Annotated in this window: 46 protein-coding genes, 1 tRNA gene and 2 pseudogenes; 24 read left to right on the forward strand and 25 right to left on the reverse strand. The window is 66.2% G+C overall.

Annotated features, from left to right (window positions below):
• On the forward strand, positions 1–177 hold a 177-nt coding region (locus AC5Y39_RS20530; RefSeq protein WP_500020997.1), incomplete at its 5' end, for a Txe/YoeB family addiction module toxin.
• Positions 178–276: 99 nt separating this feature from the next.
• Positions 277–3,633: a DEAD/DEAH box helicase family protein gene (locus AC5Y39_RS20535; protein WP_500020990.1), complete on the forward strand. Its 3,357-nt coding sequence runs from the start codon at positions 277–279 to the stop codon at positions 3,631–3,633.
• Positions 3,634–3,798: 165 nt separating this feature from the next.
• Here AC5Y39_RS20535 and AC5Y39_RS20540 read toward each other — a convergent pair whose 3' ends face one another.
• On the reverse strand, positions 3,799–4,401 hold the full coding sequence (locus AC5Y39_RS20540; RefSeq protein ID WP_500020988.1) for an endonuclease/exonuclease/phosphatase family protein: 603 nt from the start codon (positions 4,399–4,401) through the stop codon (positions 3,799–3,801).
• A gap of 115 nt (positions 4,402–4,516) precedes the next feature.
• Between AC5Y39_RS20540 and AC5Y39_RS20545 the strand changes: the two genes are divergently transcribed.
• Positions 4,517–6,190, forward strand: coding sequence for an alpha/beta hydrolase (locus AC5Y39_RS20545; protein ID WP_500020986.1), 1,674 nt, complete (start codon positions 4,517–4,519; stop codon positions 6,188–6,190).
• A 10-nt stretch (positions 6,191–6,200) separates the two neighbouring features.
• Here the strand turns inward: AC5Y39_RS20545 and prcA are convergent, their stop codons facing one another.
• From prcA to arc, 6 genes are all read right to left on the reverse strand, one after another.
• Entirely contained in the window at positions 6,201–6,920 is a 720-nt protein-coding gene (gene prcA / locus AC5Y39_RS20550) for a proteasome subunit alpha (protein ID WP_499908119.1), read from the reverse strand.
• A complete protein-coding gene (prcB, locus tag AC5Y39_RS20555; protein WP_500020984.1) occupies positions 6,917–7,816 on the reverse strand; it encodes a proteasome subunit beta in 900 nt (299 codons plus the stop codon). The genes prcA and prcB overlap by 4 nt, the downstream gene beginning before the upstream one ends.
• Positions 7,813–8,007: a ubiquitin-like protein Pup gene (locus AC5Y39_RS20560; protein ID WP_499908117.1), complete on the reverse strand. Its 195-nt coding sequence runs from the start codon at positions 8,005–8,007 to the stop codon at positions 7,813–7,815. The genes prcB and AC5Y39_RS20560 overlap by 4 nt, the downstream gene beginning before the upstream one ends.
• 86 nt (positions 8,008–8,093) lie before the next feature.
• Positions 8,094–9,605: a pup deamidase/depupylase gene (gene dop, locus AC5Y39_RS20565; protein ID WP_500020982.1), complete on the reverse strand. Its 1,512-nt coding sequence runs from the start codon at positions 9,603–9,605 to the stop codon at positions 8,094–8,096.
• Positions 9,606–9,614: 9 nt separating this feature from the next.
• Positions 9,615–10,859: an amidohydrolase gene (locus AC5Y39_RS20570; protein WP_500020980.1), complete on the reverse strand. Its 1,245-nt coding sequence runs from the start codon at positions 10,857–10,859 to the stop codon at positions 9,615–9,617.
• 82 nt (positions 10,860–10,941) lie between these two features.
• The gene (arc, locus tag AC5Y39_RS20575; protein WP_500020978.1) at positions 10,942–12,762 is read right to left on the reverse strand and encodes a proteasome ATPase; all 1,821 of its coding nucleotides are present in this window, start codon (positions 12,760–12,762) and stop codon (positions 10,942–10,944) included.
• A gap of 146 nt (positions 12,763–12,908) precedes the next feature.
• On the opposite strand from arc, the gene AC5Y39_RS20580 reads away from it, so the two are divergent.
• The 3 genes from AC5Y39_RS20580 to AC5Y39_RS20590 are packed head-to-tail and all read left to right on the forward strand — an operon-like array spanning position 12,909 to position 14,261.
• Complete coding sequence (locus AC5Y39_RS20580; RefSeq protein ID WP_500020976.1) at positions 12,909–13,412, forward strand: MTB12 family secreted protein; 504 nt, start codon at positions 12,909–12,911, stop codon at positions 13,410–13,412.
• Entirely contained in the window at positions 13,409–13,957 is a 549-nt protein-coding gene (lppK, locus tag AC5Y39_RS20585; RefSeq protein WP_500020974.1) for a lipoprotein LppK, read from the forward strand. The genes AC5Y39_RS20580 and lppK overlap by 4 nt, the downstream gene beginning before the upstream one ends.
• A 7-nt stretch (positions 13,958–13,964) precedes the next feature.
• Positions 13,965–14,261, forward strand: a complete 297-nt coding sequence (locus AC5Y39_RS20590) for a DUF503 domain-containing protein (protein ID WP_499964508.1) — start codon at positions 13,965–13,967, stop codon at positions 14,259–14,261.
• Positions 14,262–14,290: 29 nt separating this feature from the next.
• Here the strand turns inward: AC5Y39_RS20590 and AC5Y39_RS20595 are convergent, their stop codons facing one another.
• A complete protein-coding gene (locus tag AC5Y39_RS20595) occupies positions 14,291–15,115 on the reverse strand; it encodes a tRNA (adenine-N1)-methyltransferase (protein ID WP_500020972.1) in 825 nt (274 codons plus the stop codon).
• A 74-nt stretch (positions 15,116–15,189) separates the two neighbouring features.
• Here AC5Y39_RS20595 and AC5Y39_RS20600 point away from each other — a divergent pair.
• From AC5Y39_RS20600 to AC5Y39_RS20625, 6 genes and pseudogenes are all read left to right on the forward strand, one after another.
• Positions 15,190–16,019 (forward strand): annotated as a pseudogene (locus AC5Y39_RS20600) (RecB family exonuclease).
• Positions 16,016–16,798, forward strand: a complete 783-nt coding sequence (locus AC5Y39_RS20605; RefSeq protein ID WP_500048281.1) for a thioesterase family protein — start codon at positions 16,016–16,018, stop codon at positions 16,796–16,798. The pseudogene AC5Y39_RS20600 and the gene AC5Y39_RS20605 overlap by 4 nt, the downstream one beginning before the upstream one ends.
• Positions 16,799–16,850: 52 nt before the next feature.
• Positions 16,851–17,162, forward strand: coding sequence for an ArsR/SmtB family transcription factor (locus tag AC5Y39_RS20610; protein WP_500020967.1), 312 nt, complete (start codon positions 16,851–16,853; stop codon positions 17,160–17,162).
• Positions 17,159–17,665 carry an SRPBCC family protein gene (locus AC5Y39_RS20615; protein WP_500020965.1) on the forward strand — a complete coding sequence of 169 codons (507 nt, stop codon included), beginning with the start codon at positions 17,159–17,161 and terminating at the stop codon, positions 17,663–17,665. The genes AC5Y39_RS20610 and AC5Y39_RS20615 overlap by 4 nt, the downstream gene beginning before the upstream one ends.
• Positions 17,665–18,309 (forward strand): flavodoxin family protein, encoded by a 645-nt coding sequence (locus tag AC5Y39_RS20620; RefSeq protein WP_500020963.1) that lies wholly within the window; start codon positions 17,665–17,667, stop codon positions 18,307–18,309. Before AC5Y39_RS20615 ends, AC5Y39_RS20620 begins: the two co-directional genes overlap by 1 nt.
• 41 nt (positions 18,310–18,350) lie before the next feature.
• Positions 18,351–18,860, forward strand: coding sequence for a universal stress protein (locus AC5Y39_RS20625; protein ID WP_500020961.1), 510 nt, complete (start codon positions 18,351–18,353; stop codon positions 18,858–18,860).
• Positions 18,861–18,869: 9 nt separating this feature from the next.
• Here AC5Y39_RS20625 and AC5Y39_RS20630 read toward each other — a convergent pair whose 3' ends face one another.
• The 4 genes from AC5Y39_RS20630 to AC5Y39_RS20645 are packed head-to-tail and all read right to left on the reverse strand — an operon-like array spanning position 18,870 to position 21,876.
• Positions 18,870–20,237 carry an FAD-containing oxidoreductase gene (locus tag AC5Y39_RS20630; protein ID WP_500020960.1) on the reverse strand — a complete coding sequence of 456 codons (1,368 nt, stop codon included), beginning with the start codon at positions 20,235–20,237 and terminating at the stop codon, positions 18,870–18,872.
• Positions 20,234–20,716 carry a DUF4126 family protein gene (locus tag AC5Y39_RS20635; RefSeq protein WP_499949320.1) on the reverse strand — a complete coding sequence of 161 codons (483 nt, stop codon included), beginning with the start codon at positions 20,714–20,716 and terminating at the stop codon, positions 20,234–20,236. Before AC5Y39_RS20635 ends, AC5Y39_RS20630 begins: the two co-directional genes overlap by 4 nt.
• Before the next feature lie 26 nt (positions 20,717–20,742).
• Positions 20,743–21,594, reverse strand: coding sequence for an ATP phosphoribosyltransferase (gene hisG / locus AC5Y39_RS20640; protein WP_500020958.1), 852 nt, complete (start codon positions 21,592–21,594; stop codon positions 20,743–20,745).
• Entirely contained in the window at positions 21,595–21,876 is a 282-nt protein-coding gene (locus tag AC5Y39_RS20645; RefSeq protein ID WP_499908100.1) for a phosphoribosyl-ATP diphosphatase, read from the reverse strand.
• Positions 21,877–21,964: 88 nt separating this feature from the next.
• Between AC5Y39_RS20645 and AC5Y39_RS20650 the strand changes: the two genes are divergently transcribed.
• The 3 genes from AC5Y39_RS20650 to AC5Y39_RS20660 are packed head-to-tail and all read left to right on the forward strand — an operon-like array spanning position 21,965 to position 23,797.
• Positions 21,965–22,249 carry a hypothetical protein gene (locus AC5Y39_RS20650; RefSeq protein WP_499908099.1) on the forward strand — a complete coding sequence of 95 codons (285 nt, stop codon included), beginning with the start codon at positions 21,965–21,967 and terminating at the stop codon, positions 22,247–22,249.
• Complete coding sequence (locus tag AC5Y39_RS20655) at positions 22,234–23,235, forward strand: DUF4226 domain-containing protein (protein WP_500048282.1); 1,002 nt, start codon at positions 22,234–22,236, stop codon at positions 23,233–23,235. Before AC5Y39_RS20650 ends, AC5Y39_RS20655 begins: the two co-directional genes overlap by 16 nt.
• A gap of 10 nt (positions 23,236–23,245) precedes the next feature.
• Entirely contained in the window at positions 23,246–23,797 is a 552-nt protein-coding gene (locus tag AC5Y39_RS20660) for a DUF7956 family protein (RefSeq protein WP_500020954.1), read from the forward strand.
• 74 nt (positions 23,798–23,871) lie between these two features.
• Here the strand turns inward: AC5Y39_RS20660 and AC5Y39_RS20665 are convergent, their stop codons facing one another.
• A complete protein-coding gene (locus AC5Y39_RS20665; protein ID WP_500020953.1) occupies positions 23,872–25,335 on the reverse strand; it encodes a sugar porter family MFS transporter in 1,464 nt (487 codons plus the stop codon).
• Positions 25,336–25,450: 115 nt separating this feature from the next.
• Between AC5Y39_RS20665 and AC5Y39_RS20670 the strand changes: the two genes are divergently transcribed.
• Positions 25,451–25,861 (forward strand): hypothetical protein, encoded by a 411-nt coding sequence (locus AC5Y39_RS20670; RefSeq protein WP_500020951.1) that lies wholly within the window; start codon positions 25,451–25,453, stop codon positions 25,859–25,861.
• 2 nt (positions 25,862–25,863) lie between these two features.
• Here the strand turns inward: AC5Y39_RS20670 and AC5Y39_RS20675 are convergent, their stop codons facing one another.
• Complete coding sequence (locus AC5Y39_RS20675) at positions 25,864–26,547, reverse strand: HAD family hydrolase (RefSeq protein WP_500020949.1); 684 nt, start codon at positions 26,545–26,547, stop codon at positions 25,864–25,866.
• A gap of 7 nt (positions 26,548–26,554) precedes the next feature.
• A complete protein-coding gene (metH, locus tag AC5Y39_RS20680; RefSeq protein ID WP_500020947.1) occupies positions 26,555–30,115 on the reverse strand; it encodes a methionine synthase in 3,561 nt (1,186 codons plus the stop codon).
• An 80-nt stretch (positions 30,116–30,195) separates the two neighbouring features.
• Between metH and AC5Y39_RS20685 the strand changes: the two genes are divergently transcribed.
• Positions 30,196–31,068, forward strand: a complete 873-nt coding sequence (locus AC5Y39_RS20685) for a PAC2 family protein (protein ID WP_500020945.1) — start codon at positions 30,196–30,198, stop codon at positions 31,066–31,068.
• Positions 31,069–31,071: 3 nt separating this feature from the next.
• Here the strand turns inward: AC5Y39_RS20685 and AC5Y39_RS20690 are convergent, their stop codons facing one another.
• Genes AC5Y39_RS20690 through AC5Y39_RS20700 form a run of 3 tightly spaced genes read right to left on the reverse strand, consistent with a single transcriptional unit; the run spans position 31,072 to position 33,982 of the window.
• A complete protein-coding gene (locus tag AC5Y39_RS20690; protein ID WP_500020943.1) occupies positions 31,072–31,950 on the reverse strand; it encodes an SDR family oxidoreductase in 879 nt (292 codons plus the stop codon).
• A 10-nt stretch (positions 31,951–31,960) separates the two neighbouring features.
• The gene (mshC, locus tag AC5Y39_RS20695; RefSeq protein ID WP_500020941.1) at positions 31,961–33,199 is read right to left on the reverse strand and encodes a cysteine--1-D-myo-inosityl 2-amino-2-deoxy-alpha-D-glucopyranoside ligase; all 1,239 of its coding nucleotides are present in this window, start codon (positions 33,197–33,199) and stop codon (positions 31,961–31,963) included.
• 24 nt (positions 33,200–33,223) lie between these two features.
• Positions 33,224–33,982 carry a 3'(2'),5'-bisphosphate nucleotidase CysQ gene (locus tag AC5Y39_RS20700; RefSeq protein WP_500020939.1) on the reverse strand — a complete coding sequence of 253 codons (759 nt, stop codon included), beginning with the start codon at positions 33,980–33,982 and terminating at the stop codon, positions 33,224–33,226.
• A 154-nt stretch (positions 33,983–34,136) separates the two neighbouring features.
• Here AC5Y39_RS20700 and AC5Y39_RS20705 point away from each other — a divergent pair, with 154 nt between their 5' ends.
• Positions 34,137–34,535, forward strand: a complete 399-nt coding sequence (locus AC5Y39_RS20705) for a hypothetical protein (protein WP_500020937.1) — start codon at positions 34,137–34,139, stop codon at positions 34,533–34,535.
• Between the two features lie 21 nt (positions 34,536–34,556).
• On the opposite strand, the gene AC5Y39_RS20710 is transcribed toward AC5Y39_RS20705, so the two are convergent.
• Genes AC5Y39_RS20710 through AC5Y39_RS20730 form a run of 5 tightly spaced genes read right to left on the reverse strand, consistent with a single transcriptional unit; the run spans position 34,557 to position 37,852 of the window.
• Positions 34,557–35,372, reverse strand: coding sequence for an SCO1664 family protein (locus tag AC5Y39_RS20710; RefSeq protein ID WP_500020935.1), 816 nt, complete (start codon positions 35,370–35,372; stop codon positions 34,557–34,559).
• Positions 35,356–35,934 (reverse strand): DUF3090 domain-containing protein, encoded by a 579-nt coding sequence (locus AC5Y39_RS20715; protein WP_500020933.1) that lies wholly within the window; start codon positions 35,932–35,934, stop codon positions 35,356–35,358. The genes AC5Y39_RS20710 and AC5Y39_RS20715 overlap by 17 nt, the downstream gene beginning before the upstream one ends.
• Before the next feature lie 60 nt (positions 35,935–35,994).
• A complete protein-coding gene (locus tag AC5Y39_RS20720; protein WP_500020931.1) occupies positions 35,995–36,684 on the reverse strand; it encodes a histidine phosphatase family protein in 690 nt (229 codons plus the stop codon).
• Positions 36,681–37,514: an undecaprenyl-diphosphate phosphatase gene (locus tag AC5Y39_RS20725; protein WP_500020995.1), complete on the reverse strand. Its 834-nt coding sequence runs from the start codon at positions 37,512–37,514 to the stop codon at positions 36,681–36,683. Before AC5Y39_RS20725 ends, AC5Y39_RS20720 begins: the two co-directional genes overlap by 4 nt.
• Before the next feature lie 38 nt (positions 37,515–37,552).
• Positions 37,553–37,852, reverse strand: a complete 300-nt coding sequence (locus tag AC5Y39_RS20730; RefSeq protein WP_500020929.1) for a hypothetical protein — start codon at positions 37,850–37,852, stop codon at positions 37,553–37,555.
• Between the two features lie 75 nt (positions 37,853–37,927).
• On the opposite strand from AC5Y39_RS20730, the gene AC5Y39_RS20735 reads away from it, so the two are divergent.
• The 3 genes from AC5Y39_RS20735 to AC5Y39_RS20745 are packed head-to-tail and all read left to right on the forward strand — an operon-like array spanning position 37,928 to position 40,190.
• Positions 37,928–38,935 carry a hypothetical protein gene (locus AC5Y39_RS20735; RefSeq protein WP_500020927.1) on the forward strand — a complete coding sequence of 336 codons (1,008 nt, stop codon included), beginning with the start codon at positions 37,928–37,930 and terminating at the stop codon, positions 38,933–38,935.
• Positions 38,932–39,156 (forward strand): DUF5703 family protein, encoded by a 225-nt coding sequence (locus tag AC5Y39_RS20740; RefSeq protein WP_499911705.1) that lies wholly within the window; start codon positions 38,932–38,934, stop codon positions 39,154–39,156. The genes AC5Y39_RS20735 and AC5Y39_RS20740 overlap by 4 nt, the downstream gene beginning before the upstream one ends.
• A complete protein-coding gene (locus tag AC5Y39_RS20745) occupies positions 39,156–40,190 on the forward strand; it encodes a quinone-dependent dihydroorotate dehydrogenase (protein WP_500020925.1) in 1,035 nt (344 codons plus the stop codon). The genes AC5Y39_RS20740 and AC5Y39_RS20745 overlap by 1 nt, the downstream gene beginning before the upstream one ends.
• Here the strand turns inward: AC5Y39_RS20745 and AC5Y39_RS20750 are convergent.
• Positions 40,187–40,723 carry a YbhB/YbcL family Raf kinase inhibitor-like protein gene (locus AC5Y39_RS20750; RefSeq protein WP_500020923.1) on the reverse strand — a complete coding sequence of 179 codons (537 nt, stop codon included), beginning with the start codon at positions 40,721–40,723 and terminating at the stop codon, positions 40,187–40,189. The genes AC5Y39_RS20745 and AC5Y39_RS20750 overlap by 4 nt on opposite strands.
• Positions 40,724–40,754: 31 nt before the next feature.
• Positions 40,755–42,095 (reverse strand): M20/M25/M40 family metallo-hydrolase, encoded by a 1,341-nt coding sequence (locus tag AC5Y39_RS20755; protein ID WP_500020922.1) that lies wholly within the window; start codon positions 42,093–42,095, stop codon positions 40,755–40,757.
• 94 nt (positions 42,096–42,189) lie between these two features.
• Here AC5Y39_RS20755 and AC5Y39_RS20760 point away from each other — a divergent pair.
• The 3 genes and pseudogenes from AC5Y39_RS20760 to AC5Y39_RS20770 form a co-directional block, all read left to right on the forward strand.
• Positions 42,190–42,275, forward strand: a tRNA-Leu gene (locus AC5Y39_RS20760).
• 164 nt (positions 42,276–42,439) lie between these two features.
• A pseudogene (locus AC5Y39_RS20765) lies at positions 42,440–42,598 on the forward strand (type II toxin-antitoxin system Phd/YefM family antitoxin); the annotation flags it as partial.
• Between the two features lie 3 nt (positions 42,599–42,601).
• Positions 42,602–42,895, forward strand: a 294-nt coding sequence (locus AC5Y39_RS20770; RefSeq protein WP_500020875.1) for a PIN domain-containing protein, incomplete at its 3' end; no start/stop codon positions are given.

Genomic DNA, 42,895 nt, shown 5'->3' on the forward strand with positions numbered 1-42,895 from the left:
AACCAACTCATCGCTGATATACGACGCAACGGGAACGAGGGCATCGGAAAGCCTGAACCGCTCAAGCACGGGTTGCACGGCTACTGGTCGCGACGTATCACCGCCGAACACCGTCTCGTGTACAAGATCGTCGGCGACGAGATTCGCATTGCACAATGCCGACTTCACTACACCTGAGATCGACGCCTTCCTGTCGGCCGCCTTCTGTAATGTGCTGCGGCTGCGCGTTTGACGACAGCAAATGTGTCAAGATCGCCCTCGGGAGGAGGACAGGCGGTGAGCGGTAACTTCGGGTTCCTGCAGAAGCAGTGGCCCCAGCTCTACGCCGAGGCGCGCAACGCCGAACGCGACGCGCTTTTCGACCCTCGGACCACCTGCTTCTACGCGCGGCGCGCGGTCGAGCACACCGTCGCCTGGATATACCGTGTCGAAGGCTTCCAGGAGCCCTACAAGAGCGACCTCGCCGCCCGGATCCATCAACCCGAATTCGTCAACCTCGTCGGACCGGCGCTGCGCCAGAAGTTCGACCTCATTCGCAAACTGGGCAATATCGCCGTCCACGAGCACAAGCCTCTCCCTAAGGACAAGAGCCAAGTCGTCCTGCGCGAGCTCTTCCACATCATGTCCTGGTTGGCCCGCACCTACGGCAAGGACGCGGCCAGCAAGCCCCATCCCGCTGCCCAGTTCAACCCAGCGTTGCTGCCCAAGCCCGCCGGGCAGGCCGTCGCCAAGTCGATCGCGCAGATCACGAAGCTCAACGACGAACTGAAGACAAAGGACGCTGCGCTGACCGCCGCGCAGGCCGCCCAGACCACACTCGAAGCGGAACTCGCCGCCGCACGCGCTGAGCTGGCCGCCATCAAGGCGGCTAATCAGGCCAAGCCCGATACCCACGACTACGACGAAGCCACTACCCGCACCGAGTTCATCGACGCCGATCTTCTCGAGTCCGGCTGGACGCTCGCCGACAAACGTGACCGCGAGTTCCCGGTGCACGGCATGCCCGACGGCAAGACTGGCTACGTCGACTACGTGCTGTGGGGTTCCGACGGTAAGCCGCTCGGTCTCGTCGAGGCCAAGCGGACATCCAAAGACGCGCACGCTGGCCAGCATCAAGCCAAGCTCTACGCCGACTGCCTTGAACAGATGTACGGTCAACGTCCGATCATCTACTACAGCAACGGTTTTCAGCATTTCATCTGGGACGACACGCAATACCCGCCGCGGCCGATCAACGGCTTTCACACTCGTGACCAACTCGAACTGCTGATCCAACGTCGCTTCACCCGTAAGCCATTGGCGGGCACTGACATTCCGCGCCACATCGTCGACCGTCCTTACCAGGAGCGTGCGATCCGTCGAGTTCTCGACCGATTCGAAACCGAGAACCAGCGCGAGGCCCTGTTGGTCATGGCGACCGGGGCCGGCAAGACGCGCACCGTCATCGCGCTTGTGGACATTCTCGCGAGGGCCAACTGGGTCAAGCGCGTACTCTTTCTTGCTGACCGGGTCGCATTGGTCAAACAGGCCGTCAACGCATTCAAGGCCATGCTTCCCGAATCGAAGCCGGTGAACCTGCTCACCGACAAGCACACCGATAGCCGGGTGTACGTCGCGACCTATCCGACAATGATGGGGCTGATTAACCAAACCGAGGGCGGCGCAAGACGATTCGGCCCTGGCTACTTCGACCTGGTCGTCATCGACGAAGCCCACCGCTCGGTCTACCAAAAATACCGGCACATCTTCGAACACTTCGATTCGCTGTTGCTCGGACTTACGGCCACGCCCAAAGAGGAAGTCGACCGCAATACGTATCAGCTCTTCAACCTCGAAGATGGCGTTCCCACCGACAACTACAGCCTCGACGAAGCCATCCAAGACGGCTACCTTGTGCCACCGCGTGCCGTCACCGTCCCCCTCCAATTCCCACTGCGCGGCCTTCGCTACGACGATCTCTCCGAAGAAGAGAAGGACGCGTGGGACGCCACCGAATGGGGCGAAGACGACGCTCCTGACGCGGTTGACGCCGACGCCGTCAACAAGTGGCTCTTCAACGCCGACACCGTCGACAAGGCACTGGAAGTGCTCATGCGCCACGGTCACCGCGTCGCCGGCGGAGATCGACTGGCCAAGACAATCATCTTCGCGCGCAACAACGCGCATGCTCTCTTCATCGCCGAGCGCTTCAACGTCCACTACCCCGAATACAAAGGATCATTCGCGCGGGTCATCACCCACGCTGTCGAATTCGCAGACTCACTGATCGACGACTTCTCACAGCCTGACAAGTCACCGCACATCGCGATTTCGGTCGACATGCTCGACACCGGCATCGACATCCCGGAGGTCGCCAATCTCGTCTTCTTCAAACCGGTCCGGTCCAAGTCCAAGTTCTGGCAGATGGTCGGCCGCGGCACGCGGTTGCGCCCCGACCTTTACGGCCCTGGCTTGGACAAGAAGGACTTCCTGATCTTCGACATCTGCGCCAACTTCGAATACTTCGGCCAAGAGCTCCCGACGTCGCAAGGCATCGTGCCGAAGCCGTTGTCCGAGCGGCTCTTTGCCGCCCGCGCGGAGCTGGTGGGGTCGTTGGACAAGCAGAAGGCCTATCCGCAGCTGCGAGCCGACATCGCACATGTGCTGCAGAACCATGTGCAAGGGATGCGCCTGGACAACTTCATCGTCAAACCCAAGCGCGCCGTCGTCGAGAAGTACTCCGATCCAAAGAATTGGGAGTCCCTTGCCGAGGCGCAGCTGGCCGAAATCATCGCCGATCTCGCGCCGCTGCCCACCACCGTGCAGGACTCCGACGAAGCGGCTAAGCGATTCGACCTGATGGTGGTTCGGAGCCAGATCGCCGTGCTTTACGGCCACGGACAAGAGCCACACGAAGCAAGCATCCGCGCCATTGCCGATGGGCTATTGGAGCAACTCAGCATCCCGGAAATCAAGAAGCGTGAGGAGCTGCTGCGCGAGGTGGCCAGCGACGAATGGTGGCACGACGTTACTCCCCCGATGCTGGAACAGGCCCGTCGACAGTTGCGGTCGATCGTCGGCTTGCTCGACAAGAAAACCCGGCCGGTGATCTACGCTGACTACGAAGACACGCTTGGAGAAGTCACCGAAGTGGCCATGCCGGCGGTCGCCACATTCACTGACATCGACCGCTTCAACGCGAAGATCTACGATTTCCTGGTCCGCCAACCGGACAACCTCGCGCTGCAGAAGTTGAAGAAGGCGCAACCGCTCACTGAAGCGGACCTGGAATCGCTCCAAGAGCTGCTGATCTCCAGCGGAGTCGCTGATTCTGCCGATCTCCATCGAGCGGTGCACGCGGCCAATGGCTTTGGCCGGTTCATCCGGTCATTGATCGGACTGGACCGTGCAGCCGCGACCGCCGCTTTCGCGGAATTTCTCGACGGCAAGAATGCGACGGCCGACCAGATCCAGTTCATCCAGCTTGTCATCAACTACCTCACCCGGCACGGCAGCATGTCACCAGATCTGCTGTTCGAGCCGCCGTTCACCGACAACGCCCCCAAAGGAATCGGCTCGGTCTTCGACCCCGACCGGGCACGCGCGGTCATCGAGGTGATCCAGCAACTCAACGCCTCAGCCGACGCCGGTTAGGCCAACTCCAAGTTCGCGACGACACTTGCATGATCGGATGCGCCGACCTTCCGGGGCTCATGGAGTATCGCGGCATCGACGATCGCGTCCTGCAGCGCAGGCGATACGAAGATGTAGTCCAATCGAAAGCCGTTCAGATCTAGGGTTTCACCCGTCGTCTTGTCTTTACGCTTCGAGTACCACGTGTAGTCGCGTTGGTCGGGGTGCAGATGCCGCCATGTGTCGACGAAACCTAACTCGATCATCCTTCATATATTGCGAGTTCTTGAACATCGCACCCTCGGCATCGATCCGTAACCCGGTGTTGAAGTCGCCCATGATGATCGCTCGGCGGTCGCGATGGGCGCGGGCATAGGTGAGAGTCCGCTGCCAGAACAGTTCTTTGCGCCGGGCCCCGGAGATGCCGTAACCATCCTCGAACTTGTTGTCGGGAGCGCCGGGGATGTGCAGAACGAGTATGTCGGCGTCGAGCTCATCAAGGCGTATCGCAAGCCACCTCTCTCGGTCAAGGTCGAACGTGTCTTGCGCTGCGGCGCTATCGATCTGCCACTTCGCCGCCACGAGCAGACCGTTTTGCTTGCCTACCGGGTTCGATGTCGCGATGAACGGATAGCCGAGCCGATTCAGCTGGCTGCGCAGGGATGGTTCGTTGCCCGCGCGAAATTCGGTGAGCGCCACGAGGTCGGCGTTGACGTCTTCGATGTGCTGTGCAATCTCCGAGATCCGGTTCCCGCCGCCGTGGCTGATGTTCCAGTTGAGAACGCGCACTTGTCAACTCCCGAAGGTGATTAGCCGATCGGACAGTGACTGTAGCGAGCGGGTACGACACAGTCGGTTGTGGATAACGTCTGCAGGCACTAACGCAGAAGTGCCAGCATGAGGCATGGGGGGAAGGCCGACGCTGTCGCAGGCACAGTCATGGCGTCCAGATTCGTTGCGACAGGCCGCCGATGCGTGGGACGGCGCTGCCACCGATGTGCATCGCGAGTTCGACGTCGTCGTGCAAGGTCTCCGCGACACCCACGATTTCTGGACCGGCGACGCCGCCAACGCGGCCCGTCAGCGCGCCGCAGATGTCTCCGCTGATGCCGCACGGCTGGCGCGTGCACTGGTGGCCGCGGCGGTCGCTGCACGTGGCGGCGCCGATGCCGTCGCGGCTGCCCGCGACGACGTGCTCGGCACCGCCGGCGCGGTGCGATCCCAAGGCTTCACGGTGGCTGACGACGGAACCGTCACCCCACCGGCCCAGCCACCGCTGGCAGTGCTGAACCATTGCGGCGGTGACATGCGGATCGCCACAGAGGTGCTGCGTGACGGCGCCGCCTCTTTCACCCGCGAAATCGTCGACAAGCTCGACGCGTTGGCCGCAGCCGACGACGACGCCGCCCACGACATCGACGACGCGTTCTACGGCGTCACTGCTCCGGCACCCACCACCGCCGCCGGCTTGAGCGACAACCCAACCGCCAACTGGCCGACGATGACCCAGGACAGCATCGCCGCGCAGATCGGCGCGATGAGCCCTGAGCAGCGCCGCCAGCTTGTCGACACCCATCCGCAGCAGGTCGGCAACACCGACGGGGTGCCGTGGGACATGCGCCTCGCCGCCAACCGCGTCAACATCGAGCAGGCGGTCCTCGACTCGCGCCGCGAGCTCGACTCCACCCAAGACCCGGCCAAACGTGACGCGGTCGCGAAGCGCATCGGGTTCTACCAAGGTCTACTCAGCGAGGTGCCCGACCCCACCGGTCGCAAGGGCCGAGTCGACCGGCAGATCCTGGCCTTCGATCCCGCGCGCTCGTCGCTGATCGAGCTGATCGGCGACCTCGGCACCGCGACGAACGTCGGAGTGCTGGTGCCGGGCATGAACACCACCATAGAGGGCTCGGCGCCCAACACCGAGACGGCCAACCGGTTCGTCAACGCCGGCCATGGCGACCTGGCGATGATCACCTACCTGGGCGGTGCGTTCCCACAGGGCGGGGTTCCCGACGGTATCGGTGACGCGATGGACACCCACTACGCCACCGACATGGCCCCGCGGCTGGTGTCGTTCGGCCAGGACGTCAACCGTGTGGCCGACAGCCTCGGCCGCGGCGTCGCAGTCACCTACGTCGGCCATTCCTACGGCGGCTCGATACTCGGCACCGCCGAAGCGATGGGGCTGACCGCCGACCGCACCATCTACGTCGAGGCGGCAGGCGCCGGCGTCCACGTCGACGACCTCGGCGACTGGCACAACCAAAACCCTTACGTGATGCGGTTTTCCATGACGGCGCCCGGCGATTGGATCGCGCCGCTGCAAGGCCTGCCGCTCAACCCGCACGGTGCCGACCCCGGCGAGATGCCGGGCGTGATCCGGCTGGCCACCGGCGACTACGACGACGGCAGGCTGATGGGCGGATGGCGCTCACACAGCGACGTACTCAACGAACCGTCCGACGCCTGGCGCAACATCTACGCGGTCATGACGGGCCAGCCGTACAGCGTCTACGTCGACCCACTGAGGTTTCTGCCGCCGTGGGCCAGACCGCCGTGGCTGCGACCCACGGGATGACGGTCGGCCGTCAATCAGCTTGGGGCAGCATCGCTTCCAACGCCGGCCCGGTGATCCGCCGGAACGCGCGCCGCGGCCGGTTCTGATCCAGAATCGCCACCTCGAGCGTCGAGACACCGAGCGTGCGTGGCTCAGCACCGGACCCGTTGCCGCTGGTGCCCGCCTCCAACGCCCGGACCGCGAAGCCGACTGCCTCCGCCAAGCTGGCGTTCTCGCGGTACGACTCCTTCAGCGCAGCGATGATCGGTTCCGTGGACCCGCCCATCACAACGAAATGCGGCTCGTCGTTGATCGACCCGTCATACGTGATCCGGTACAGCTCAGGCGGTTTCGTTTCGCCGTAGTGCGCGACCTCGGCGACGCACAGCTCCACCTCGTACGGTTTGGCCTGCTCGGTGAAGATGGTGCCCAACGTCTGCGCGTATCGGTTCGCCAGCTGACGGCCAGTGACGTCGCGGCGGTCGTAGGTGTAGCCCAGCGTGTCGGCGAGCTGGATGCCGCCGCGGCGCAGATTGTCGAACTCGTTGAACCGGCCCACCCCGGCGAAGCCCACGCGGTCGTAGAGCTCGCTGATCTTCTGCAGCGACCGCGACGGGTTCTCGGCGACGAAAAGCACGCCGCTGTCATACGCCAAAGCGAGCACGCTGCGCCCCCGGGCGATGCCCTTGCGGGCCAGCTCGGAGCGCTCACGCATCGCCTGCTCAGGCGAGATGAAGTACGGAAACGTCACGAGTCATCCCTGGCGTCGGTGGACGGGCCGCCCTTGGAACGCAAAGTGCTTGTCTCCGTTCGCTTTTCGATAACCTCGCGAGCCAGCTCAGCGATGCGCTGCTCAGGCACCTCCACCGCGCCGTCGGCATCGATTGTCACCGCCGTCGGGAAGATGCCGCGCACCAGATCTGGGCCACCGGTGGCGGAGTCGTCGTCGGCGGCGTCGTAGAGGCTTTCCACTGCCACCCGCAGCGCCGAATCAGCGTCGACCACTTGCGGATACAGCTTCTTGATCGACGAGCGAGCGAACACCGAACCCGAGCCCACCGACTGGTAGCCCTCCTCCTCGATGTTCCAGCCGCCGGCCGCGTCGAACGACACGATCCGTCCGGCCGCCTGCGGGTTAGGGTCGTCGATGTCGTAGCCGACCAGAAGCGGCAGCGCCACCAGCCCCTGCATGGCCGCGCCGAGATTGCCCCGCACCATGATCGCGAGCCGATTCACCTTGCCGGCGAACGTCAGCGGCACTCCCTCGAGCTTTTCGTAGTGCTCGAGCTCCACGGCGTAGAGCCGGGCGAACTCCACCGCGATCGCCGCGGTGCCGGCGATCCCGGTCGCGGTGTAGTCGTCGGTGATGTACACCTTCTTGACGTCGCGGCTGGCGATCATGTTGCCCTGGGTGGCGCGCCGGTCACCGGCGATCACCACGCCGCCGGGATAGTTCAGCGCGACGATCGTCGTGCCGTGCGCCAGCGCAGCACCTGGTGTCGCCGCGTCGGCCGGGCTCAACGCAGGCAGCAATTGCGGCGCCTGGCGACGCAGATGATCAGTGAAGGACGACAGGTCCAGCGGTACGGATGAAGCTCCGGAGATGGGATTGGGGATGGCCAGCTGTTCGCGATTCGGCCAGGTCACTGTCCGCCCTTCTGGACGTACGCACGGACGAAATCCTCCGCGTTTTCCTCGAGGACGTCGTCGATCTCGTCCAGCAGGTCGTCGGTGTCCTCGGCTAGCTTCTCGCGACGCTCCTGCCCGGCCGCCGCGCTACCGGTGAGGTCGTCGTCATCGCCGCCGCCACCGCCACGCTTGGTCTGCTCCTGAGCCATCGCTGCCTCCTGCATCGGTCATCGGCGGCCGGTGGGCCACCGGTCCTTCCACACTACCGGTCAGAGCTTGATTTACCGGGACAAGCTCAGGTTGCGGTGAGCTGCTCCACAAGTTCGGCGGCGGTTTGCACCGACTCCAGAAGCGCGCCGACGTGGGCTTTGCTACCCCGCAACGGCTCGAGCGTGGGAATGCGCACCAGCGAGTCACCGCCCAGGTCGAAAATCACCGAATCCCAGCTGGCGGCAGCAATGTCGGCACCGAAGCGCCGCAGGCACTCGCCGCGGAAGTACGCGCGGGTGTCGGTCGGCGGGTTCTCCACGGCGTCGAGCACCTGCTGTTCGGTGACGAGCCGTTTCATCGAACCGCGAGCCACCAAGCGGTTGTAGAGACCCTTGTCCAGCCGTACGTCCGAGTACTGCAAATCCACCAGATGCAGCCGCGGCGCGGACCAGTTCAAATTCTCGCGGTGCCGGAACCCTTCGAGGAGCCGCAGCTTGGCGGGCCAGTCCAGCAGCTCTGCGCACTCCATCGGGTCGCGCTCGAGCAGGTCGAGCACGTGCGCCCAGGTTTCGACGACGTGAGCGGCCCGCGGGTCAGGGTCGCGACTGTCCACCAGCTTGGCCACCCGGTCCAGATAGATCCGCTGGATGGCGAGGCCGGTCAACTCCCGGCCGTCAGCCAGCGCGACCGTCGCACGCAGCGTCGGGTCGCGACTGATGACGTGCACGGCATGCACGGGCCGCGCCAAGGCGAGGTCGGACAGGTCGATGTTGAACTGCGGGCCCTCTTCGATGAGGTCCAGTACCAGCGCGGTAGTGCCAAGCTTCAAATACGTCGACGTCTCCGCGAGGTTGGCGTCCCCGATGATCACGTGCAGCCGCCGGTACTTGTCCGCGTCGGCGTGCGGTTCGTCGCGCGTGTTGATGATGCCGCGCTTGAGCGTGGTCTCCAGCCCGACCTCGACCTCGATGTAATCGGCGCGCTGCGACAGCTGAAACCCCGGCTCGTCGCCCGCCGGCCCGATACCGACCCGGCCTGAGCCCACCACCACCTGCCGAGACACCAGAAACGGTGTGAGCCCGGCGATCACCGCGGAGAACGGGGTCTGCCGGCTCATCAGGTAGTTCTCGTGCGAGCCGTAGCTGGCACCCTTGCCGTCGACGTTGTTCTTGTACAGCTGCAGCTTCGCCGCGCCCGGCACGCTGGCAACGTGCCGTGCGGCCGCTTCCATCACCCGCTCGCCGGCCTTGTCCCAGATCACCGCGTCCAGCGGATCCGTGCACTCCGGCGCCGAGTACTCCGGGTGGGCATGGTCGACGTACAGCCGGGCCCCGTTGGTGAGGATCATGTTCGCCGCGCCTACTTCGTCGGCATCGACGATCGGTGGTGGACCGGCGGACCGCGACAGGTCAAAGCCCCGGGCGTCGCGCAGCGGCGACTCGACCTCGTAATCCCACCTGGTGCGCTTGGCGCGCTGCAACCCCGCCGCCGCGGCGTACGCCAGCACCGCCTGCGTGGACGTCAGGATCGGATTCGCGGTCGGGTCAGACGGCGACGAGATGCCGTATTCGACCTCTGTCCCGATAATCCGTTGCATGCCTTCAGCCTAAGCGAGCGCGTCTTTGAGCCAGGACAGCGCCGCAACCGTCATCGCCTCGACTCCGCTGGTGAGCGTCGGCTCCAGCACGGGAGCGAACTGCGGAGCGTGATTGGCAGGAGGCAAGCGGCCCTCGCCGAACGCATCCCAGAACTCCTTGGCGTCCACACCGCCCCAGAACCAAAACACCGTCGGCACAACGAGTTTCGCGCCGAACACGCCGACGTCCTCGCTCGCCGACAGCGGCGGCAACGGAATTAGCCGCTCGACGCCGAAGCGGCGCTCGAACGCGGCGACCGTTTTCGCCGTGCTGGCAGGATCGCTCACCAAGACGGGTGCGGTGACGTTCCAATCAAACCGCGGATCCTCGGGCGCGTTGCTTGCCCGCGCTTCGGCTGTCACGACACGCTCGATCGCCGCGCGAACCTTATCGCGAACCGCGGCGTTGTACGTGCGGATGTTGATGCCCAATTCGGCGGTCTCGGGAATGACGTTGTCCTTCGTGCCGGCCTGCAGGCGCCCGACGGTCACGACGGCTTGCTCGGTCGGCGCGACTTCGCGCGCGACGATGCTCTGCAGCCGCATCACCGTCGCGGCGGCCATCACCACCGGGTCGACGGTATCCTCGGGCCGCGATCCGTGACCGCCGCGACCGAACAACGTCACCTGCACCGAATCGGCCCCGGCCATGATCGGCCCCTGCCCGTGACCGAAAGTCCCCGCCGGAAGCGGGCCGACATGCTGGCCCAAGACGATGCTGGGCTCGGGGAACCGCTCGAACAGCCCGTCGTCGATCATCGCCTGGGCTCCGCAGGCCAGCTCCTCGGCGGGCTGAAACACCGCCAGCACGGTGCCCGACCACTGGTCACGCGCTCGCGACAGCAGCTCCGCCGCGCCGACCAGACAGGCGGTGTGCATGTCGTGGCCGCACGCGTGGGCGACCGGCACCGAATGCCCGGACGGGTCGGTCACGTGTTTGGTACTGGCGTACGGCAAGCCGGTGTCTTCGGCGACCGGAAGCGCGTCCATGTCTGCGCGCAGCATCACCACCGGCCCGGGACCGTTGCGCAGCACACCCACCACGCCGGTGCCGCCGACGCCGGTCGTCACCTCGTATCCGGACGGCCCGAGAGCGGCGGCCACCCGCACGGCGGTGGTGTGCTCCTGCAACGACAGTTCAGGGTCGCTGTGCAGCTCTCGGTACAGCGCAGCGGTTCGGCCGGCCAGGTCGGCGTCCACCTCCAAAGTGATCACATCGACCAGTGAACCACCCCGTCAGGTCTTGGTCGCGGTCACGAAGTAGCCGCGCGGCGCAAGCACGTCCTGTCCCGGTGCGCTACAGGTACTGCCCGAGGTTGCTTTCGGTGTCGATGGCACGGCTGGCGCTCGAGCTCTTGCCGGTGACCAGCGTGCGGATGTAGACGATCCGCTCGCCCTTCTTGCCCGAAATCCGAGCCCAGTCATCGGGATTGGTGGTGTTGGGCAGATCCTCGTTCTCGGCGAACTCGTCGACGATCGAGTCCAGCAGGTGCTGGATGCGCAGGCCGGGCTGGCCCGTCTCCAGCACCGACTTGATCGCGTACTTCTTCGCACGGTCGACCACGTTTTGAATCATCGCCCCGGAGTTGAAGTCCTTGAAGTACATGACTTCCTTGTCACCGTTGGCGTAGGTGACCTCCAGGAACCGGTTGTCGTCGATCTCGGCGTACATCCGCTCGACGACCTTCTCGATCATCGCCTTGATGCACAAGGTGCGGTCGCCGCCGAACTCGGCGAGGTCGTCGGCGTGCAGCGGCAACTCCTCGGTGAGGTACTTGCTGAAGATGTCTTGCGCCGCTTCGGCATCCGGGCGCTCGATCTTGATCTTGACGTCGAGGCGGCCCGGCCGCAGGATCGCCGGATCGATCATGTCCTCGCGGTTGGAGGCGCCGATCACGATGACGTTCTCCAGGCCCTCGACGCCGTCGATCTCGCTCAGCAGCTGGGGCACGACGGTGGTCTCGACGTCCGACGAAACCCCGGTGCCGCGGGTGCGGAAGATCGAGTCCATCTCGTCGAAGAACACGATCACCGGGGTGCCCTCGGATGCCTTCTCTCGCGCACGTTGGAAGATCAGCCGGATATGACGCTCGGTCTCGCCGACGAACTTGTTTAGTAACTCGGGGCCTTTGATGTTGAGGAAGTACGACTTCGCCTCGCGGGAGTCGTCGCCGCGGACCTCTGCCATCTTCTTGGCCAGCGAGTTGGCGACTGCCTTTGCGATCAGCGTCTTGCCGCAACCGGGCGGGCCGTACAGCAGCACACCTTTGGGCGGCCGCAGCATGTACTCGCGGTAGAGCTCCTTGTGCAGGAACGGCAACTCGACGGCGTCGCGGATCTGCTCGATCTGGCGGGACAGGCCACCGATGTCGTTGTAACTGACGTCGGGCACCTCTTCGAGCACCAGATCTTCGACCTCGGCCTTGGGGATGCGCTCGAAGGCGTAACCGGCCTTGGTGTCCACCAACAGCGAGTCACCGGGACGCAGCTTGCGCGGCCGGTCCAGGTCGTCGAGCGCGTCGGCGACTTCGGGGGCCATGTCTTCGGCGGCCAGCAGCGGCTCGGCCAGCCACACGATGCGCTCCTCGTCGGCGTGGCCGACAACCAGAGCGCGGTGACCGTCGGCGAGGATCTCGCGCAGCGTGCTGATCTCGCCGACCGCTTCGAAATGCCCGGCCTCGACGACCGTCAGCGCCTCGTTCAGCCGGACCGTCTGGCCCTTCTTCAGCGACTGCACGTCGATGTTGGGCGAGCAGGTCAGGCGCATCTTGCGGCCTGACGTGAACACGTCGACAGTGTCGTCGTCTTGCACCGACAGCAGCACGCCGTAGCCACTGGGTGGCTGGCCCAGCCGGTCGACCTCTTCGCGCAGTGCAAGGAGCTGCTGGCGCGCTTCTTTGAGCGTCTCCATCAACTTCGCGTTGCGCGCAGCGAGCGAGTCGATGCGGGCCTCGAGTTGGTGCACATCGCGCGCACCCCGCAGCCCGCCTTGGCCGTTGAGGGCAGCTTCGAGTTGTTCGCGAAGAGCTGCTGCCTCGCGGCGCAGTTCCTCGAGTTCGGCAGCGTCGTCGCTGGACATCGGTGTTCCGAACCGCTCGGAACGCTCTGACTCGCTCATGTTGCGCTCCTCTCGGGCACCGTACGTTGGCGCGGTGGATACCCCAACGCTACCGGCGAATTCGCTTTCGTGTGCGGTCTAAAAACTGCGCGTTCCACTTTGACTGCTACCGTTACGCCTCAGCCGGGCGGAACGAAAGGACATTTGTGAGCCTGAAATCCCTAACCACTGGCATCGCAGCCGCCGCTCTCATCGGTGGCGTCGCCGCTGGTGTGACCTCGACGGCACCGATCGCAATCACCGCATCGCTAGCTGTCACACCCGTGGTTTTCGGCGCGCCGCTGCCTATGGACAGCGATCCCGCGCTGGCCGGCGAGCTGGCCGGCATCCTCAACCAGATCGCCAACGGCGCCACCGTCACCGAAAATTCAGCTTTGATCCAGGGCGGCGTCGGCATCCTCGAAGGCCACCAGGCCAACAAGGCGTTAGCGCAGGCGCGCCAGAAGGGCCAGCTGCCGCTGAACATTTCGGTGTCCAGCGTCTCGGCGCCGGCGGCCGACGGTTCGGTCACCGCGCAAGTCACCGCGTCTGGTCCGCAGCTGGCTCCGGTCACCCGGCCGGTCGTGTTCGTTCCCGGCGGCCCTCAGGGCTGGATGGTGTCGAAGTCCTCTGCCATCTCGCTGCTGCAGGCGGCGACGGCGGGCGGTTGATCCGTCTGACGGTGCGGCGGCGCTCGACGGCTCTGGCTGTGGTCGCTGCTGTGGTTGCGTGGCTGCCCGCCTGCGGCAACGACAATCACCCGGCCGCGTCTGAGTCGTCCTCGCCGACCACTACCCAGACATCGGTGATCGCCGCTCCGCCACCCGACGTCCCGCTGCCGCCCCCTGAAGCACTCACCGACGTGCTGTACCGGCTCGCAGACACGTCTGTGCCGGGCGACCAGAAAGTCGCGCTCGTCGAGGGTGGCCCCAGCGCCGAGCAGCTGGACAAGTTCGGAAAAGCTTTGCAGGACAGCGGCTATACGCCCGTCGGCTTCACCGCCGAGAACATTGCGTGGGCCAATGACCCCGCGGGCAACGTGACCGCGGACGTGACCGTGCACAGCGAGAATCCGGCGATGACCAACGGATTCACCTTTCCGATGGAGTTCAAGCCCGACGGTCACGGCGGCTGGCAGCTGTCGAAGACGACGGCCGACATCCTGTTGACGTACGGGCAGAATCCGGCGACTCCGTCGCCGTCGCCGACGGGCTGACGTTGCGATGTGGATCGGGTGGCTGGAGTTCGACCTGCTGCTCGGGGACGTGCATTCGCTGAAGGAGAAACGCTCGGTGGTGCGGCCACTGATCGCGGAACTGCGCCGGCGATTTTCGATCTCAGCGGCCGAAACCGGCGCGATGGAGCTGTATCGACGCGCGGCCGTCGGCGTTGCGGTGACCGCGGCCGACCGCGCGCATGTGGTTGAGGTGCTCGACGCCGCTGAACGACTGGTGGCCGCACGCCCTGAGGTCCAGCTGCTCTCTACCCGGCGCGGCCTGCACCGAAGCGACGACTTCTGACTCCGGGAGGTCAGCGGCGTTTGCGATGCTCAGCGGCGTTTGCGCCGGGCAGGCGTCGGGGCGACAGCTCCCGGAGCGAGCCGACGAGTGCTGATCAGAAACGCCGTGTGACCGCGCATCCGGTGCTCGGGGCGTACGGCGAGGCCAACGACATCCCAGTACCGCTGCAGCGTCTCCCACGACCTCGGCTCGGTCCAGCACTGTTGCTGGCGCAGCGCCTCGACTGTGCGCGACAGCTGCGTGACCGTCGCGACGTAGATGATGAGCACGCCTCCGGCCAGCACTGCGTCGGCCACTGCATCGAGCACTTCCCACGGCGCCAGCATGTCCAGCACTACCCGGTCGACCTGCTCGCCGCGATAGTCGGCGACGTCGGCGATCACCAGATCCCAGTTCTCGGGCCGGTCCCCGAAGAACGTGACGACGTTGCGCTCGGCATGCACCGCGTGGTCGTCGCGTAGCTCGTAGGAGATCACCCGGCCGGTCGGGCCGACGGCGCGCAGCAGCGAGCACGTCATCGCCCCCGATCCGGCGCCCGCTTCCAGCACCCGCGCGCCGGGAAAGACGTCGCCCTCATGCACGATCTGCGCCGCATCCTTGGGGTAGATCACTTGCGCGCCACGCGGCATCGACAGCACGTAGTCGACGAGCAGCGGCCGCATCGCCAGGAACTGGTCGCCATTGGTGGCCTTGACGACGCTGCCTTCGGGCTGGCCGATCACCGCGTCATGGGAGACGTAGCCGCGATGCGTGTGAAACTCCGCGCCGGGCGTCAGCACGACGGTGTAGTGGCGGCCCTTGGCGTCGGTGAGCTGCACACGATCACCCACTTCGAAAGGCCCAGTACGACGCACGGCTGTCAAGCGTGCCAGCAGACGCGCCGCACGACATGCCCGGGGTTGTCGGTGCGTCGACCTACGCTGCCCCCATGAGCGCTCGACCGACCGGCCAGTTGTCCCGGCCAGCGTTGTCGCCGTCGCGCGCCAGCGATTTCAAGCAGTGCCCGCTGCTGTACCGCTTCCGCGCCATCGACCGACTGCCCGAGCCGACCTCCGCCGCTCAACTGCGCGGGTCCGTCGTGCATGCGGCACTCGAGCAGCTCTACGCCCTGCCCGCGCCGGAACGCCGGCCCGCCGCCGCGATGTCGCTGCTCGCCCCGGCGTGGGACCGGGTGGTGGCCGCCGAACCGGAACTGGCTGCCAGCGTCACACCGGAACAACGCGATGCGGTGCTCGACGAAGCCCGGGCGCTGCTGTCGGGCTACTACCGGCTGGAAGACCCCACCCGCTTCGAGCCGGACAGTTGCGAACAACGCGTCGAGGTGGAGTTGGCGGACGGCACGCTGCTGCGGGGGTTCATCGACCGCATCGACGTCGCGACCACCGGCGAACTGCGAGTGGTCGACTACAAGACCGGCAAGGCTCCGCCGGAAGCGCGCGCGCTGGCCGAGTTCAAGGCAATGTTCCAGATGAAGTTCTACGCGGTGGCGCTGCTGCGGTCGCGCGGCGTGCTGGCCACCCGACTGCGGTTGCTGTACCTGGCCGACGGTCAAATCCTGGACTATTCCCCCGAGCTCGACGAGCTGTTGCGTTTCGAGAAGACGCTGATGGCCATCTGGCGGGCCATCCAATCGGCTGGTACACAGGCGATTTCCGGCCGAGCAAGTCTCGGTTGTGCGACTGGTGTGCCCATCAAGCGCACTGCCCCATCTTCGGCGGAACTCCGCCGCCATATCCGGGCTGGCCCCAAGTCGCGTGAGTGGTTGCTATTACCGCCGGCTTGGGACCGACGGGGACTACGAGGTTTACGAGTCCACCGAGAACACCTGCAGCAATTGGGATCCGGCAATCCAGCACGGCTCACCACCGCTGGCGCTGCTGGGCAACGCGATCATGCGGCTTGTCGATCCGCGTCTGCGCCTGGGTCGGCTGGTCCTCGACATCCTCGGCGCTATTCCGGTGGCGCCGGTGCGCGTACGCGCATGGGTTGATCGTCCCGGGCGGCGGATCTCGCTCGTCGCCGCGGAGATGACCCCGATCGACGACCCGCGTCCGGTGGCGCGGGTGACGGCGTGGGCGATCGCCACCAGCGACACCAGCGACATCGCCTCGGACCGGTATCCCCCGCTCGTAGAAGGCGACAACCAGCCGATGCCCCGCGACTGGTGGGGCATGAGCGGATACCTCGGCAGCGTGGACTGGCGCCGCCAGGTCGACGACCCGTCGGGCGCCGCGGTGTTCTGGCTCAGCCCCCGCGCGGATCTGATCGACGGCGAAACAACCAGCGCCCTCGACAAATTGCTGCTCGCCGTGGATTCGGCGAACGGCGTAGGCGCGGCGCTGGACTTTCACCGGTTCGTGTTCATGAACACCGACACCGCGGTGCACTTGCACCGATTACCGGTCGGCGACGACTTCGCGCTACGGGCGCGCGGTTCGATCGGTCCGGACGGGATCGGGGTCACCACCGCGGAGATCTTCGACCGCAGCGGATTCATCGGAGTTTGTGCCCAGACGTTGTTGGTACAGCGGCGCTAGCCCACCGTATATCTAGTTGCGTCTATATAGACGTTATGCAATACTTCGCGTCATGGATGTGTTCGAGGCGGTAGCAGAGCCCAACCGTCGCGCGCTTCTGGACGCGCTCGCCGACGGCGAGCGAACGGCAGGCGAACTGGTGGCCACCTTGCCCGGGCTCACCCAGCCGTCGGTGTCGCGCCACTTGCGGGTGTTGCGGGAGGTGGGTCTGGTCGAGGTCCGGCCTGAGGCCCAGCGCCGCATCTACGCATTGCGCGCCGACGGCCTCGTGCAAATCGACGACTGGATCAGCCGGTACCGCCGCTACTGGAGCAAACGCCTCGATGCACTTGAGCGTCATCTCGACCAGGGGCACGGCCGATGAGCGCCCGCGACGGCCTCCTCACCATCGAGGGCGACCGAGCCGTGCTGACGTTCGAGCGGCGGCTGCCGCATCCGGTCGAGGCGGTGTGGGCGGCCATCACCGATCCAGCGCAGCGACGAAACTGGCTGGGCGACACCGTCATCGACGGCCGCGAAGGCGGATGGATCGACATGGTGCCCACCGGTCCGCCGCTGCCGCCGGAGCAGAAGCGAGTGACCGGCCGCATTCTCGTCTGGGACCCGCCGCATGTGTTCGAGCACGAGTGGAAACAGTCGGTGGTCGAAGACAGCGTGGTGCGATACGAACTCCACGACGACGGAGACGGGACTGTGTTGCGGTTCACCCACCGGGGGCTCGGCGTGCCCAATGCCACCGGGTTCCTGCCCGGCACGCACGCCTTCCTCGACCGACTCGCAGCCCACCTCGGCGGCAGGCCGCTGCCCAATTGGTTGCAGCGCTACCAAGAGATCGCCGGGACCGATGTTCAACCGAAGGGGAGCTGATGTCGCACAACGGTTTACGCGCTCCGCAGCTGGTGATCGCCTACCACTCCGGCTTCGGACACACCGCGGTCCTCGCCGAGGCGGTGGGCCGCGGTGCCCGGAAGGCAGGCGCCGCGACCACCATGATCGCCGTCGACGCCATGACCGACGACCATTGGCACCTCCTCGACGACGCGGACGGCATTGTGTTCGGCAGTGCCACGTATATGGGCAACGTGTCGGCGGCCTTCCAGGCGTTCGCAGAACGCACCGGCAGGCGTTGCGTCAACGGCACCTGGCGCGACAAGGTGGCCGCCGGGTTCACCAATTCCGGCGCCAAGAGCGGCGACAAGCTGCATACGTTGACGTCGCTTGCGGTGTTCGCTGCGCAACACCACATGCATTGGGTGAGCGTGGGCCTCGGTCCCGGATGGAACAGCTCCGCAGGAAGCGAAAACGACCTCAATCGCCTGGGATTCTGGCTCGGCGCAGGCGCCGCCACCGACGTGGACGCCGACGCTTCTGCTGTTCACGACGCCGACGTGCGAACGTGCGAGCATCTCGGATACCGGGTCGCGACGGTCAGCCGCCAACTGCTCGCCGGACGCATGGCCGAACTGGCAGCCGGTCAACAAGAGACCATTGCCGGGCACTCGGGGACTTAGGACTCCAGTTTCGCTTCGCTTCGACCAATAGGGTCAGCGGCATGCTCAAGCATTCGTCACCGAAGCCTGTCGTCGTTGGCATCGACGGGTCCCAAGAAGCGATCGCAGCCGCGCTGTGGGCCGTCGACGAGGCGCTCGCCCGCGACGTGCCGCTGCGGCTGGTTTACGTCAACCCGCCGCCTACGCCCGGTGACGAGTTCCGCATCGCGATCGCCGAGCTGGCATTGCGGGTAGCCGTGAAAGCTGTTGCCGCGCATGACGATCCGGTCAAGGTCGAGACTGTTTTGGCTTCTGGTGCCGCGGACAAGGTCCTCGCCCGCGAATCCCGGTACGCCGACCTGGTGTGCGTCGGGGCGGTCGGCATGGGGCGGCTGGCCACCACCGCGCTCGGCTCGACGGCCTCGGCGCTCGTCCGGCGTGCCTCCTGTCGAGTCGCGGTCGTTGCCAAGCCCGTCGGGAAACCGACGCCGACGGCCGTCGTGGTCGAGCCGTCCAACGAAGCACCCGCCGACGTTCGTCGGGCACTGGCGCGCGGTCGTCGGGTGGCCTAGCCGCTGCAGCTACAGCGGGGTCATCTCCTGCAGCATCGTCGGTAGCAGCTCGCTGACGGTCGGGTGGATGTGCATGGTGCGGGCGAGCGTGTCGTACGGCGCCTTGGCTGACATCACGTCGAGGATCGCGTGGATCACCTCGTCGCCGCCGACGCCGAGGATCGCCGCACCGAGAATTTCGTGGGTATCGGCGTCGACGACCACTTTCATGAAGCCTTGGGTCTCGCCCTTCTCCACCGCCCGGCCGACCCTCGTCATCGGCCGGAAACCCACCAGCGCCTTGCGTCCCGACTGCTGGACCTCGGTCACGGTTTGCCCCGCCCGCCCCAACGGCGGATCGACGTAAAGGGCGTAGGTGGGAATCCGGTCGCTGACCCGCCGCGGGTCGTTGTCGAGCAGGTTGGCCGCGACGATCTCGAAGTCGTTGTAGGACGTGTGCGTGAAGGCGCCGCGGCCGTTGCAGTCGCCCATCGCCCAGATGTGGTCGACGTTCGTGCGCAATTGGTCGTCCACCACAATGAACCCGCGGCCGTCCGTCTGCACTCCGGCACGATCGAGGCGTAGATCGTCGGTGTTGGGTTGACGACCGACGGCGAGCAACAGATGCGAGCCGACGATCGGCTCGGCGCCGGCACGCGTAGTCACGGCAGGCCGCTTCCCGTTGCGGCTGACGCGAATTTCGTTGGCGCCGAACACAACTGCGATGCCTTCGCTCTCGAGGATGTCCTTGATGGCGGCTGACACGTCCGGGTCCTCCCGGCCAGCGAGCCGCGCACCACGCTGCACAACCGTCACCTCGGCGCCGAACCGCCGGTACATCTGCGCAAATTCCAGCGCGATGTAACTGCCGCCGATGATGACGAGATGCTCTGGCACCTCGTCGAGTTCGAGGATCGAGACGTTGGTCAGGTAGTCGACGTCGGCCAAGCCGGGGATGTCCGGCACGGCGGCGCGCCCACCGACGTTGAGAAAGATTCTGTCGGCTGAGATCAGTTCGTCGTCGACGCGCAAAGTGTGTGGATCTTCGAATCTAGCGTGCCCGCGAATGACGTTGCAGCCGTTCATGTCTGCCAGCCAGGACTCGACACCGGCCCGGTCGTCGAGCATGATCTTGTCCTTGCGGGCCTTGACCTTCGCCATGTCGACGCAGACGACGCCGGTGCCGACTCCGTAGTCATCGCCACGGCGGGCGAGATGTGCGGCGTGCGCCGAAGCCACCAGCGTCTTGGTGGGGATGCATCCGGTGTTGACACACGTTCCACCAATGTGCTTGCGCTCCACCACCGCAACGGTCTGGCCAGCGTCGGTGAGCCGGCCGGCGAGCGGCGGTCCGGCCTGTCCGGCGCCGACGACGACCGCGTCGAACCTCTGTGTCACAGAAGGCTGGCTAAGTAGGCGACGAGGAAGCCGCCGCCCACGGCTACCACGTCTTCGACGACTGCGATGGGCAGGTCGCGGCCACCGGTTTTCGCAGTCAAACGAGTACGCGCCTCGTAACCGCCGAGCGTGCCGAGCACAGCGCCGATGACCCCGGCCCCGAGTGCGGCGAAGGTGTGATGCCATGCCGAACCGAGGACCGCGCCCGCGAACGCGCCGGTGAGCAGTCGGGTGGCGAACTGGGGTGTGGTCTTGCGACTCGGGGTCTTGGGCAGCTGGTCGGTGACGAATTCCCCGACCGCCAGCACAGTGAGGACGGCAACCGTGATCGGATGTGCCATCCAAAACGACCATTTGTCGTCCACTGGAATCCAATTCAGGAACGCCGCCCAGCTGATCACCGCCGGGGCCGTCAGCGCTCGCAGACCGGCGACGACGCCGAGCAGGACGGCAAGTCCTAGTAACGCAGCCGTGCTCACCCCGGGGACGCTAGCACCGCGCCAGCTCAGAAGCGACAGAACCGGATATCGGACGCCAGAATCGCTTTGGCGCCGATGCCGGCAAGCTGATCCATGATCGCGTTCACGTCTTTACGCGGCACCAACGCTCGCACCGCCACCCAGTCCGGGTCGGCCAGTGGCGCGATGGTCGGCGATTCGAGCCCGGGTGTTATCGCGGCCGCGCGGTCGAGCACCTGGCGCGGGCAGTCGTAGTCGAGCATCAGGTATTGCTGGCCGAAAACGACACCCTGCACCCTCGCCGCCAGTTGATCGCGCGCAGCCGCCGTGTTCTCGTCGGGCGTTTCACGCTCGATCAGCACGGCTTCCGAATCACACAGTGGCTCACCGAAAGCCACCAAGTTGTGGCTGCGCAGGGTGCGGCCCGATCCGACGACATCGGCGACCGCGTCGGCGACACCCAGCTGCACCGAGATCTCCACCGCACCGTCGAGGCGGATGACGGTCGCGTCGATTCCCTTGTCGGACAGATCTTTTCGTACCAGGTTCGGATAAGCTGTGGCGATGCGCTTGCCGGCGAGATCCGCCACCGCCCAGTCGCGGCCAGCCGGCGCGGCGTAGCGGAAGCTCGAGGAACCAAACCCTAGCGCGAGCCGTTCCCGCACCGGTGCCTGGGATTCCTGCGCGAGGTCGCGGCCGGTGATGCCGAGGTCGAGATCACCCGAACCCACATAGATCGCAATGTCTTTGGGCCGCAGGAAGAAGAACTCGACGTCGTTGGCGGGATCGATGACGGTGAGATCCTTCGGGTCGCTGCGTCGCCGATAGCCGGCCTCGACCAGGATCTCGGTGGCCGGCTCGCTCAGTGCGCCCTTGTTGGGCACGGCAACTCGTAGCATCTACAGCTTCCGATACACGTCGTCGAGGGATAGTCCGCGGGCGATCATCAGCACCTGCGTCCAATACAGCAACTGACTGATCTCTTCGGCGAGCTCGTCGTCCCCTTGGTGTTCGGCGGCCAGCCACACCTCGCCGGCTTCTTCGAGAATCTTCTTCCCCAGCCCGTGGATGCCGCGCTCGAGCGCGGCCACGGTGCCGCTGCCAGCTGGGCGGGTACGCGCCTTCTCGCTCAGCTCGGCGAACAGCGCGTCGAACGTCTTCACGGGTCGCGATTGTTTCATGGGAGCCCACATCGGGTCACGCCGGTTTGCAGCGGAGCACCCCGAATTAGTGTCTTGAGCTGCTGGTTGCGGCTCTTAGGCTCGAAGCATGGACAAGATCACGGCCGACATCGCCGGACTGGACATCTTTGCGCGGCAGTGTCTGCACGAAGCGGAAGCGCTCGCCGCAACGTCAGCGGATATGGCCTTCCACACGACATGCCAGCCGACGACGGCCGCGGTCGCGGCATTGCACAACGTTGTGATCGCCGCTCACCGCACTCTCATCGAGAGGTTGGCCGCGACGAGCGAGCATGCGGCCACGACGGCCCGCGATTACGGGTCGATCGAAGAGTCTTCGGCGAGAGCATTGCGAACTTGCTGCCAACCCTGACGCAGATCGAAAGCTGGGATACGAACCACCTTCTCGTCGCCGCCCAGCAGTTGGCCAGCACCGGCTCAGCCTGGGAGCGCGCTTTCACGAACGTGCATCGAGCGGCACATTTGCCCGGAGGCACCGAATGGGAAGGGGCCGCAGCCGATGCAGCACGGACGCGCGCGCACGCTGACCGCGGACAAGTTCTACGCGCGGTCGACTCCCTCAACGATGCGGCTGAAATTGCGCGCACCGGAGCAGACGAGGTCGCCATCGCCCGACAACGCGCGCTGAATGCAATTGCGTCTGCGCGTGCGGCTGGTTTCAGCGTCAGTGACGACCTCATCGTGTCGGATACCCGAGAATCGGCTTCGCCTAGCGAGCACCTCGCGCGGCAACAGCAGGCACGCACGTCGGCATATCACATTTGGGCCAGCGCACGTGGATTGGCGGCAACAGATGCCTCCGTTGCCGCTCGACTCATGCCATCGGCGGTGGGCTTTCACCGGTTCACATTTCGTGAGGGCCCGTTGCCGGCAGAGCCCCCTCCGTCACCGGTGCCGTTTCCGCCTTACCAACCGAAGGTGTGGGGTGCATGCAAAGCCAGCGGTGCTGATCCGAACAAAGTCGTACGCACGTTCAATCGAGCGCCGCTCAGCGCCGGTTATCGCTCGCTGCCGAGCGGTGACAGCCAGCTCTACTGCGGAACCGACAAATTCGGGTTCGAGCACATCGCCGCTAAGCACGGTGACGATTGGCAGGCATTCACGTTCCCGTGGATGGGCAACTGGCGCAATGTTGCGGATTACACAATTGGCGCAGCCCTGGCATACCCAGAATCAGTAACGTATCGACAAGACAACGACACGTTCGCGGTGGAGCGAGCGATATTTCCCATCAACGCCAGAGGTGAAATCACCGGCCCGTCGACGTGGAAGGTTCATGTCGTGATTTCCGCGAGCGACGGCAAGGTCATGACGGCATACCCGATAAGTACGAAGTAGCGGAGTTGGCATGTCAGATGAGTTACGTACCTATACTCAGCGCCTAGCCAGGATCACGGCCATCCTTGAGCCGTATCTCCACGTCAGTCGGTTCATCCTTTGGAGACCCGAGGCCGATCCGCTATATCCACTAGAGGACCCCGAGGGGCTGGAATGCCGTTGGTTCGACCGTATTACCGGACAACCGAGAGCGAGTGTGTTCATCAGACCGATCGCTGACATCGCCACGACCTTGGCTGAACTGCGCGAGGAGGTCACCGGCGAGGGCCCCTACGAACCCGGCATGGCATCGGAGGTCAGCGGCCTGGGCCCTGGCGAGTTCGTTTTCCTTCGGCATTACGTCAACGACGTGGTAGGAATCGTCGGTCACTGCAGGATTTCCGTTCATGCACCTCACGACTTTCCAGACTTGACCCAACTCGTCGGTCCGGTCCTCGAAATCGCCCACACCGTCGGCTGCTCGCCCTATGAAGACGACTTTGTGCGACCCGAGTTTCCAAGCCAATGGCCGCAATTCAGCTGGGGCAGCGCGCCTTTCCCGCCGTTTCGCCCACCTGACTGATCTCGACTCTGCGTCCAGATCGCGAACGTTCGAGAAGAGGACGCTCTCACCGCAGAGTCGACGCATCGAATCTGTCAGGTGGCGGCTTGCTCGTGCCGCAAGACTTCGGCGTGCATGTCTTCTAGTGTCTTGCCCTTGGTCTCCTCCACCCACCGCCAGACGAACACCAGCGACACCACTGCGCACAGTGCGTAAAACCCGTACGCAAGCCCCAGCACGTCGCGAAGCTGTGGGAATGTGAACGTGATGAGCCAGTTGGCCACCCACTGCCCGGCGGCGGCGAGGCCCAGCGCAGCGGCGCGGATCCGGTTCGGGAACATCTCGCCGAGCAGCACCCAGACGACCGGGCCCCACGACATGCCGAACGCCACCACGAACAAGTTGGCGGCGATCAACGCGATCGGACCCGTCACGCCGCCCAGTTGCGGCTTGCCGTCGACCACCGCGGCAGTTCCGAAAATCACCGCCATCGTGCCCAGCGTGACCGCCATGCCCGTCGAGCCGATCAACAACAACGGCTTGCGACCTATCTTGTCCACCAACGCGATCGCGATCAGCGTGGTCAAGATGTTGGTAATCGACGTGATGACCGTGATCGTGAACGACGACTCCTCGCCGAACCCGACGGCCTGCCACAGCACATTGGAGTAGTAGAAGATGACGTTGATGCCGACGAACTGCTGAAAGATCGACAGTCCGAGGCCGACCCAGACGATTCCGTAGATGCCGCCCGTCGGCTTGCGCAGGTCTCGCCATGACGGCGGCTTCTCGGCGCGCAACGTCTCCTGGATTCGGTTGATGGTGATCTCCAGGTTCTTCGCACCGAGCAGGCGCGTCAGTACCCGACGCGCCTCCGGAACGCGATGTGTGGCAACGAGATAACGCGGCGACTCGGGGATCGTGAACGCCAGCGTGCCGTAGACGATTGCCGGAACCGCCATGAGCAGGAACATCCACCGCCACGCTTCAAGCTTGAACCAGAGTTCTTCGCCGGCACCCCCGGCGAGATTGGCGAGCACCCAGTCGATCGCCAGCGACAGAAAGATCCCGGACACGATCGCCAGTTGCTGAAGCGAGCCCAACCGGCCACGAATACTCGGCGGCGACGTCTCGGCGATGTACGCCGGGGCGATCACCGACGCGACGCCCACACCGATGCCACCGATGATCCGGAACAGCACCACCAGCCATACGCTGGCGGCTAAGCCGGTGCCGATCGCGCTGATCAAAAACAGCACCGCCGCAAGCTTCATCACAGCAATGCGGCCGATCCTGTCGGCAATCCGTCCAGCGGTCACTGCGCCCAAAGCCGCGCCGAGCAGTGCGGAGGCCACCGCGTTGCCCAACGTGTAGTTGCCGACCTGGAAGTGCCTCTGGATCGAGTCGACCGCGCCGTTGATCACCGCGCTGTCATAACCGAACAACAAGCCGCCGAGGGCGGCTACCGACGCGATCCTGACAGCGCTTCGGCCGGAGGCGAACTCCTCCTCTTCGGAGAAGATTTCGGGTGAATCCCCCACCGGACCGTGACCAGTCATGAGACGCCTCTTTCGATGCGACGTTGTCAGGTCATTCAATCACCGCGCCGGTGTCCGGCGGTCCATTCTGGGGTATATCGGGCTCACGCCACCGCACGTCAGGAAGGACGACGACATGAAACGGGTTGCTTGTTGTGGTGTCCTGCTGGGGACGGCGCTGTGCATGGCGTCGGCGATGCCAACAGCCCATGCCGCGCCGGGCGAGTGGGCCGCCATCGCCTACGACCCCGACGGCCGCACCGGCTGGCCCAACGGAGGTTTCGCGGTCTGGGTCAACCACGCAGCGAGCGAGGTCGATGCGATTAACGCGACACTGGGTGTGTGCAGCTCCGGTCCCGGCATGGGTGGCAGCTCCGCGCCCTGCGACCTGCTCGCAGTGGTTCAGGACGGCTGCGTGGCGCTGGTGTCGCTGGAAGGCGTGGCTCAGCCTGCCGCCGCCGTCGCCAAGACGGCTCAGGGCGCTGTCGACGCCGCGGCGGCCGGACATCGCGTCACCGAGGTCCAATACAACGAATGCACGTACTGAGCTCAGGCCGTACGTTCGCCGAACTGGCTGTCCAGGTCGTCGTAGATCGCCTTCAGATCGACCACGTCTAACCCCGCGAGTGACGCGACGTGCCGTCGCCGCGGGCCTCGCGGAACGTCGATGTCGTTGGGCACTACCAGCACTGGACAGCCAGCGCTTTCTGCCGACGCTGCCCCCGTCGCCGAATCCTCGATGGCCAGGCAGTCGGCGGGCGACTCGCCCAGCAGTTCAGCGGCCAACTCGTACGGGTCGGGTGCGGGCTTGCCCGCCGCCACTTCGTCGCCGCAGACCGTCGCCGAAAAGTATTGGCGCCCAATGCTATTGAGCGCCTGCTCCGTCAGCGACCGGCGCGTGTTGGTGACCAACGCCATCGGTATCTGCTCAGAAGCCAAGGCCTCCAGCAGCTCCCGAGCACCCTCGCACCATGGCAGCCCCTGGGCGAACAGCTCACCGGTGACGTCGTGCAACCAGTCGGCGTCGGCCGCCATCCGAACCGGATCGGGTTCCAGGCCGAGATCGTCATAGACGATCCGCATGACGCCTTGCGCCGAGCCGCCGACCGTCGACGCCCGAACCTGTGGCGTCAGCGTGCCGCCCAGACGGTCGTAGAGCGCGTGCATCGCGACGTCCCAAAGTTTTTCGGAGTCGACGAGGGTGCCGTCCATGTCCCACAGAACTGCGCGCATCCCAGACCTAGACGTTGAAGTACTTGGCTTCGGGATGGTGCAGCACGAACGCGTCCGTGGACTGCTCGGGATGCAGCTGCAGCTCCTCGGAGAGCGTGACGCCGATGCGCTCGGGCTCGAGCAACGCCACCATCTTGGTGCGGTCCTCGAGGTTCGGGCAGGCGCCGTAGCCGAACGAAAACCGCGCACCTCGATATCCCAGCTTGAAGTAGTCCTCGACCGACGTGGGATCTTCTGCGGCCATCGCGTGGTCGGTGAACGTCAGTTCCTCGCGGATGCGCCGATGCCAGTACTCGGCCAACGCCTCGGTGAGTTGCACGCCGATGCCGTGAACTTCGAGGTAGTCGCGGTAGGAGTTCGATGCGAACAGCTCGTTGGCGAAGTCCGCGATCGGCTGGCCCATGGTGACCAGCTGCAGCGGCAGCACGTCCACTTGGGCGGCTTCGCGGGCACGGTCATGCGACCGGATGAAGTCGGCTATGCACAAAAACCGGCCACGCTGCTGACGCGGGAACGTGAACCGGAACCGTTCGGGCGCATCAGGATTCGGCTCTTCGAGCACGATGACGTCGTCACCCTCGGACACCGCCGGGAAGTAGCCGTACACCACTGCGGCATGTGCCAGGATGCCGTCGGTGGACAGTCGGTCGAGCCAGTACCGCAGCCGCGGGCGGCCCTCGGACTCGACGAGGTCTTCGTACGACGGTCCCTCGCCGCCGCGCACGCCCCGCAATCCCCATTGGCCCGAAAACAGTGCGCGTTCGTCGAGCAGGCCCGTGTACTCGGCCAGCGCCACACCCTTGACGATCCGGGTGCCCCAGAACGGCGGCACCGGCACTTCGACGTCTTCGGCGACGTCCGACCGTGCCGGTATCTCAACCGGCGTCTCCTTTGCTTTGCGTTCGGCGGCAATGCGTTTGGACCGCTCGTGGCGAGCCTTGCGCTCGGCTTCTTTCTGGGCGGCGGCGGGGTCGACGCTGACGGTTTCGCCGCGCTTGGCGCTCATGATCTGGTCCATCAAGCGCAGGCCCTCGAACGCGTCGCGCGCGTAATGCACTTCGCCCTCGTAGATCTCGGCCAGGTCGTTCTCCACGTAGCTGCGGGTCAATGCCGCGCCACCGAGGAGCACCGGGTACTTCTCGGCCACCCCGCGCTGGTTCATCTCCTCGAGGTTTTCCTTCATCACCACCGTGGACTTCACCAGCAGGCCCGACATGCCCACGACGTCGGCGCGTTTGTCTTGCGCCACTTCGAGAATCGTGTTGATCGGCTGCTTGATGCCGATGTTCACCACCTCGTAGCCGTTGTTGCTCAAGATGATGTCGACAAGATTCTTACCGATGTCGTGGACATCGCCCTTGACCGTGGCGAGCACGATGCGGCCCTTGCCGTCGTCGTCTTCGGATTTCTCCATGTGCGGCTCGAGGTAGGCGACCGCGGTCTTCATCACCTCGGCGGACTGCAGCACGAACGGCAGCTGCATCTGGCCCGAACCGAAAAGCTCACCAACGGTTTTCATGCCGGCCAACAGATCGTCGTTGATGATGTCCAACGGCGGTTTCAGCTGCATGGCCTCGTCGAGGTCGGCTTCCAGGCCGTTGCGTTCGCCGTCGACGATGCGCCTGGCCAGTCGTTCGAGCACGGGCAGCGCCGCAAGCTCGGCAGCGCGCGACTCCTTCGACGACGCCGCCGACACGCCCTCGAACATGCGCATCAGTTCCTGCAGCGGGTCGTAGCCCTCGCGCCGACGGTCGTACACCAGATCCAATGCGACGTTGCGCTGATCCTCCGGAATCCGGTTCATCGGCAGGATCTTGCTGGCGTGCACGATCGCCGAGTCCAGTCCGGCCTCGCGGCACTCATGCAGAAACACCGAATTCAGCACCTGCCGCGCCGCGGGATTCAACCCGAAGGAGATGTTCGAAAGGCCCAGCGTGGTCTGCACGTCGGGATGCCGCTTCTTCAACTCCCGGATCGCCTCGATGGTTTCGACGCCGTCGCGCCGCGACTCCTCCTGGCCGGTGCAGATGGTGAACGTCAGGCAGTCGATGAGGATCGACGACTCGTCGACACCCCAATTGCCGGTGATGTCGTCGATCAGCCGCTCGGCGATTTGGACCTTCTTCTCGGCGGTGCGGGCCTGTCCCTCCTCGTCAATGGTCAGCGCGACCACCGCGGCGCCGTGCTCGGCCACCAGCTCCATGGTCTTGTGGAACCGCGACTCCGGGCCGTCGCCATCCTCGTAGTTCACCGAGTTGATGGCACAGCGCCCGCCCAGATGCTCCAAACCCGCTTGCAGCACGGGGGTTTCGGTGGAGTCCAGCATGATCGGCAGCGTAGACGCCGTCGCCAGCCGGCTGGCCAGCGCGGTCATGTCGGCGACGCCGTCGCGGCCGACGTAGTCCACGCACAGGTCCAACAGGTGAGCGCCGTCGCGGGTCTGTTCTTTGGCGATGTCCAGGCAGCGCTGATAGTCCCCGGCGATCATCGCCTCGCGAAAAGCCTTGGAGCCGTTGGCATTTGTGCGCTCACCGATCATCAACACGGACGCGTCCTGGGCGAAGGGCGTCGCCGCATACAGTGACGACACGCCCGGCTCATAGGTCACGTGGCGCTCGGCGCGCTGCACATTGCGCACAGCCTCGGCGACCTGGCGGATGTGTTCGGGTGTGGTGCCGCAGCAGCCGCCGACCAGCGACAGCCCGAACTCGGCGATGAACCCCGACAGCGCTTCAGCCAATTCCTCTGGCGTCAAAGGGTATTCGGCGCCGTTGGCCCCCAGCACCGGCAGGCCGGCGTTCGGCATCACCGACACCGGCGTGCGTGCGTGCCGCGACAGGTGGCGAAGATGCTCACTCATCTCGGCCGGGCCCGTGGCACAGTTCAGCCCGATCATGTCGACGCCCAGCGGCTCGATCGCGGTCAACGCCGCGCCGATCTCGCTGCCCAGCAGCATCGTGCCGGTGGTCTCCATGGTCACGTGCGTGAACACCGGGATGTGCCGGCCGGCCTGCGCCATCGCCCGTCGTGCGCCCAGCACCGCGGCCTTCAGCTGCAGCAGGTCCTGGCACGTTTCTATCAAGATTGCATCGGCGCCACCGTCGAGCATGCCCAGGGCGGCCTGAATGTAGGCGTCGCGGATCGCAGCGAAGGTGGTGTGGCCCAGCGTCGGCAACTTGGTGCCGGGGCCCATGGAGCCGAGGACGTAGCGACGCCGATCCGGCGTGCTCATCTCGTCGGCGACGCGGCGCGCGACCGCGGTGCCCTTCTCGGAGAGCTCGCGGATTCGGTCGGCGAGGTCGTAGTCGCCGAGATTGGACAGATTGCAGCCGAACGTGTTCGTCTCGACTGCGTCGGCGCCGGCGTCGAAGTAGGCGCGGTGAATGTGCTCGAGCACGTCCGGCCGGGTGTCGTTGAGGATCTCGTTGCAGCCCTCGAGCCCCTTGAAGTCGTCGAGCGTCAGGTCCGCAGCCTGGAGCATGGTGCCCATCGCGCCGTCGCCTACGACGACCCTCTCGGAGAGTGTCGTGAGCAGGTCGGTGTCATAGTTGCGAGGCGAAAGGGGCACGATAACAGGGTAGTCGGCCTAGCAAATTGAGTATTCGGTCAAGACGCTCGCGCCGGCGAAACACGCTCTACGCTGAACTTATGACCCCGTCCGAGGCTACCGGAGGTTTCCAACTGCCCGAATTGCATGACGCGGTCGTGGTAGCGGCGTTCGAAGGGTGGAACGACGCCGGCGACGCGGCCAGCGACGCCTTGGAGCACCTCGACTCAATCTGGGAAGCCGAGCTGATCATCGAGATCGACGACGAGGCCTACTACGACTACCAGGTCAACCGCCCGGTGATCCGGCAGGTGGACGGTGTCACCCGCGAGCTGGTGTGGCCGTCGATGCGGATTTCGCACTGCCGGCCACCTGGCAGTGACCGCGACGTAGTGCTGATGCACGGCGTCGAGCCCAACATGCGGTGGCGGACCTTCTGCGCCGAACTGCTGGCAATCGCCGACAAACTCAATGTGCAGACGGTGGTGATCCTCGGGGCGCTGCTGGCTGACACTCCGCATACGCGTCCCGTGCCGGTGTCCGGCGCGGCCTACTCGCCGGAGTCCGCGCGGTTCTTCGGGCTCGAGGAAACCCGTTACGAGGGCCCGACCGGAATCGCGGGGGTGTTCCAGGACGCGTGCGTGCAGGCCGGAATTCCGGCGGTGACGTTCTGGGCGGCGGTCCCCCACTACGTGTCGCAGCCGCCGAACCCGAAAGCAACGGTCGCCCTGCTGCGCCGGGTCGAAGACGTGCTGGACGTGGAGGTTCCGCTGGCCGACCTGCCCGCGCAGGCCGAAGAGTGGGAGGCCGCGGTCACCGAGATGACCTCCGACGACGAGGAGATCGCCGAGTACGTCGCCCAGCTCGAAGAGCGCGGCGACGCCCAGGTGGACATGAACGAGGCGCTATCCAAGGTCGACGGCGACACGCTGGCCGCCGAGTTCGAGCGGTATCTGCGCCGTCGCGGACGCTAGAAGCTAGGCGCGCTTCTCCAGGGCTTCGGTGCGCGCGCTGAGCGAACGGCCCATCGCCGCCACCTCCGCGTCCATCTTGGCAATGAGGTGAGCCGACCGCTTGACCAGCTGCGCCTCGACAGCGGGCGTGGACAGCAGCGGCTTGAGCCAGCGGAACAGGCCCAGCCAGCCCGGCACGTTGACGTGGGCCTTGCGGGTCTCGATGCCTTTGACGAAGGCGTCCGCGCACTTGTCGACGGACGTGGTCTTGCGCAGCGGTCCCGGTAGGGAATCGATCATCTCGCGGGCGCTGGACAGCTCCTTGCTCTCGCGCACCAGAGGCGTGTCGATCCACAGCATGTGCGCGGAGCCCACGGTGACGCCCTGCGGCGCCAGCTCGAGCCGAAGCGCGTTGGCGAAGTGTTCTACGCCGGCCTTCGACGTGTCGTACGGGACCATCCCGGGCGCGGCGAGATAGGCCGCACCCGACGACACGACCAGCACATGGCCCTTGCGTTCGATGACCGATGGGAGTGCGGCGCGCACGGTATGGAAGACGCCGACGACGTTGACGTCGATCAGGGTCCGAAACGCCGCAGGATCCATGTTCAGCACCGACCCGTACGTTGCGATCCCGGCGTTTGCCAAGACGACGTCGACGCCCCCGAAGCGATCGACGGCCCGGCTGACCGCGGCTTCCATTTGAGCGAGGTCACGGACGTCGGCGAGAAGCGTCAGCACGCGGTCACCGTCCAGGTCGGCGCTCACATCGTGCAGGGCCGCCTCGTCGACGTCGGCCAGCACCACCTTGGCGCCTTTGCGATGCAGCAGACGCCCGACCGCCGCCCCGATGCCGTTGCCTCCGCCGGTGATGAACACCACCTTGCCGTTCACCGAGCTCATGGCGGTGAATCTACAACTCGACCCCCAGCAGCGCGTCGGCAATCGCGCGGACAGTCGCCGGTGCCTGCGCGTCGCGGCCGCCGTACTCCAGCGCGTCGGTGGCCCAACCATCAAGGGCTGCAAGGGCTTTCGGGGTGTCCAGGTCGTCGGCGAGGTATCGGCGAACACGACCGAGGACGTCGGCGGCATCCGGTCCCGTCGGCAGGGCGACCGCTTGGCGCCAGCGGGCCAGTCTGGCCTGCGCGTCGGCGAGAACGTCGGCGCTCCACTCTCGGTCTGACCGATAGTGCTCCGCCAACAGCCCCAGCCGGATTGCGGCGGGTTCGACGCCGTCGGCGCGCAATTGAGAGACCAAAACGAGGTTGCCGCGGCTCTTGCTCATCTTGTGCCCGGCCCAGCCGATCATGCCGGCGTGCACGTAGTGACGCGCGAAACGCCGCTCCCCCGTGACGCATTCGGCGTGGGCGGCCGAGAACTCGTGGTGCGGGAAGATCAGGTCCGACCCGCCGCCCTGGATGTCCAGGCCGGTGCCGATGCGCGACAGCGCGATCGCCGCGCATTCGACGTGCCACCCGGGTCGGCCGGGCCCGAACGGCGCCGGCCAGCTCGGCTCGCCTGCCCGCGGGGCCGACCACAGCAGCGCGTCGAGTTCGTCGGCCTTGCCGGGGCGGTTGGGGTCACCACCGCGCTCGGCGAACAACCGCTTCATGGTTTCGCGGTCATAGCCGGACTCGTAGCCGAACTGCGCTGTGGCGTCCGCGCGGAAGTACACGTCGGGATGGTCGGGATCGTCGACGATGTAGGCCGCGCCCGATGCCAGCAGCTTCTCGACGACCTCGACCACTTCCTCGATGGCCTCTGTCGCGGCGACGTACTCGCGCGGCGGCAGCACCCGCAGCGCCGCCATGTCGTCGCGGAACAGGTCGATCTCCCGGTCGCCGAGCTCCCGCCAGCCCACGCCGTCGCGGTGTGCTCGCTCGAACAGCGGATCGTCGACGTCGGTGACGTTCTGCACGTAATGCACGTCGTGGCCGGCGTCGAGCCAGAGGCGATGTACGAGATCGAACGCCAGGTATGTCGCCGCGTGGCCCAGGTGTGTGGCGTCGTAGGGCGTGATGCCGCAGACGTACATCGTCGCGGTCGGACCTGCGGTGACCGGGCGGACCTGACGATCAGAGCTGTCGTACAACCGAAGTTCTGGCCCGCGGCCCGGGAGCACCGGAACCGGGGCGGAGGACCACGATTGCATGCCGTCGAGAGTAAGCCGGGCCGATTACCAGACGACTCGCCGGATCGCCTCCAGCAGCGTGGGCGCCACTTCTGGCCGACACATCAGGAAGTCCGGCAAGTAGGGGTCGAACTGGTTGTAACGCAGCGCCGAACCGTCCAGGCGCGACGCGTGCAGACCTGCGGCGAGCACCACGCCCGCTGGCGCGGCGTTGTCCCACTCCCACTGGCCGCCGGCATGCAGGTAGGCGTCGACGTCGCCGCGGACCACCGCCATCGCTTTGGCTCCCGCGGAGCCGATGGGCACCATCTCGATGTCCACCACGCTGCTCATCCAGTAGAGAAGCGCAGGCGGCCTGGTCGAGCTGACGGCGATCCGGATGGGCCGGCCGGCAACTGGCTCGCGCGCGTCGAACGTGACGGCGTCGCTGCGGTACAGCTCGCCCTGCGCGGGTAGCGCAACGGCTGCGTCGGTGATCTCGCCGTCGCGCTGCCACAGCGCCACGTGCACCGCCCAGTCGTCACGGCCACGGATCGAGAACTCGCGAGTGCCGTCGAGCGGGTCGACGATCCAGACGCGGTCCTTTTTCAGCCGGCGCAGATTGTCGTGTGCTTCCTCGCTGAGCACGCCGTCGTCGGGCCGTTCGTCGTGCAGCCGCTCGAGGATCAACGCGTTCGCGCGCTTGTCGCCGACCGCCCCTAACTCCCACGGATCGCTGAACCCGTACTCGTCGCGGACGTCCAGGAGCAGTTTCCCGGCCGCGTCTGCGAGCTCGGCGGCCAGCGCCGCGTCGGAAAGGGGCACGCCTGCCAGTATTGCTGACCGCCCGGGTCAAGCACGCGGCACAATCTGGCTGACGGCGTCACGCCGACGCGCGAGGAGAAGCGGCTTGTCATCGCCGTCACACCACGCCTCGCGGCCTCGACCAAGCAGCAGCATCCTCACGAGGAGTCACTTCATGACCGCTCAAACACACTCGCCCCAGCCGCGCAAAGACCTGGTGGAGCGCGCGACACCGTTCCTGCCCGCGGGCAGCGACATACGGCAGGCGTTCATCTGCCAGGCCGCACCCCACTTCGCGTTCTTCGTCATCGCCTACCTGACGGGACTGACCATTCCGTGGATCAAATACCGGTGCGTGGCAGTCACGCCGGAGGCCATCTATGTCCTGGACAGCACCAAGTTCTCCGGTGGCGCCAAGCCCCGGCGTCTGCTGGGCACCATGCCGCGCCAGACGCAGCTCGGGCCGGTGACGGGCCGCTGGGCTCAGATTTCACTGCTCGGCGAACGTCATTGGGTCCACAAACGCTTCCACGACCAGATCGACGCCGCGGACCGCGAGGCCGCACTTCGGTAGGGATGGCGCGTGGCAGCCGCGTTAGAACGCGGGCCACGGGATGGGCCGCCGTCGGTCCGGCGTCGGCATCACCGGATTGTCCAGCAGCGCCTCTGCGCGCCGACGCAGCGCGACCACCTCCTGGCGGGTGATGTGCCCGCGCAGGGCGCGCCCGAGGCTGCCGTCGACGGCGACGCGCAACTGTTCGACGGCGGTCAGCAGGTCGTCGTCGATCGGCTTGCCGGCCCACCCCCACAGCACCGTGCGCAGCTTGTCCTGGGTGTGCAGGCTCACGCCGTGATCGACCCCGTACAGGTTGCCGTCCAAGCCGACGAGGATGTGGCCGCCCTTGCGGTCGGCGTTGTTGATCAGCACGTCGAACACCGCCATGCGGAACAGTCTGGCGTCGTCGATGTGCACCAGCGTGACTTCGTCGCCGGCGTAGTCGTACGCGCGCAGCACCGGCAGATAACCGGCGGGCACCTTGTCAGCCGGGAACAGATCGACGGGGTCGGGTGTGCTGCGTGTGGTGTCTGTCGAGGTGTCGCCGGGCTCCTCGATCCACAGCTGCACCATGCCGCGCCCGGCAGGGCCATCGCGAATAATGGTGTGCGGCACGATATTCCAGCCCAAAGCTTCCGACACCAAGTAGGCACCGACTTCTCGGCCGGCCAAGGTGCCGTCGGGGAAGTCCCACAGCGGCTGCTCCCCGGCGACCGGTTTGTACACGCAGTGCACTCGATGTCCGCAGCGGTCCGCCTCGCACAAGAAGGTCGCATTGCTCGCCGAGCGGATGCGTCCGATGACCGTCAGCTCGCCAGCCTGCAGTGCCTGGACGTCGTCAGGACTCGGCGTCATCAGCCAATGCGCCTCGGCGATAACCGTTGGTGCGCACGCAAATATGGCCGGCCGGATCCAACGGCTCGTCACACAACGGGCACGGCGGACGACCCGCCGAGATGACGCGGTGCGACCGGGCGGCGAATTCGCGGGCCGACTCCGGCGTCAGGAACACGCGCACCGCGTCGGGACCCTCTTCCGCGTCGTCGAGCACCACCGACGCGTCGAACTCGGTGTCGGTGACCGCCAGCAGTTCCACCACGACGGTCTGCGCCTCCGAGTCCCAGCCCAGTCCCATGGTGCCGACCCGGAATTCGGCGTCTACCGGTGTGATCAGCGGGCTGAGGTCCTCCACCTCGCCGGTGTCCGGCGGTATGGGCGTGCCGAAACGGCGGTGAACTTCGGTGAGCAGCGCCCCGATTCGCTCGGCCAGCACGGCCACCTGCTGCTTTTCCAGCACGACGGACACGACGCGGGAATCGTGCACGGCCTGCAGGTAGAACGTCCGGTTTCCGGGCTGGCCGACGGTCCCGGCCACGAAGCGGTCGGGTGAGCGGAACACATGAATAGCGCGGGCCATGACATATCCAAAATACCGGTAGATGCTGCTGCGCCGTAGTTGCGCCGGTGCGTCGGTTCGCTATTCGGTGGAGCCACCCACCACGGCATCGGAGGCGGGTACCTCGCCGTCGGACGGCGGTGCCGTCAGAGCCGCGGCCAGGTCAGCGCCAGTGTGGTTGACGTGCAACACGAAGGGGCGCAGTGGCGTATAGCGGATCACGCTCATCGACGCGGGGTCGGCGACGATGCGCTGGAAGCTGTCTAGGTGCGTGCCCAGCGCGTCGGCCACCACGGCCTTGATCACGTCGCCGTGCGTGCAAGCGACCCACAGCGTGTCACGGCCGTGCTCGTCGGCCAGCCGCTTGTCGTGCTCGCGGACCGCGGCCACCGCCCGGGCCTGGACCTGCGCCAGCCCCTCGCCGTCGGGGAACACCGCGGCGCTGGGCTGGGCCTGCACCACCTTCCACAGCGGCTCCTTGACCAGCTCCCCCAGCTTGCGACCGGTCCACTGGCCGTAGTCCACCTCGGCGAGCCGCTCGTCGAGCACCGGCTCGATGCCGAGCGCCGCGGCCAGGGGCTCCAGGGTGCGCACGCAGCGCAGCAGCGGCGAGGACACCAGTGCGCGGATCGGCAGCGACGACAGCCGGCCTACGACGGCGTCGGCCTGATGGCGCCCGTGCTCGTCGAGATCCACGCCCTCGGACCGGCCCGCCAGCACGTGGGCGGTGTTGGACGTCGACTGGCCATGGCGCAGCAGGATGACTGTCACGTCGCGGACACCACGCCGGTGCCCAGCAGCACCAGCACCGCCGCCCCGACGAGCACCCGGTAGCCGACGAACCAGTACATGCTGTGGCGGACCAGAAACCGCAGAAGCCACGTGATGGCGGCCAGGCCGACCACGAAGGCAATCACCACCGCCACCGCCAGCTGCGCACCCGTGGCGCTCATCCCCTCGTGGACGGGTTTGAACGCATCGGGCAGCGAGAACAATCCCGACGCGAACACTGCGGGAATGGCGAGCAGAAACCCGAAGCGTGCGGCCAAGTCTCGATCCAGGCCGAGGAACAGGCCGGCGCTGATCGTCGCCCCCGATCGCGACACGCCTGGCACCAAAGCCAGGCACTGCGCAAGGCCGACGATCAGCGCGTCACCCCAGCGCAGCTGCTCGGCGTGGCGGGTTTGGCGCCCGACGTACTCCGCCGCGGCGATCACCGCGGAGAACACGACGAGCGCGGCCGCGATCACCCACAAGTTGCGCACCCCGGTGCGGATCTCGTCCTTGAACAGCACCCCCAGCACGCAGATCGGAATGGTGCCGATGATGACGTACCAGCCCATCCGGTAGCCGGTCCGGTCGCGGTGCGCCTTGACGACCAGCCCGTCGAGCCATGCCTTGAGGATGCGCCAGATGTCGCGGGCGAAGTAGACCAGCACCGCCAACTCGGTGCCGAGCTGGGTGACCGCCGTGAACGATGCGCCGGCGTCGTCGGCGAAGAACACCCGGGACGCGATCGCGAGATGGCCCGACGAAGAGATCGGCAGAAACTCCGTCAACCCCTGCACGACGGCCAAGAACACCACTTGCGCCCAAGACATAGCCGTCGGTTCCACGCCGACGACCGTACCTGCAGCAGCTAGCGAACTGGCTGTGCGTCGGCTACCGCATCCCGCACGGCCGCGATAAGGCTGCGCTCGTCGGTGACGTCGATGCCGGTGAGCCGACGGGTGGCCGTCGCCACCACATCTTCAGGCTGCGGCACCGGACCGGCGATGCGTGGCCGGTACACCTCGACCACCAGCTCGTTGCGCATGCAGTAGAACGCAAAGCTGCGGCCGTCGTCGAGCCGACCGAAACCATTGGCATGGACTCCGGCCATCACCTCATCGAAGACAATTTCGTCGCGAGGACACTCGCGGTGGACTGCGAGAGCCATCAGACGACCATTTCGCCGACGTGAATAGACTGGCCGGTCGTTGTCAGCATCGTTGCCACCTCGCAGGCCTACCCGATGATGAGAGGCGCTAAACGTCTCCGTCGGGTGGTCGGCGCTGCGGTGTGCCTGGTGATGCTGAGCGCTTGCTCGTCCGGCTCAGTCGGCAGACCGCCGCCCACCATCGCACCGGCAGGCCCGGCGGTGTCCCCTGCCACCATTTCTGCTCCGACGGGACAGGTGCGTCCGGTGCCGCTCAACGCCAGGGCCGCGGTCTTCGACGCGGCGGCGGGGTCACTGGTGGTGCTGTCCGGTGACCGGCTCGCTGTGGTGACAAGCGGGCCGGTCCGGTTTGTGCAGCTGCCCAGTGCGGCGACGGCACTCACCGGCGACGGCCGCGGCGCGGTGTACCTGTCGGCCCGTGGCGGATACCTGCGTCTCGACGTGCGCGCCGGAGCGGTCACCCGCACCGGCGTGACGGGGCACGACGACACCGAATTCACCGCGATCGGCCTGCGTAGCGACGGCCGGATCGTGCTCGGCAGTGCCGACGGCGCCGTCTACACCCTGAACTCCGACGCCACCGTTGCGGCTTCGGTTAAGATCTTCGCCCGCGTCGATGCCCTTGTGACACAAGGCAATACGGCCGTCGTGCTGGACCGGGGACAGACGTCGGTAACCACCATCGACCCCGACGGCCGCAAGGCGCAGCACGCGCTGCGTGCCGGCGAGGGCGCCACCACACTGGCTGCTGACCCTGTGGGCCGGGTTCTGGTGGCGGACACGCGCGGCGGCGCACTGCTGGTGTTCGGCACGGACCCGCTGATGCTGCGGCAGCGCTACCCCGTTCCCGACGCCCCTTATGGCTTAGCGGGGACCCGTACCCTGGCCTGGGTGTCATTGACCGCGGCCAACGTCGTCGTTGGTTACGATCTGGCCACCGGAATACCTGTGGAGAAGGTGCGTTACCCCACCGTGCGACAACCCGATGTGCTGGCTTTCGACGACGCCACCGGCACCCTGTACGTGGCGTCGGCCAGCGGAGATGGCGTGCAGGTGATCCCGGACGCAGGGCGGCGGCGATGACCTTGGCCGGCTGGGACGTCGAGATGTCCGACGACTACGAATGGGTTCCGCTGCGGCTGCCCCCTGACGTCACCCGTCTGAGTGCGTCGACGCGACTGTCGATCGAAGCCGAATACCGCGGCTGGGAACTGACCCGGGTTCGGCTGTACACCGACGGCAGCCGACGAGTCCTGCTGCGGCGCCGCAAGACTGAACGACCCACCGACCAGCCGGGGATGTAATGCTGTACCGCGCGATGCGGCGGGTGATGTTCTTGGTGCCCGCCGAGCGGATTCACACGTGGGTGTTCTGGCTGCTGCGAGCCGCGATAAGTGTCGGGCCGCTGCGCCATGGGCTGCGCCGGCTTTTGGCGCCGTCTGACCCGGTGCTGGCGTCGACGGTGTTCGGGGTACGGTTCCCCGCTCCCCTCGGCTTGGCCGCCGGCTTCGACAAAGACGGCACCGGGCTGGACGTGTGGGGTGCGTTGGGCTTTGGTTTCGCCGAGGTGGGCACCGTCACCGCGCACCCGCAGCCCGGCAACCGGGCGCCGCGGCTGTTCCGGGTGCCCGCGCAGCGGGCGCTGGTGAACCGCATGGGGTTCAACAACCAGGGCGCCGGCGCGCTGGCCGCGCGACTCGCCCGCCATGTGCCCGATGTGCCGATCGGGGTCAACATCGGCAAGACGAAGGTTGCCGACGACGCGGTCGCCGATTATCGCGCCAGCGCGCGGCTGGTCGGTCCGCTTGCCGACTTCCTGGTCGTCAACGTCAGCTCGCCCAACACCCCGGGCCTCCGCGACCTGCAAGCGGTGGAGGCGCTGCGGCCGATCCTGGCCGCTGTGCAAGCGGAGACGACGACGCCGATGCTGGTGAAGATCGCACCGGACCTGTCCGACGCCGCGGTGGACCAGGTCGCCGACCTTGCCGTCGAACTCGGCCTGGCCGGGATCGTCGCCACCAACACCACGGTCCGTCACGACTTCGGCGAGGGCGGGCTGTCCGGGCCACCGTTGGCCTCGCGCTCGCTGGAGGTGCTGCAACGGCTGTACGCGCGCGTCGGCGACCGGTTGGCACTGGTGAGCGTCGGCGGCATCGAGACCGCCGATGACGCGTGGCAGCGCATCACCGCCGGGGCGTCTCTGCTGGAGGGCTACACCGGGTTCGTCTACGGCGGCGGCTTGTGGGCCAAGCACATTCACGACGGCCTCGCGCAGCGGTTGCGCGAGGGCGGGTTCGCGAATCTGGCCGAGGCGGTGGGCTCGGCGGCGCGCCGTTAGCCCTCTTTCTGCTCGTAGGTGCCGTGGATGACGGCTCGCGCGATCGCGTTCATGAACAGGTTGAAGCCCAGGTAGGCGGGGCTGGCGTCCTCGTCGAGTTCGAGCTTCTCGACCTTGACGGCGTGCACCGCGACGAAGTACCGGTGGGTGCCGTGGCCGGGCGGCGGAGCGGCGCCGACGTAGCGGCGCATCCCCGCGTCATTGACCAAAGTGATTGCGCTTCCTGGCAATTCACTGCCGTCCCCTACGCCGCTGGGCAGCTCGGTGCACGTGGCGGGCAGGTTCGCCACAGCCCAGTGCCAGAAGCCCGAGGCGGTGGGCGCGTCGGGGTCGTACACGGTTACTGCGAAACTGCGGGTCTCTTCGGGGAAGCCGGACCAGCTCAGCTGCGGCGAGACGTCTTCACCGCCGGCGCCCATGATGCCGCTTACCTGAGGCGTTTTCAGCGGTTGGCCGTCTTGAATGTCGTCGGACGTGAGCGTGAACATCGGCAGCTTCGGCAGGAAGTCGTACGGGTTGTACGGAAACGCCATCAGAGGTCCTTTCTGTCAGCAGTGCATCAGTTCAACAGTTCAGCAGGAAGTGCTCGAGCACCTGGGCGCCGAACTTCAACGACTCGACGGGTACCCGCTCGTCGACGCCGTGGAACAGCGACGCGAAATCGAGATCGGGTGGCAGCCGCAGCGGCACAAAGCCGAAGCAACGAATTCCCAAGCGCGCGAAGTGTTTTGCGTCTGTGCCGCCCGACAGCATGTAGGGCACGGTTCTGGCATCGGGGTCCGCGGTCAACAGCGCCGCGTTCATCGCGTCAAGCAGCTCACCGTCGAAGCTCGTCTCGTAGGAGGGCAGGTTGACGATCCATTCGCGACTGACGTGGGGGCCGATCAGCTCGTCGACCTCCTTCTCGAATGCCTTGAGCCGGCCGGGCAGGATCCGGCAGTCGACGACGGCCTCGGCGGTGGCCGGTATGACGTTGGCCTTATAACCGGCCTTGAGCATGGTGGGGTTGGCCGTGTCGCGCAGCGTGGCGCCGAGGATCTTGGCGATCGAGCCGAGCTTGGCCACCGCGCCGTCGATGTCCGGTGAGGTCCAGTCGAAGGTGTAGCCGGTCTCCTCGGAGACGGCTTGCAGGAACTGCTCGACTGCGTCCGTCATCACAATCGGGAACTGGTGCCTGCCGAGTTTCGCCGCCGCCTCGGCCACCGCGGTAACCGCGTTGTCGTCGTGGATCATCGAGCCGTGACCCGCTCGGCCGCGCGCGGTCAGCCGCATCCACATCATGGCCTTCTCGGCCGTCTCGATCAGATACAGCGTGCGCTCGCCGCCGTCTTTGCGCGGCACGGTCAGCGAGAAGCCGCCGACCTCGCCGATGGCCTCGGTGACGCCATCGAACAGGTCTTGGCGGTGCTCGACGAGCCACTTGCAGCCGTACGTGCCGCCGGCCTCCTCGTCGGCCACGAACGCGAACACCAGGTCGCGCGGCGGCACGATGTCGTTGCGCTTGAAGTGCCGGGCGGCCGCGAGCGTCATGCCCACCATGTCCTTCATGTCGACCGCTCCGCGACCCCACACGTAGCCGTCCTCGACCGCGCCGGAGAACGGGTGCACGCTCCAGTCGGCCGGCTCGGCGGGCACCACGTCGAGATGTCCGTGGATCATCAGCGCGCCGCGGCTGGAATCCTTACCCGGCAGGCGGGCGAACACGTTGGCCCGGCCCGGGGCCGCCTCGATGTACTGCGCCTCGTAGCCAACCTCGTCGAGCTGTTGCGCCACCCACTGGGCGCACTCGCGCTCGCCTTTGGTGGTGGCGGGATCGCCGGTGTTGGACGTGTCGAAGCGAATCAACGCGCTGACGAGGTCGACCACCTCATCGATCGCACCTGTCACAAGTCCCTTTCCTACCATTGTGGGTGGCGGCAGGTGACGAGCGCTCGGCGAACAACCGAGAGGCAACTTGGGTCCGGCACGCAGAATCCGATAGCCTTAGCTGCCCACACAGGTCCGAGTGGCGGAATGGCAGACGCGCTAGCTTGAGGTGCTAGTGCCCTATTAACGGGCGTGGGGGTTCAAGTCCCCCCTCGGACACAATTTTTAGGCACAGCCCGCCGGGATTCCGGCGCCAGTTTCTGGGACCTGCACCAGGAAACCGTCGCTGTGATGCTGATGCCACGCCATACGCACCAATGCCATTGAGGCACAACGCTTTCGGCCAACTCGGACAGCTCCCCCTCGACCCGGAAGAGCTGGCTGCGCGACTCGCTGGGCTGGACAGCGCAGGCACCTTGGAGCGTCTGACGGCCGAAGGCGTGATTGGCAAGGCCAACGCGCGGCGGCCCGTCGCAGCGGGTAGGTCGCGGCCTCGACCGCGGCGGCCGGTGGCTGACCGGGTCAGCGACCAGCGGCGCTGACCGGTGCCGCTCGTCTACTTCGACGCCAGCGCCTTCGTCAAACTTCTCACCGCCGAGACAGGCAGCTCGCTGGCGTCCGCGCTATGGGACGGCTGCGACGCCGCTTTGTCCAGCCGTCTGGCTTACCCCGAAGTCCGCGCCGCGCTCGCTGCAGCAGCCCGCAATCACGACCTAACTCGATCCGAGCTCGCCGCCGCCGAGCGTGACTGGGACGATATCTGGGCCGCCACCCGCCCAGTCGAACTCACCGCGAGGGTCGAACAGCACGCCGGCCGCCTAATGGGAGTTGATCGGCGG

This window comes from Mycobacterium sp. NGS39 (assembly GCF_059812765.1).

Excerpts from the sequence above, each read along its gene's own strand:
- mshC (WP_500020941.1), bottom strand. The coding sequence starts at position 33,199 with ATGCAATCGTGGTCCTCCGCCCCGGTTCCGGTGCTCCCGGGCCGCGGG.
- AC5Y39_RS20710 (WP_500020935.1), bottom strand. The coding sequence starts at position 35,372 with ATGACGCCGAGTCCTGACGACGTCCAGGCACTGCAGGCTGGCGAGCTG.
- AC5Y39_RS20545 (WP_500020986.1), top strand. The coding sequence starts at position 4,517 with ATGGGGGGAAGGCCGACGCTGTCGCAGGCACAGTCATGGCGTCCAGAT.
- AC5Y39_RS20740 (WP_499911705.1), top strand. The coding sequence starts at position 38,932 with ATGACCTTGGCCGGCTGGGACGTCGAGATGTCCGACGACTACGAATGG.
- AC5Y39_RS20730 (WP_500020929.1), bottom strand. The coding sequence starts at position 37,852 with ATGGCTCTCGCAGTCCACCGCGAGTGTCCTCGCGACGAAATTGTCTTC.
- AC5Y39_RS20690 (WP_500020943.1), bottom strand. The coding sequence starts at position 31,950 with ATGAGCTCGGTGAACGGCAAGGTGGTGTTCATCACCGGCGGAGGCAAC.
- AC5Y39_RS20645 (WP_499908100.1), bottom strand. The coding sequence starts at position 21,876 with ATGAAACAATCGCGACCCGTGAAGACGTTCGACGCGCTGTTCGCCGAG.
- AC5Y39_RS20715 (WP_500020933.1), bottom strand. The coding sequence starts at position 35,934 with ATGGCCCGCGCTATTCATGTGTTCCGCTCACCCGACCGCTTCGTGGCC.
- AC5Y39_RS20745 (WP_500020925.1), top strand. The coding sequence starts at position 39,156 with ATGCTGTACCGCGCGATGCGGCGGGTGATGTTCTTGGTGCCCGCCGAG.
- AC5Y39_RS20670 (WP_500020951.1), top strand. The coding sequence starts at position 25,451 with ATGAAACGGGTTGCTTGTTGTGGTGTCCTGCTGGGGACGGCGCTGTGC.
- hisG (WP_500020958.1), bottom strand. The coding sequence starts at position 21,594 with ATGCTACGAGTTGCCGTGCCCAACAAGGGCGCACTGAGCGAGCCGGCC.
- AC5Y39_RS20750 (WP_500020923.1), bottom strand. The coding sequence starts at position 40,723 with ATGGCGTTTCCGTACAACCCGTACGACTTCCTGCCGAAGCTGCCGATG.
- AC5Y39_RS20755 (WP_500020922.1), bottom strand. The coding sequence starts at position 42,095 with ATGGTAGGAAAGGGACTTGTGACAGGTGCGATCGATGAGGTGGTCGAC.
- arc (WP_500020978.1), bottom strand. The coding sequence starts at position 12,762 with ATGAGCGAGTCAGAGCGTTCCGAGCGGTTCGGAACACCGATGTCCAGC.
- AC5Y39_RS20615 (WP_500020965.1), top strand. The coding sequence starts at position 17,159 with ATGAGCGCCCGCGACGGCCTCCTCACCATCGAGGGCGACCGAGCCGTG.
- AC5Y39_RS20625 (WP_500020961.1), top strand. The coding sequence starts at position 18,351 with ATGCTCAAGCATTCGTCACCGAAGCCTGTCGTCGTTGGCATCGACGGG.
- AC5Y39_RS20675 (WP_500020949.1), bottom strand. The coding sequence starts at position 26,547 with ATGCGCGCAGTTCTGTGGGACATGGACGGCACCCTCGTCGACTCCGAA.
- AC5Y39_RS20665 (WP_500020953.1), bottom strand. The coding sequence starts at position 25,335 with ATGACTGGTCACGGTCCGGTGGGGGATTCACCCGAAATCTTCTCCGAA.
- AC5Y39_RS20705 (WP_500020937.1), top strand. The coding sequence starts at position 34,137 with ATGACCGCTCAAACACACTCGCCCCAGCCGCGCAAAGACCTGGTGGAG.
- AC5Y39_RS20725 (WP_500020995.1), bottom strand. The coding sequence starts at position 37,514 with ATGTCTTGGGCGCAAGTGGTGTTCTTGGCCGTCGTGCAGGGGTTGACG.
- AC5Y39_RS20660 (WP_500020954.1), top strand. The coding sequence starts at position 23,246 with ATGTCAGATGAGTTACGTACCTATACTCAGCGCCTAGCCAGGATCACG.
- AC5Y39_RS20620 (WP_500020963.1), top strand. The coding sequence starts at position 17,665 with ATGTCGCACAACGGTTTACGCGCTCCGCAGCTGGTGATCGCCTACCAC.
- AC5Y39_RS20610 (WP_500020967.1), top strand. The coding sequence starts at position 16,851 with ATGGATGTGTTCGAGGCGGTAGCAGAGCCCAACCGTCGCGCGCTTCTG.
- dop (WP_500020982.1), bottom strand. The coding sequence starts at position 9,605 with ATGCAACGGATTATCGGGACAGAGGTCGAATACGGCATCTCGTCGCCG.
- AC5Y39_RS20735 (WP_500020927.1), top strand. The coding sequence starts at position 37,928 with ATGATGAGAGGCGCTAAACGTCTCCGTCGGGTGGTCGGCGCTGCGGTG.
- AC5Y39_RS20650 (WP_499908099.1), top strand. The coding sequence starts at position 21,965 with ATGGACAAGATCACGGCCGACATCGCCGGACTGGACATCTTTGCGCGG.
- AC5Y39_RS20590 (WP_499964508.1), top strand. The coding sequence starts at position 13,965 with ATGTGGATCGGGTGGCTGGAGTTCGACCTGCTGCTCGGGGACGTGCAT.
- AC5Y39_RS20685 (WP_500020945.1), top strand. The coding sequence starts at position 30,196 with ATGACCCCGTCCGAGGCTACCGGAGGTTTCCAACTGCCCGAATTGCAT.
- AC5Y39_RS20560 (WP_499908117.1), bottom strand. The coding sequence starts at position 8,007 with ATGGCTCAGGAGCAGACCAAGCGTGGCGGTGGCGGCGGCGATGACGAC.